The organism is Sellimonas caecigallum (assembly GCF_019754295.1).
GTDB classification, from domain to species: domain Bacteria; phylum Bacillota; class Clostridia; order Lachnospirales; family Lachnospiraceae; genus Sellimonas; species Sellimonas caecigallum.
This window is the reverse complement of record NZ_VIRV01000015.1, coordinates 1-57505: the sequence shown is the minus strand read 5'-3', so window position 1 is coordinate 57505 and position 57505 is coordinate 1. Positions and strand designations below refer to the sequence as shown.

Annotated in this window: 61 protein-coding genes and 1 tRNA gene (1 of these 62 cut by a window edge); 53 read left to right on the top strand and 9 right to left on the bottom strand. The window is 45.4% G+C overall.

Features of this window, described 5'->3' with window-relative positions; translation table 11 throughout:
• The 4 genes from rsxA to FLB61_RS13065 form a co-directional block, all read left to right on the top strand.
• On the top strand, positions 1-145 hold the 3' end of the coding sequence (rsxA, locus tag FLB61_RS10050; RefSeq protein WP_087202990.1) for an electron transport complex subunit RsxA. The gene continues 431 nt to the left of window position 1, outside the view; only the last 145 of its 576 coding nucleotides appear in the window; its start codon lies off the left edge, out of view; it ends in the stop codon at positions 143-145.
• A 16-nt stretch (positions 146-161) separates the two neighbouring features.
• Entirely contained in the window at positions 162-947 is a 786-nt protein-coding gene (locus tag FLB61_RS10045) for an RnfABCDGE type electron transport complex subunit B (protein WP_087212159.1), read from the top strand.
• A gap of 158 nt (positions 948-1105) precedes the next feature.
• Complete coding sequence (locus tag FLB61_RS10040; RefSeq protein WP_221920054.1) at positions 1106-1573, top strand: DUF2752 domain-containing protein; 468 nt, start codon at positions 1106-1108, stop codon at positions 1571-1573.
• A 93-nt stretch (positions 1574-1666) separates the two neighbouring features.
• On the top strand, positions 1667-2251 hold the full coding sequence (locus FLB61_RS13065) for a hypothetical protein (RefSeq protein ID WP_246599192.1): 585 nt from the start codon (positions 1667-1669) through the stop codon (positions 2249-2251).
• A 118-nt stretch (positions 2252-2369) separates the two neighbouring features.
• Here FLB61_RS13065 and FLB61_RS10030 read toward each other — a convergent pair whose 3' ends face one another.
• Positions 2370-3374, bottom strand: a complete 1005-nt coding sequence (locus FLB61_RS10030) for an FAD:protein FMN transferase (RefSeq protein ID WP_221920053.1) — start codon at positions 3372-3374, stop codon at positions 2370-2372.
• A gap of 175 nt (positions 3375-3549) precedes the next feature.
• Here FLB61_RS10030 and FLB61_RS10025 point away from each other — a divergent pair, with 175 nt between their 5' ends.
• The 12 genes from FLB61_RS10025 (at position 3550) to FLB61_RS09970 (ending at position 13919) form a co-directional block, all read left to right on the top strand.
• Positions 3550-3909 (top strand): NusG domain II-containing protein, encoded by a 360-nt coding sequence (locus FLB61_RS10025; RefSeq protein ID WP_087202994.1) that lies wholly within the window; start codon positions 3550-3552, stop codon positions 3907-3909.
• 20 nt (positions 3910-3929) lie between these two features.
• The gene (locus FLB61_RS10020; protein WP_087212150.1) at positions 3930-4430 is read left to right on the top strand and encodes a Gx transporter family protein; all 501 of its coding nucleotides are present in this window, start codon (positions 3930-3932) and stop codon (positions 4428-4430) included.
• Between the two features lie 29 nt (positions 4431-4459).
• Complete coding sequence (gene ruvA, locus FLB61_RS10015) at positions 4460-5077, top strand: Holliday junction branch migration protein RuvA (RefSeq protein WP_221920052.1); 618 nt, start codon at positions 4460-4462, stop codon at positions 5075-5077.
• 38 nt (positions 5078-5115) lie between these two features.
• Positions 5116-6117 carry a Holliday junction branch migration DNA helicase RuvB gene (gene ruvB / locus FLB61_RS10010; protein WP_087202997.1) on the top strand — a complete coding sequence of 334 codons (1002 nt, stop codon included), beginning with the start codon at positions 5116-5118 and terminating at the stop codon, positions 6115-6117.
• Between the two features lie 82 nt (positions 6118-6199).
• Positions 6200-6613 (top strand): cell division protein ZapA, encoded by a 414-nt coding sequence (locus FLB61_RS10005; RefSeq protein ID WP_087202998.1) that lies wholly within the window; start codon positions 6200-6202, stop codon positions 6611-6613.
• Positions 6614-6661: 48 nt separating this feature from the next.
• Positions 6662-9070, top strand: coding sequence for a peptidase U32 family protein (locus tag FLB61_RS10000; RefSeq protein WP_221920051.1), 2409 nt, complete (start codon positions 6662-6664; stop codon positions 9068-9070).
• An 8-nt stretch (positions 9071-9078) separates the two neighbouring features.
• On the top strand, positions 9079-10542 hold the full coding sequence (locus FLB61_RS09995) for an FtsW/RodA/SpoVE family cell cycle protein (protein WP_221920050.1): 1464 nt from the start codon (positions 9079-9081) through the stop codon (positions 10540-10542).
• 136 nt (positions 10543-10678) lie between these two features.
• Positions 10679-12019, top strand: coding sequence for a peptidoglycan D,D-transpeptidase FtsI family protein (locus FLB61_RS09990; RefSeq protein WP_405121565.1), 1341 nt, complete (start codon positions 10679-10681; stop codon positions 12017-12019).
• Between the two features lie 10 nt (positions 12020-12029).
• Positions 12030-12347, top strand: coding sequence for a hypothetical protein (locus FLB61_RS09985; RefSeq protein WP_087212141.1), 318 nt, complete (start codon positions 12030-12032; stop codon positions 12345-12347).
• Positions 12348-12350: 3 nt separating this feature from the next.
• The gene (locus tag FLB61_RS09980) at positions 12351-13337 is read left to right on the top strand and encodes a DUF2953 domain-containing protein (protein WP_087212138.1); all 987 of its coding nucleotides are present in this window, start codon (positions 12351-12353) and stop codon (positions 13335-13337) included.
• Positions 13324-13719, top strand: a complete 396-nt coding sequence (locus FLB61_RS09975; protein WP_087203003.1) for a GerW family sporulation protein — start codon at positions 13324-13326, stop codon at positions 13717-13719. The genes FLB61_RS09980 and FLB61_RS09975 overlap by 14 nt, the downstream gene beginning before the upstream one ends.
• Before the next feature lie 62 nt (positions 13720-13781).
• Positions 13782-13919: a hypothetical protein gene (locus FLB61_RS09970; protein WP_204244073.1), complete on the top strand. Its 138-nt coding sequence runs from the start codon at positions 13782-13784 to the stop codon at positions 13917-13919.
• A 75-nt stretch (positions 13920-13994) separates the two neighbouring features.
• Here FLB61_RS09970 and rpmB read toward each other — a convergent pair whose 3' ends face one another.
• Positions 13995-14180: a 50S ribosomal protein L28 gene (gene rpmB / locus FLB61_RS09965; RefSeq protein ID WP_087203004.1), complete on the bottom strand. Its 186-nt coding sequence runs from the start codon at positions 14178-14180 to the stop codon at positions 13995-13997.
• 237 nt (positions 14181-14417) lie between these two features.
• Between rpmB and FLB61_RS09960 the strand changes: the two genes are divergently transcribed.
• The 6 genes from FLB61_RS09960 (at position 14418) to FLB61_RS09935 (ending at position 20254) form a co-directional block, all read left to right on the top strand.
• Complete coding sequence (locus FLB61_RS09960; protein WP_087203005.1) at positions 14418-14777, top strand: Asp23/Gls24 family envelope stress response protein; 360 nt, start codon at positions 14418-14420, stop codon at positions 14775-14777.
• Between the two features lie 18 nt (positions 14778-14795).
• Complete coding sequence (locus FLB61_RS09955; protein WP_221920049.1) at positions 14796-16460, top strand: DAK2 domain-containing protein; 1665 nt, start codon at positions 14796-14798, stop codon at positions 16458-16460.
• A 75-nt stretch (positions 16461-16535) separates the two neighbouring features.
• On the top strand, positions 16536-18608 hold the full coding sequence (gene recG, locus FLB61_RS09950; protein ID WP_330625584.1) for an ATP-dependent DNA helicase RecG: 2073 nt from the start codon (positions 16536-16538) through the stop codon (positions 18606-18608).
• Between the two features lie 53 nt (positions 18609-18661).
• Positions 18662-18868, top strand: a complete 207-nt coding sequence (locus FLB61_RS09945) for an alpha/beta-type small acid-soluble spore protein (RefSeq protein WP_024732362.1) — start codon at positions 18662-18664, stop codon at positions 18866-18868.
• Positions 18869-19052: 184 nt separating this feature from the next.
• Positions 19053-19125: transfer RNA gene (locus FLB61_RS09940), tRNA-Thr, on the top strand.
• A 187-nt stretch (positions 19126-19312) separates the two neighbouring features.
• Entirely contained in the window at positions 19313-20254 is a 942-nt protein-coding gene (locus tag FLB61_RS09935) for a hypothetical protein (RefSeq protein ID WP_221920047.1), read from the top strand.
• A gap of 28 nt (positions 20255-20282) precedes the next feature.
• Here the strand turns inward: FLB61_RS09935 and FLB61_RS09930 are convergent, their stop codons facing one another.
• Genes FLB61_RS09930 through FLB61_RS09920 form a run of 3 tightly spaced genes read right to left on the bottom strand, consistent with a single transcriptional unit; the run spans position 20283 to position 21895 of the window.
• Entirely contained in the window at positions 20283-21056 is a 774-nt protein-coding gene (locus tag FLB61_RS09930) for an anti-sigma-I factor RsgI family protein (RefSeq protein WP_204244143.1), read from the bottom strand.
• Positions 21046-21531 carry an RNA polymerase sigma factor gene (locus FLB61_RS09925; RefSeq protein ID WP_221920046.1) on the bottom strand — a complete coding sequence of 162 codons (486 nt, stop codon included), beginning with the start codon at positions 21529-21531 and terminating at the stop codon, positions 21046-21048. The genes FLB61_RS09930 and FLB61_RS09925 overlap by 11 nt, the downstream gene beginning before the upstream one ends.
• A 13-nt stretch (positions 21532-21544) precedes the next feature.
• Positions 21545-21895: a hypothetical protein gene (locus tag FLB61_RS09920; RefSeq protein WP_221920045.1), complete on the bottom strand. Its 351-nt coding sequence runs from the start codon at positions 21893-21895 to the stop codon at positions 21545-21547.
• Between the two features lie 250 nt (positions 21896-22145).
• On the opposite strand from FLB61_RS09920, the gene FLB61_RS09915 reads away from it, so the two are divergent.
• Entirely contained in the window at positions 22146-23945 is a 1800-nt protein-coding gene (locus FLB61_RS09915; protein WP_221920044.1) for a GH25 family lysozyme, read from the top strand.
• Positions 23946-23997: 52 nt separating this feature from the next.
• Here FLB61_RS09915 and FLB61_RS09910 read toward each other — a convergent pair whose 3' ends face one another.
• Entirely contained in the window at positions 23998-24813 is an 816-nt protein-coding gene (locus FLB61_RS09910; RefSeq protein ID WP_221920043.1) for an ABC transporter permease, read from the bottom strand.
• Complete coding sequence (locus tag FLB61_RS09905) at positions 24794-25582, bottom strand: ABC transporter ATP-binding protein (RefSeq protein WP_221920042.1); 789 nt, start codon at positions 25580-25582, stop codon at positions 24794-24796. Before FLB61_RS09905 ends, FLB61_RS09910 begins: the two co-directional genes overlap by 20 nt.
• A gap of 151 nt (positions 25583-25733) precedes the next feature.
• On the opposite strand from FLB61_RS09905, the gene FLB61_RS09900 reads away from it, so the two are divergent.
• From FLB61_RS09900 to FLB61_RS09835, 14 genes are all read left to right on the top strand, one after another.
• On the top strand, positions 25734-26201 hold the full coding sequence (locus tag FLB61_RS09900; protein ID WP_221920041.1) for a DUF3990 domain-containing protein: 468 nt from the start codon (positions 25734-25736) through the stop codon (positions 26199-26201).
• A gap of 58 nt (positions 26202-26259) precedes the next feature.
• Positions 26260-26922, top strand: a complete 663-nt coding sequence (locus FLB61_RS09895; RefSeq protein ID WP_221920040.1) for an epoxyqueuosine reductase QueH — start codon at positions 26260-26262, stop codon at positions 26920-26922.
• 47 nt (positions 26923-26969) lie between these two features.
• Positions 26970-28349: an argininosuccinate lyase gene (gene argH, locus FLB61_RS09890; RefSeq protein ID WP_221920039.1), complete on the top strand. Its 1380-nt coding sequence runs from the start codon at positions 26970-26972 to the stop codon at positions 28347-28349.
• A 13-nt stretch (positions 28350-28362) separates the two neighbouring features.
• Positions 28363-29448 carry an aspartate-semialdehyde dehydrogenase gene (asd, locus tag FLB61_RS09885; protein ID WP_087203123.1) on the top strand — a complete coding sequence of 362 codons (1086 nt, stop codon included), beginning with the start codon at positions 28363-28365 and terminating at the stop codon, positions 29446-29448.
• A gap of 118 nt (positions 29449-29566) precedes the next feature.
• Positions 29567-31675: a polyphosphate kinase 1 gene (gene ppk1, locus FLB61_RS09880; protein WP_221920038.1), complete on the top strand. Its 2109-nt coding sequence runs from the start codon at positions 29567-29569 to the stop codon at positions 31673-31675.
• Positions 31676-31692: 17 nt separating this feature from the next.
• Positions 31693-33714: a DNA topoisomerase gene (locus tag FLB61_RS09875; RefSeq protein WP_221920037.1), complete on the top strand. Its 2022-nt coding sequence runs from the start codon at positions 31693-31695 to the stop codon at positions 33712-33714.
• 4 nt (positions 33715-33718) lie between these two features.
• Positions 33719-34384 (top strand): acyltransferase, encoded by a 666-nt coding sequence (locus FLB61_RS09870; RefSeq protein ID WP_087203120.1) that lies wholly within the window; start codon positions 33719-33721, stop codon positions 34382-34384.
• A gap of 66 nt (positions 34385-34450) precedes the next feature.
• Positions 34451-35581: a glycerate kinase family protein gene (locus FLB61_RS09865; protein WP_087203119.1), complete on the top strand. Its 1131-nt coding sequence runs from the start codon at positions 34451-34453 to the stop codon at positions 35579-35581.
• 14 nt (positions 35582-35595) lie between these two features.
• Positions 35596-36069 (top strand): methylglyoxal synthase, encoded by a 474-nt coding sequence (locus FLB61_RS09860; RefSeq protein WP_246599191.1) that lies wholly within the window; start codon positions 35596-35598, stop codon positions 36067-36069.
• A gap of 173 nt (positions 36070-36242) precedes the next feature.
• Entirely contained in the window at positions 36243-37319 is a 1077-nt protein-coding gene (gene recA / locus FLB61_RS09855; RefSeq protein ID WP_087212093.1) for a recombinase RecA, read from the top strand.
• The gene (locus FLB61_RS09850; RefSeq protein ID WP_221920036.1) at positions 37319-37933 is read left to right on the top strand and encodes a regulatory protein RecX; all 615 of its coding nucleotides are present in this window, start codon (positions 37319-37321) and stop codon (positions 37931-37933) included. Before recA ends, FLB61_RS09850 begins: the two co-directional genes overlap by 1 nt.
• Positions 37934-38076: 143 nt before the next feature.
• Complete coding sequence (gene rny / locus FLB61_RS09845; protein ID WP_405121566.1) at positions 38077-39615, top strand: ribonuclease Y; 1539 nt, start codon at positions 38077-38079, stop codon at positions 39613-39615.
• A 123-nt stretch (positions 39616-39738) separates the two neighbouring features.
• Positions 39739-40287: an NUDIX hydrolase gene (locus FLB61_RS09840; protein WP_221920035.1), complete on the top strand. Its 549-nt coding sequence runs from the start codon at positions 39739-39741 to the stop codon at positions 40285-40287.
• A 60-nt stretch (positions 40288-40347) separates the two neighbouring features.
• Positions 40348-40887, top strand: a complete 540-nt coding sequence (locus tag FLB61_RS09835; RefSeq protein WP_144018272.1) for a stage II sporulation protein M — start codon at positions 40348-40350, stop codon at positions 40885-40887.
• A 34-nt stretch (positions 40888-40921) separates the two neighbouring features.
• Here FLB61_RS09835 and FLB61_RS09830 read toward each other — a convergent pair whose 3' ends face one another.
• Positions 40922-42247 (bottom strand): polysaccharide biosynthesis protein, encoded by a 1326-nt coding sequence (locus FLB61_RS09830; RefSeq protein WP_221920034.1) that lies wholly within the window; start codon positions 42245-42247, stop codon positions 40922-40924.
• 127 nt (positions 42248-42374) lie between these two features.
• Between FLB61_RS09830 and FLB61_RS09825 the strand changes: the two genes are divergently transcribed.
• The 11 genes from FLB61_RS09825 (at position 42375) to FLB61_RS09775 (ending at position 53442) form a co-directional block, all read left to right on the top strand.
• Positions 42375-42851, top strand: a complete 477-nt coding sequence (locus FLB61_RS09825) for an RrF2 family transcriptional regulator (protein ID WP_087203112.1) — start codon at positions 42375-42377, stop codon at positions 42849-42851.
• Positions 42852-42871: 20 nt separating this feature from the next.
• Positions 42872-44056, top strand: coding sequence for a cysteine desulfurase NifS (gene nifS, locus FLB61_RS09820; protein ID WP_087210706.1), 1185 nt, complete (start codon positions 42872-42874; stop codon positions 44054-44056).
• A gap of 50 nt (positions 44057-44106) precedes the next feature.
• Complete coding sequence (gene nifU, locus FLB61_RS09815; protein ID WP_087203110.1) at positions 44107-44550, top strand: Fe-S cluster assembly scaffold protein NifU; 444 nt, start codon at positions 44107-44109, stop codon at positions 44548-44550.
• 22 nt (positions 44551-44572) lie between these two features.
• On the top strand, positions 44573-45625 hold the full coding sequence (gene mnmA / locus FLB61_RS09810; RefSeq protein WP_087203109.1) for a tRNA 2-thiouridine(34) synthase MnmA: 1053 nt from the start codon (positions 44573-44575) through the stop codon (positions 45623-45625).
• A 38-nt stretch (positions 45626-45663) separates the two neighbouring features.
• On the top strand, positions 45664-46470 hold the full coding sequence (locus tag FLB61_RS09805) for a histidinol-phosphatase HisJ family protein (protein ID WP_087203108.1): 807 nt from the start codon (positions 45664-45666) through the stop codon (positions 46468-46470).
• Between the two features lie 217 nt (positions 46471-46687).
• Positions 46688-47704, top strand: a complete 1017-nt coding sequence (gene gap / locus FLB61_RS09800; protein ID WP_087203107.1) for a type I glyceraldehyde-3-phosphate dehydrogenase — start codon at positions 46688-46690, stop codon at positions 47702-47704.
• A gap of 137 nt (positions 47705-47841) precedes the next feature.
• Complete coding sequence (locus tag FLB61_RS09795) at positions 47842-49035, top strand: phosphoglycerate kinase (protein ID WP_087203106.1); 1194 nt, start codon at positions 47842-47844, stop codon at positions 49033-49035.
• A gap of 61 nt (positions 49036-49096) precedes the next feature.
• Positions 49097-49846 (top strand): triose-phosphate isomerase, encoded by a 750-nt coding sequence (tpiA, locus tag FLB61_RS09790; RefSeq protein WP_221920033.1) that lies wholly within the window; start codon positions 49097-49099, stop codon positions 49844-49846.
• A gap of 164 nt (positions 49847-50010) precedes the next feature.
• Positions 50011-51045: a LacI family DNA-binding transcriptional regulator gene (locus FLB61_RS09785; RefSeq protein ID WP_221920032.1), complete on the top strand. Its 1035-nt coding sequence runs from the start codon at positions 50011-50013 to the stop codon at positions 51043-51045.
• A 120-nt stretch (positions 51046-51165) separates the two neighbouring features.
• Positions 51166-52707, top strand: a complete 1542-nt coding sequence (gene gpmI / locus FLB61_RS09780) for a 2,3-bisphosphoglycerate-independent phosphoglycerate mutase (protein WP_087203103.1) — start codon at positions 51166-51168, stop codon at positions 52705-52707.
• A 231-nt stretch (positions 52708-52938) separates the two neighbouring features.
• Positions 52939-53442 carry a helix-turn-helix domain-containing protein gene (locus tag FLB61_RS09775; protein WP_087210697.1) on the top strand — a complete coding sequence of 168 codons (504 nt, stop codon included), beginning with the start codon at positions 52939-52941 and terminating at the stop codon, positions 53440-53442.
• Here the strand turns inward: FLB61_RS09775 and FLB61_RS09770 are convergent.
• Entirely contained in the window at positions 53439-53921 is a 483-nt protein-coding gene (locus FLB61_RS09770) for a DUF5626 family protein (protein ID WP_221920031.1), read from the bottom strand. The genes FLB61_RS09775 and FLB61_RS09770 overlap by 4 nt on opposite strands.
• Positions 53922-54133: 212 nt before the next feature.
• Between FLB61_RS09770 and FLB61_RS09765 the strand changes: the two genes are divergently transcribed.
• Genes FLB61_RS09765 through FLB61_RS09745 form a run of 5 tightly spaced genes read left to right on the top strand, consistent with a single transcriptional unit; the run spans position 54134 to position 57445 of the window.
• Positions 54134-54460, top strand: a complete 327-nt coding sequence (locus tag FLB61_RS09765; protein ID WP_221920030.1) for a hypothetical protein — start codon at positions 54134-54136, stop codon at positions 54458-54460.
• Between the two features lie 31 nt (positions 54461-54491).
• Complete coding sequence (locus tag FLB61_RS09760) at positions 54492-55316, top strand: hypothetical protein (protein WP_087203100.1); 825 nt, start codon at positions 54492-54494, stop codon at positions 55314-55316.
• The gene (locus tag FLB61_RS09755; protein ID WP_221920029.1) at positions 55313-56125 is read left to right on the top strand and encodes a hypothetical protein; all 813 of its coding nucleotides are present in this window, start codon (positions 55313-55315) and stop codon (positions 56123-56125) included. The genes FLB61_RS09760 and FLB61_RS09755 overlap by 4 nt, the downstream gene beginning before the upstream one ends.
• Positions 56126-56138: 13 nt before the next feature.
• On the top strand, positions 56139-56771 hold the full coding sequence (locus tag FLB61_RS09750) for an ABC transporter ATP-binding protein (protein ID WP_087203098.1): 633 nt from the start codon (positions 56139-56141) through the stop codon (positions 56769-56771).
• The gene (locus FLB61_RS09745; RefSeq protein ID WP_087203097.1) at positions 56768-57445 is read left to right on the top strand and encodes a hypothetical protein; all 678 of its coding nucleotides are present in this window, start codon (positions 56768-56770) and stop codon (positions 57443-57445) included. Before FLB61_RS09750 ends, FLB61_RS09745 begins: the two co-directional genes overlap by 4 nt.
• Positions 57446-57505 lie beyond the last annotated feature (60 nt).

The following is a 57505-nucleotide window of genomic DNA, read 5'->3' as shown; positions in this document are numbered from 1 at the left end:
TACCATCGCCATTGTGATCATGGCTGGTATCCGTGAAAAGACGGAACACAATGATGTGCCGAAGCCATTCCAGGGTACACCGATCGTACTTTTGACAGCGGCGCTGATGTCCATTGCATTTTTTGGATTCTCAGGTCTGATTTAAGGGAGGAAACAGGATTATGACAGGTATACTCGTTGCCGCTGCCATCGTCGGCGGCGTAGGATTGTTCATCGGCGTTTTCCTTGGGATCTCCGGGAAAAAATTCGCGGTGGAAGTCGATGAAAGAGAAGAAGAGATCACAGGAGTGCTGCCGGGAAATAACTGCGGCGGATGTGGTTACGCAGGATGCTCCGGTCTGGCAGCAGCCATTGTCAAAGGGGAAGCTCCGGTCAACGCATGCCCGGTAGGCGGAGCTCCGGTTGCAGAAAAGGTTGCGGCTATCATGGGACAGGAAGCAGGAGAGACAGTTCGAATGACTGCCTTCGTGAAATGCGCAGGAACCTGCGAAAAAGCAAAAGACAATTATAAATATACCGGGACACATGACTGTGTCATGGTAAATATGATGCAGAATAACGGGCCAAAGGGCTGCGTTTTCGGATGCCTTGGAGAAGGAACCTGCGTGGCAGCATGTCCGTTTGATGCGATCCATATCAAAGACGGCATTGCAGTTGTAGATAAAGAGGCATGTAAAGCCTGCGGAAAATGTGTGGCAGCATGTCCAAGACACCTTATCGAGCTTGTACCGTACGAACAGAAGCATCTTGTACAGTGCAGTTCTCTCGACAAAGGAAAAGATGTCATGAGCGTATGCTCTGTGGGATGTATCGGATGTAAAATGTGTGAAAGAGTCTGTGAGTTCGACGCAGTGAAAGTCACAAATAATGTGGCGCACATTGATCCGTCAAAATGTACAAACTGCGGAAAATGCGCTGAGAAATGTCCGAAAAAGATTATTGCCTAGCTGCAAGTAAGGTGCGGATCTTTTCCATAAAAACAGGGATGGCTTTCTGGAAGTAAGATTCTGGAAAGCCATCCCTGTTTTTTTAATAAGTCAAGGTCTTGAACAGAAAGGGGAAAATGATATAGTATAAGAAGAGAAAAATCACAGGAGGATGGAAGATGCATAGAAAGAACAGTTGGAAATCCTGGGGAAGAGATACATGGCAGATGATCCGGAGGGATTTGTGGAATATCCGGATCGTGATTCTTGTCCTGGCAATATATTTTACAGTAGCCTGGTATTTTTTGTACACGTCTTGCCCTCTTGTTCTGGTAACTGGTTTTCCATGCCCTGGATGTGGGCTGTCGAGAGCTGCATTCTCGATTCTCCGAGGGGAGTTTTTGCAGGCGTGGCATCTGAATCCATTTATTTATGCCATCGTTGCTCTGGCGGGCGCTTTTTGCATACGCAGATATATCCTTCACAAGGAGACGACGTCTTTAAAGAAATGGCTGCTGCTTCTTTTGATCGGTATGATTTTGTTTTACATTTATCGGATGATCCGTTACTTCCCAGGGGAACCTCCGATGAGTTTTTATAGGGACAACCTGATCAATCGGCTTCTCAGAGCAGTAGGGTCAGTGTAAGAACAATGTGTGAACTTGAAAAACATTGTTGTAGTCCTGAAATGCACGTGATAAAATAAGACAAGTGAACAGAAGAAAGGAAAGGGACCGATTATGGAAGAAAAGAAAGATAATATGGAGCGCCCGGAAGAAGAAAGGGAAGCGATGACAGAGCCAAATGAGCAGGAGATGGTTCCGACAGTGATTCAGGATACAGAGACGAAGACGGAGGAGCCAAAGGAAGACGTCTCCTATGATTACGGGCGGTGTTCGAAGTCCGGCTCGGAGGAAATGGCAGACCGTCAGGACAAAAAGAAAGAAAGCGGATATACGGCTTACAGCGAGAATGTACAGCACGAGTCGCAGAAAAATGCACGGTACGACAGCAATTATGCCTACAATGTAAAGATGGATCCGAAACATGAGCCGGATGCGGGGCTTGACTCCTCTCCGCTCAGTATGGGAGACTGGCTGCTTACGATTCTTGCACTGTTGATCCCATGCTGTGGGGGAATCATTTTGTATTGCTACTGGGCGTTCAGCAAAACCGGAAATCTCAACCGCAGAAATTTTTGCCGTGCTGCTTTGATCGTCGAGGCAGTGTGCATCGTGATCGCGCTTGTGTTTATCATAATGGTAGGTGTGATCGGGTTCGCGGACAGCTATATTGATTACAACGGATATTATTACGGATATTAAATGGTGCCGGCGTTGATGCACGCGGATGCATTGATTATAGTAAAAAAGAAAACAGGGTCAGCGTAAGATTGCCGTTTGGCAGCCGCGCTGACCCTGTCTGTGATGTGTAAAGAAAAATCTATTTTACTGCTTCTTCCCAACCGGATGAGGCATGCAGGGAATAGTCGCTTGTCACAAAAAGAGCTTCCACACCTTCCGTATTGTTGATCAGGTCAAGTCCTTTTTCTACTCCAAGAGAATAGCAGATCGTGCTAAAGGCATCCGCATCCGCGGAAGAGTCGCAGAGGATCGTTACCTGATACAGATCGTTTTCAATCGGATAGCCGTTATCCGGGTTCAGGATATGGTGGTAGATTTTTCCGCCTTTCTCAAAGTATCGCTGGTAATTTCCGGAAGAGACAAGGGAAGTATCCTTTACATGTGCAGTTGTGATCGATGCAGTATCATCGGCAAACGGTTTCCGGATACCGATGTTGAAATCAGTTCCGTCCGGTCGTCCGCCCACGGTAAGTACGTTTCCGCCCAGGTTGATGATTGCGCTTTTTACACCTTCGGAGACAAGGTAATCCCGGATCCGATCCGCAATATATCCCTTTGCAATCCCTCCAAGATCGATGCCGGAAGCTGGATCAGAAAGCCAGACCTGGTTGCCTGAGATCTGGATAAAATGGTAATCCACATGGGAAGCTGCCTCAGCGATCGTTTCGGCAGAAGGCACATTTCCGGTATTGTTGCCGAAATCCCAGAGCTCGCTCAAAGGAGCGATCGTAATATCGAAAAGACCGTCTGAAAGATCCCCGTAGTGTATTCCAAGCTGGATCAGTTCCAGTGTTTCGTCGGATACGGATACTGGCTGGCCTCCGGAATGATTGATCTGGTAGAGTTCACTTGTCGGAATAGTCGGACTTAATTTTTCCTCGTAGGATTCACAGAGGTCAAAACTTTTGTCCAGAAGCGATTCGTCATCCGAATCATATATGGAGATCCCGATCACAGTATCCAGAAGCAATCCGGTTTTCTGTATGGGATCGGATGTCTTTTCCTTGCATCCGGAAAAAAGAACCGAAGCGGAGAAGATGAGGGCCGTACAACATGCGGTAAAAAAAGTAAATTTTCGTTTCATGAAGTCTCCTTTCTGCCGGCCTTGTCCGGCCATGCATGACAAAACCGTCACTTATTTATCTTAGCACGGCAGGGAAAGAAGATGCAACAGGAGTTTCGCGAATGATCAGGGAATCGAACATATGGTTGAAGAACATGGGATGATATGTTAGAATAGAGCGGAAAGAGGAGGCAGTATGAAGAAGGGTGATTTTATTGTAATAGGCACGATTCTTTTGGCGGCCTGCATTGGATTTGGCATACTTTTCTGGATGGGAAGGCAGCAGGCAGGAACCGTGCGCATTTTTAAAGATGGAAAAGAAGCAGGTGTCTATTCCCTTGACAAAGACCAGGAAATCCAGGTGGACGGAGGGGAAAATGTTGTTGTAATAGAGAATGGCAAGGTAAGGATGCAGTCTGCTTCCTGTCCTGATCAGATTTGCGTAAAGCAAGGGGAGATCGGAAAAAAAGGGGAGAGCATTATCTGTCTGCCCAATGAGGTTGTTGTCTCCGTGGAAGAAGGGGAAGAAAGCGGAGTTGACGCAGTGACAAATTAGTGTAGAAGGAGAGAGGCAGTTTGCACAGAAAGGGAGCGAAACTTGTGGCGTTTGGGGTGTTTGTCGCTCTGGCGCTGATTTTCAGTTATATAGAGGCGTGTATCCCGTTTCAGATTGGGATACCAGGTGTCAAGCTTGGGCTTGCGAATCTTGTGATCGTCGTAGCTCTTTATAAGATGCCTGTCCGGGAAGTTTACATTCTGTCTATAGTGAGAGTACTGCTTGCCGGATTACTTTTTGGAAATATGATGAGTATTATTTACAGCCTTGCAGGAGGACTTTTGAGCCTGACCGTTATGTGGGCATTGAAAAAAAGTCCGTCCATGAGTCTGATCGGGATCAGTATTGCAGGGGGTGTATGTCACAATCTGGGACAGCTTTTGATGGCGATGCTGACGGTGGAGACATACGGAGTGTTTTCCTATTTTCCGATCCTTATGGTTTCCGGTCTGCTTACAGGACTGGCCATCGGCATCGGAGCCAGGGAGATGCTGCTGCGCCTTGGAAGGCTGCAGTTTTAAAAAAGCAGGAGGAAGGAAGCGGAAAAGACATGATAGCATATATAAGAGGAACACTGGAGGACCTGGAAGAAGATAAGGCGGTCATCGACGTGGGAGGGATCGGGTACGGCGTGTTTATGTCCGGGCAGTCCATGTCAAGACTTCCAAATCTGGGGGAGGAAGTAAAGCTGTACACCTATTTGAATGTGAAAGAGGACGCCATGCAGCTCTACGGTTTCCTCACAAAAGATGAGCTGGAAGTATATAAACTTGTGATATCAGTGAGCGGAATTGGACCGAAAGGAGGACTCAGTGTCCTGGGGCAGATGACGCCGAATGATCTGCGGTTTGCAGTCATGGCAAATGATGTAAAAGCGATATCTAAGGCGCCTGGGATTGGGAAAAAGACAGCGGAAAAGCTGATCCTGGAGCTGAAGGATAAACTGAAATTTGAGGATACGCTGGGAGGGACGATGGATGGAACATCGGCTGACACGGCGGCGGCCACCGGCATCGGACAGATACAGAAAGAAGCGGTGGAAGCACTGGTTGCACTTGGATATGGAAGCACGGAGGCGCTCCAGGCTGTGAAAAAAGCGGGGGGTTCTGAACAGTTGTCTGTGGAAGATGTATTAAAGCAGGCGCTTAAACAGATGGCATTCATCTGATCTGAGATGCCAGATAGACAGGAAGGCAGAAAAAAAGCATGAAAAAAAGAATTATTACTACGGAAAGTCTGGAAGAAGATAAGAAAATAGAGAGTACCCTTCGCCCGCAGATGCTGGAAGATTACATAGGACAGATGAAGGCAAAGGAGACCTTGAAGATCTATATAGAGGCGGCGAAAGCAAGAAAAGAACCGCTTGATCATGTTTTGTTTTACGGCCCGCCAGGACTTGGAAAGACGACACTTGCGGGCATCATAGCCAATGAGATGGGAGTGCATTTGAAAGTTACATCCGGGCCTGCCATAGAAAAACCAGGAGAGATGGCGGCTATCCTCAACAATCTGCAGGAAGGGGACGTCCTTTTTGTAGATGAGATCCACAGGCTGAACAGGCAGGTGGAGGAAGTGCTCTATCCGGCAATGGAAGATTTTGCCATTGATATCGTGATCGGAAAAGGGGCAGGGGCAAGGTCGATCCGTCTGGAGCTTCCAAAATTTACACTCGTTGGGGCCACTACAAGGGCTGGTATGCTGACGGCTCCGCTCAGAGACCGGTTCGGCGTTGTACATCGGCTGGAATTTTACAGTGATGAGGAGCTGAAGACGATCATCCTGCGGTCTGCCAGTGTGTTGGATGTGGAGATCGAACCGAAGGGGGCGCTGGAGATCGCGCGCCGTTCCAGAGGCACCCCACGTCTGGCCAACCGTCTGCTGAAGAGAGTGCGGGATTTCGCTCAAGTCAAATATGACGGCGTGATCACGGAAGAGGTGGCAGGCTATGCGCTGGATCTGCTGGAAGTGGACAGGTATGGTCTGGATTATCTGGATCGTAATATTCTTCTTACGATGATCGAGAAATTCGGAGGGAAACCGGTAGGGCTTGATACACTGGCAGCTGCTATCGGGGAGGATGCCGGAACGCTGGAGGATGTCTATGAGCCCTACCTTCTGAAAAACGGATTTCTGCAGAGAACACCGAAGGGCCGGGTGGCGACAGAACAGGCATACCATCATCTCGGAATCGCCTTTCCGCAGACTTAAAAAGAAAACAGTTGGTTTTTTTTCAGGGATAGTTTATAATGGATGAGAGGGACTTCCAGAGAGAAGAAGGAGGAAGCGTTTTATGTCAGTACAAAAGAATTATACCGAAGTTCTGATCGGCGGCAAGGTTTTTACATTGAGCGGATTTGAAAGTGAAGAATATCTTCAGAAAGTTTCTACGTATTTGAACCATAAGATCTCCGAGTGTATGGAGACTGAGGGATATAAAAAACAGAGTGCGGAGACGAGAAGCCTGCTTCTTTCGCTGAATATTGCGGACGATTATTTCAAGGCAAAAGATCAGACATCTGTGCTGGAGGACGATATTGAAGCGAAAGACAAGGAAATGTATGACTTAAAACATGAGCTTATTTCGGCACAGATCAAGCTGGAAAATGCAGAGAGCGCAATTGACAAGCTGAAAGAAGAAAACAAAGAGCTTCAGATGAAGATTGTGAAACTGGAAACAGAAATGAAAAATCATCGCAAGAATTAGGGCTGTCGGACAAGACAGCCTTTTTTCAAAGTAAGGCAGGATTGATATATGAAAGAAAGAAAAGAATGGAAACAGACGGAGATTCTCGCCCCGGCAGGAAGTTATGAGAGCTTTCGGGCGGCGATCTTGTCCGGCGCGGATGCGGTCTATGCGGGAGGAGACTTGTTCGGCGCCCGGGCATATGCGGGGAATTTCCGGGAAGAAGAATTGATACAGGCCATCCAGGAGGCGCATTTGTACGGGAAAAAGCTGTATCTGACCGTCAATACATTGTTAAAAGAAAAGGAGCTGGTGACGAAACTGTACGACTATCTTGCACCTTATTATGAACATGGGCTGGATGCAGTTATCGTTCAGGATCTGGGGGTGCTGCGGTTTGTGAGAGAGCAGTTTCCAAAGCTTTCTGTCCATGCCAGCACACAGATGGCAGTGACAAGTGCCCTTGGAGCGAGTCTGCTGAAAAAATACGGTGTGGAGAGGATCGTCCCTGCAAGGGAGCTGTCTCTTTCAGAAATCCGCAGAATGAAGGAAGAGACCGGACTTGAGATCGAATGCTTCGTACATGGAGCCCTCTGCTATTCCTATTCCGGACAATGTCTTTTCAGCAGTATGCTGGGAGGAAGAAGCGGCAATCGAGGGCAGTGTGCACAGCCTTGCAGACTGCGGTATCAGGCAGAAGGACAAAAAAGACCATCGTGCCTTCTGAGCCCGAAAGATATCATGACTCTGGATCTGATCCCTGAGTTTGTGGAAGCAGGCATCGATTCCTTTAAGATCGAAGGCAGAATGAAAAAGCCGGAATATGTGGCGGCAGTTACTTCTATGTATCGGAAGTACACGGATCTGTATTTGAAAAACGGGAAAGAGCGCTATCATGTGGAAGAAGAAGACAAGCAAAAACTGATGGATCTCTATAACCGAGGAGGAAGTTGTACAGGATATTATCATATGGCAAATGGAAAAGAAATGCTTTCCCTTGATCGGCCAAACCATGCGGGAATACAGGCGGCCTGTGCAGAGCGTCAGAAAGGAAGAAGCGTCCTTCTGAAAGCTTTAACCCAGATTCACAAAGGAGATATCCTCGAGATCTCAGAGAAAGAAAACGTGACTATGGGGCAGGATGTTCAAAAGGGCGGCCAGTTTTCCATCCTTGTGGCGAAAGGGACGGAGATCCGTCCAAGAACAGTCGTTTACAGGACAAGAAACAGTTTTCTGATAGGAGAAATTCAGGAACGGCTAAAAAAAGATCAGCTCAAAAGACCGGTCTGCGCAGCGGCCTGGCTGAAGGAAGGGGAGCCGATGCGCTTGCGGATTTCGGACAGAGAGGCAACAGTGGAAGTGGAAGGAATGACTGCGGAGACAGCGAAAAAGCAGCCTCTTGACGGGAAACGCGTGGAAAAGCAGCTTCGGAAGACCGGAAATACGGAGTTTGATATTCGAGACTTTACGCTTTCTATGGAAGGGGATCTTTTCGCCCCAATGCAGGCGATCAATGAACTTCGGCGGGAGGCGCTGGAAGCATTCAGGGAAGCGGTGCTTCAGAAATACCGAAGGGAAAGGCCAAGACGGTGCGCATTTCTCAAAAAAGAGTCAAAAACTATACGGGATGCATTTGCGCTCTCTGCGCTTGTGGAGACGCGGGAACAGGCAGAGGCCGTGCTTGGAAACACTCAGATTGGCAGAATCTATATAGATGGCCATCTGGATGGAGGGATCGGACAGCCGGACACGATAAGATGGCTGAAAGAGCAGAGAGATCAGGCTCAGAAAAGAGGAAGATTACCGGAGTTCTATCTGGCATTTCCTCATATTTTTCGGGAACGTGCCGAGCGGCAGTACGATGCGGTTAAGAAGGAACTTTTTTCTTTCCCGTGGGATGGAATGCTCGTGCGGAATCTGGAATCTATCGAGTATCTCCGGAGGAATGGATGGAAAGGAATGATACAGGCAGATCATCATCTGTATACGATGAACCGATGTGCAGAGGATTTCCTGCGAGGAGAGGGACTTCAGGAAATGACGCTTCCGCTGGAACTCAATGATATGGAGATGAAAGAGATAGCAGACGGGGAAGAAGAACTTGTCGTGTACGGATATTGCCCGATGATGATCAGCGCAGGGTGTATCCAGAAGACGACAAAAGGATGCACCGGAAAAACGGTAATCACAAAGATGAAAGACCGTTATCAGAAAACATTTTATGTAAAAAATTACTGTGATACATGTTATAATGTAATTTATAATACCGCTCCTCTTGTGCTCCTTCAATCGAGGCAGGAGATAGAAGATATTGGAATCAGAAAGCTCAGGCTTCACTTTACATTGGAGCCGGGGGCAGAGACGGAGCGTGTTCTGAAGCTTTACGAAGATGTATTCTTAAGAGGGGAGACGAAAGCGCTGTCCGAGGCGCCTTTCAAAGACTATACACGCGGACACTTCAAAAGGGGAATAAAGTAGGTGACAAATTGTTTAATATTATAATGGAAATATCGAAATATCTGATTTTGATTATGATAGTTATTTATACATTCGAATGTTTTTCGGTGTTTGGCTATCATGACGCATACACAAAGATGTGGATTCTCAGAAGACAGAGTATGTGGATGTTTATGATCCATTTTCTGGCGTTTTTGACGATCTTTTTAAACCAACAGGAAGTAAAGATTCTTGTTTTTTATGTCGTCCAGGTCGTGCTTCTTGGAGCCATCATCCTATTGTACAGCATTTTTTATCCAAAAGTATCGAGGCTGGTCGTCAATAATATGTGCATGCTGCTGTCGCTTGGATTTATCATGCTGACAAGACTTTCTTACGACAGGGCGGTCAAACAGGTTATGATCGTGGTTGTATCGGTGGTAATTTCTTTGTTTGTTCCGGTCATTATCCGGAAAGCAAAGTTCCTCCCAAAGCTTAGAATCTTCTACGGTGTCGTGGGGGTGGCAGCTCTGGCAGCTGTGATCGTGGTGGGGCGAAGAGACAATGGAGCCTTGCTTGGATTCGAAGTGGCGGGGATCAATATCCAGCCTTCCGAGCTGGTAAAGATCGTATTCGTATTTTTTGTGGCTTCCAGCTTTTATCTGTCCACGACATTTAAAAATGTGGTCATCACGACAGTGGTTGCGGCGGCACATGTCCTGATACTTGTGGCTTCCAAGGACCTTGGTGCGGCGCTGATCGTATTTGTTGTCTATATGGTAATGCTGTATGTGGCTACAAGGCAGCCGCTTTATATTTTGGCAGGACTGGCAGGAGGAAGCGCAGCGGCGGTAGCAGGCTACTATATTTTTGCCCATGTGCGCACGAGGGTCGTGGCATGGAAAGATCCTTTCGCTGTGTACGACGGGGCAGGGTTCCAGATTGTACAGTCGCTTTTTGCTATCGGAACCGGGGGATGGTTCGGGCTTGGTCTTTGCCAGGGGATGCCGAATAAGATTCCGGTTGTGACGACAGATTTTATCTTTTCGGCGATTGCTGAGGAATTGGGAGGAATCACGGCGATCTGTCTTATTTTAATCTGTGTAAGCTGTTATATTATGTTTTTGAATATTGCCATGCAGCTTCAGGACAGTTTCTACAAACTGGTGGCACTTGGGCTTGGAACGTGTTATATCTTTCAGGTGTTCCTGACGATCGGAGGAGTTACAAAATTTATCCCGTCTACCGGGGTAACGCTCCCGCTTGTAAGCTACGGGGGAAGCTCCCTTTTGAGTACACTCATCATGTTTGCGATCATTCAGGGACTGTATATTTTAAGAGAAGACGAGGAAGATGATATTGAACGACAGAAAGAATTACGGGCAAAGAGGAGACAGAAGGCGCAGCAGACAGGACGACCTCGAACAAATGGAACGGGGGCTCCAAAGAGAACTGCAGCGGGAAATGGAAGAAGAAAACCTCAGGACAGGCGGCAGAATATACGGCGAACGTAAGCCGGCACCAAAAAAGCCTGGAAAAGAGGAAAAAAGAAGACAACAGCAGGAAGAAAAAAGGCGTATACGGAAAAAAAGAGCGGTTAACCGACAGTATGTATGGATTACTTATTTTTTCGTCCTCCTGTTTTTGGTAATGATCGGACATTTCGCCTACTACAATGTGGTACAAGGAAAAGATATCATAAACGACGCCAGAAATCCGAGAATGAATCTGTATGCAGATCAGATAAAGCGAGGAGAGATCCGGGATAAAGACGGCAACATTCTGGCTCAGACAAAAGAGAATGAAGACGGAACACAGACGAGGGAGTATCCGTACGGCGATCTTTATGCCCATGTTATCGGATATGCGGAAAAAGGGAAATCTGGACTTGAGTCTACGGAAAATTTTACGCTCCTCCATTCAAGTGCTTCCTTCCTTGACCGAATCGTCAATGAGTTCCGGGATCAGAGAAATCCGGGAGACAATGTGTTCACAACGCTGGATACCAATCTTCAGCAGGCGGCGTATAATGCCTTGGGCAATAATAAAGGGGCGGTCGTTGCCATTGAGCCGGACACCGGAAAGATTCTGGCGATGGTGTCAAAACCGACCTTCGACCCGAATACGATCGTGGCAGATTGGGAAACCTTAAATCAGAATACCGAAGGCGTGCTTGTAAACCGTGCTACACAAGGCCAGTATGCACCTGGATCGACGTTCAAAGTCGTCACTGCACTTGCATTTATGCGGCAAAATCCGGATTATGAGAATTATTCTTACCGGTGCAGGGGAGAGATAACAGCAGGAAAGAATGAAATCCACTGTTTTGGCGGAGAAGTCCACGGAACTGTGGATCTGGCAGATTCCCTCGCTTATTCCTGCAATACTTCCTTTTCCAATATCGGACTTCAGCTGGATATTGATGAATTTAAAGCGACCGCGGATGGGCTTTTGTTTGACTCTGAACTTCCGTGTCCTCTGATCTACAATGAGAGCAAGTTTAATTTGAAAAAGGGAGACGGGGATGCAGCCATTGCCATGACAGCCTTTGGACAGGGGAAACTTCAGGTAAGCCCGTACCATATGGCTCTGATCACATCCGCCATCGCAAACGGAGGTACACTGATGCAGCCGTATCTTGTGGATCATGTAGAAAGCGCAGACGGAAAGACGACAGAAAAGTATGTTCCGGAAGTATATGAAGAGCTGATGACGCAGGAGGAAGCTGCGAAGCTTACGGAATATATGCAAGGCGTTGTGGAATATGGCACCGCAACTACGCTGAACGGCCAGAATTTTACAGTGGCAGGAAAGACTGGGACAAGCGAGTACAGTGTGGACAAAGAAAAGACACACTCCTGGTTCATCGGATTTTCCAACGTGGAGAATCCGGATGTGGCGCTTGCGGTCATCATCGAGAATTCTGACAGGACAGGAGATGTCGCTACGGAGACGGCCAAAAGCGTGTTCCGGGCTTACTATAATAATTAGAGGTCATACTATGCGGTATTTGAAAAAATTATATGTCAGTGAGGAACTAAAAGGGAAGGAAGCGGAAGTCATCCGCCATCTGGAAGAAAAAGATTTCCAGTTCCGGGTGTATCTGATCTGCATACCGGAAAGGGAGGAGAATCAGCTGGAAATCTTTCACAGCGGGATGCTTCTCCAGGAATGGTACAAAGACAAGGACGTCCTCGTGGCAGGATTTTCCAGAGGGTATGAGCAGGCTCTGGAGCTGGTAAGAGAGATTGTGCAGGAGGTGGCAGACCAGACAGGGGATGCCAGGATCAGACAGTATTTATTGGAGCGGCAGGGATAGGATATGATAATACTACATATATTGCTGTGGATTTTAAAGATCATAGGGATATTGCTTCTCATTGTTCTGGGACTTCTTGTCCTTGGAGTATTGACGGTGCTGTTTGTACCTGTGCGGTACGAAGGGAAACTATCCGGCGATATATCCTGCCGGGAGAAGGCGGAAGGATATCTGAGGATCAGCTACTTTCTGCGGCTGATCCAGTTTAAAATGCAATATGCCAATGGAAAGCTTGCCTGGGAAACGAGAATCGCATGGAAGAGATTTGGGCAGGATAAAGAAACGGATACGTCTGAGAATACAGCACAAAAAGCGGATCCAGAGCCAGTCAGGTTGCCGGAGAAGCCATTGGAAAAGGAGAAGCATGAACAGAAGAAAGAAGAGCAACCTGTAATCCGGACTTCTGAAAAAGAAACAAAGACTTCCGAAAAAGAAAAAAAGGCTGACAGCGGCAAGGCACAAGAAAAGAGAATAAAAGAAAAGCCTTCCGAAGAAAAAAAGAAAGATCCCGCAAAACCAAAATTCTTTGATAAGATACAATATACTTTTCACAAAATCTGTGATAGGATAAAGTCATTGGAAGAGAAAAAGGATAAAGTAGCGGAGTTTCTTTCAGATGAGGTCCACAGAAGAGCATTTTCAAAAGGAAAGCGTGTTTTCATTACTTTTTTGAAAGCATGGAGACCGAAATTTGTCCGTGGAAATATCGAATTTGGGTTTGACGATCCGTATTATACGGGCAAGACGCTGGCATATCTTGCTATGATCTATCCGTTTTTCGGGGAGTGGCTGGAGATTGTGCCGGATTTTGAAAAAGCGGTATTAAAAGGCAATTTGCATATAAAGGGGCATATTCGGATGAACCATGCGGCAGCGGCAGGTATAAAGCTGATACTGGACAAGAATATCCGCAGTATAGTGAAAGAAATACTGAGCATGCGCAAGAGTCCAAAGCAGAAGAAGGAGGAAAAATCAAATGGCAGAAAGTAATTTCAAATCAACAATGGAAGCATTATTCCACGGGATGGACAATGTGATCTCGTCCAAGACAGTGGTAGGGGAGGCAATCCACGTAAAAGATACGATCATCCTTCCTCTGGTGGATGTATCCTTTACCGTCGGGGCAGGTTCCTTTGCGGCAGAGAAAGGGGAAAAAGGCGCCGGAGGCCTTGGCGGGAAGATGACTCCATGCGCAGTCCTTGTGATCCAGAATGGTACGACACGTCTTGTAAATATCAAAAACCAGGATACGATCACGAAGATTCTCGATATGGTGCCGGATCTGGTAGACAGGTTCCGCACAAAGAATGAGAATCCGGTCACAGAGAAAGAAGTAAACGAGATTCTGGACGAAGGAAAAGAAGACAAGTAAAAATGCATAAAAAGCAACGTTCTGCATAATATAATACTAAGTAAAAGCGGGCAGGAGATAAGATGAAAAGAATTCTTGGATTTGCATTGTTTATGATAGCAGCAGGAATGATTCTCATGATGTTCCTGCCCAATCTTTTTGCAGAAATCTGTATCCTCGTCCTTTGTATTGTTCTCGGATACTGTCTGTTTTGCTGCTGAGTATGGGAAGAAAAAAGAGTGGAAGACATGAAAAAAACCAGGATCAAATCCTGGTTTCATACATGTAAAAATAACTTATGCTCTTTCTACTCTGCCAGACTTTAAGCAAGATGTACATACATACATTCTTTTTGCTCCGCCTTCTGTCTTAACGCGAACAGATTTCACATTGGATTTCCACATTTTTGGTGTTTTTCTATGAGAGTGGCTGACATTATTTCCGAAATGAGCACCCTTTTCACAAATAGCACATTTAGCCATGACTACACCTCCTAACGCTCTTACTCGTCCTTTATATAATGAAAGGACTCACAACACTATTCATCTTATCAGATAGAAATGAGAAATGCAAGCATTTCTTTCGTGTTTTCAAATATTTTTTTGCGGCTTTGCGTATAACCTGAACGGAATCAGTTGTAAAATGCAGGAAAACAAGGTATAATAAAGCAGAGTAAACGGCGGAAAATACTTGAATATAGAAAATGGAGGTAAATGGATATGAAGGGCAGTATGAGTACAGATCTTGGCATCATCACGATTTCTCCGGAAGTGATCGCCAAATATGCAGGGTCAGTTGCGGTGGAGTGTTTCGGTATCGTCGGCATGGCGGCAGTGAATGTGAAAGACGGCCTTGTGAGATTACTGAAGAAAGACAGCTTAACCCACGGAATCCATGTGGAAATTACAGATGACAATAGGATCCGGCTTGGCTTCCATATCATTGTGGCATACGGGGTCAGTATTTCAGCGGTTACGGACAACCTGATCAGCAATGTAAAATATAAGGTTGAAGAGTTTTCCGGCATGCCGGTAGATAAGATCAATATTTACATCGAAGGCGTTCGGGTAATCGATTAGTACAGGAGGAACTTTGAGGTGGCTATAAATACGATCAATGTAGAAATGCTCGCCAAGATGTTTTTGGCAGGCGCGCAGAATATAGAAGCAAAGAAAGAATATATCAACGAACTGAATGTATTTCCGGTTCCGGACGGAGATACAGGGACGAATATGTCCATGACGATTATGTCAGCTGCAAAAGAGGTAAGAGCTCTTTCCAATCCGGGAATGAAGGAGCTGGCAAAAGCGATTTCAGGAGGATCACTGAGAGGAGCCAGAGGGAATTCGGGGGTTATCCTGTCTCAGCTTCTCCGTGGCTTTACAAAGGCCATTCAGGACGAGGATGAGATTGATGCGGCGGGAATTGCATCAGCTTGCAGACGTGCCACGGAGACTGCATATAAAGCAGTCATGAAACCGAAGGAAGGAACGATCCTGACAGTGGCCAAAGGCATCGCAGACAAGGCAGAGGAACTTGCATTTGAGACTGATGATCTGGCAGAGATTTTCCCGCAGGTTCTTGAATATGCAGCGGAAGTGCTTGATCAGACGCCGGAGATGCTCCCGGTATTAAAGGAAGCGGGAGTTGTAGATTCCGGCGGGCAGGGACTTTTGGAAGTACTGAGAGGGGCTTATGACGCCTTCCTCGGAAAAGAGATCGATTATACATCTATCGAACCGGCAAGTGTCCAGGGAAAAGTTTCTGCTGCTCCGGCAGCGGAGGCAGATATCAAATTCGGCTACTGCACGGAATTCATTATCATGGCGGAAAAAGAGTTTACCGAAAGTGATGAAAGCGAGTTCAAAGCGTACCTTGAATCCATAGGCGATTCCATCGTGTGCGTGGCGGACGATGAGGTAGTCAAAATCCATGTCCACACGAATGATCCGGGGCTTGCCATCCAGAAGGCTCTGACATATGGTCAGCTTACAAAGATGAAGATTGACAATATGAGAGAAGAGCATCACGAACGACTGATCAAAGATGCGCAGAAGAAGGCTGAAGAGACAAAAGCAGCGGAGAAGAAAAAAGCGCCGCAGAAAAAAGTCGGTTTTATCGCAGTGTCCATCGGAGAGGGATTAAACGAGATTTTCCGTGAACTTGGTGTAGATTACATTATCGAGGGCGGACAGACGATGAACCCAAGTACAGATGATATGCTGACAGCGATCGACAATGTAAATGCGTCCACGATTTTCATTCTTCCGAACAACAAGAACATCGTTCTTGCGGCAAATCAGGCGCGTTCTCTCACAAAAGATAAAGATATTATCGTTATCCCGACAAAAACTGTTCCTCAGGGGATCACAGCTGTGATCAATTATATTCCGGAAGCAGATGTGGATACGAATGAAGAGACGATGCTGGAAGCTGTGAAATCAGTGCAGACCGGCCAGGTTACCTATGCTGTGCGCGACACGAAAATTGACAATAAAGAAATCCACGAGGGAGATATCATGGGAATCGGCGATGCCGGTATTCTCGCAGTCGGTACTTCCATCACTGAGACAGCTAAAGAGACGCTGAGAAATATGGTCGGAGAAGATTCCGAACTGATCAGCATTTATTATGGAGAAGACGTGACGGAAGAAGAAGCCGAAGCGTTCATCTCCGATGTCGAAGAAGAATACTCTGAGCTGGATGTAGACGCGCATTTTGGAGGACAACCTATCTATTATTATGTGATGTCTGTGGAATAAAAACATGCAGAGCAACCAATATACGGACCATCAGCGGAGTGGCAGAAAACTGTCATTCCGCTTTGCATGTAGGAAATACAGTCGCCTGACAGCGCAAAAAGCAGACAGGAAAGAGCAGAAAAGAAGATGAATGAAGATTCAAAAATAAGAGAAATTAAAGGTATAGGAGAAAAAACAGAAAAGCTTTTCCGAAATATGGGCATCGAGACTGTGGGAGATCTTCTGCGCTGCTGTCCTCGAGGATATGATATTTATGAAGATCCGGTCCCTGCAGGCGAAGTGTTGGAGGGGAAAGTGATGGCAGTTAAAGGCAGCGTATGGGGAAGTGTTCAGGTTTCTCCGAACCGGAAGATGCAAGTTACGACAGCGTTTATCAAAGATCTGACAGGGACTTTAAAGGTCGTCTGGTTCCGCATGCCATTTCTTCGAAATACTCTGAAAAGCGGCAGCAGTGTTGTTGTGAGAGGAAGGATAGTGAATCGGAAAGGCGTTCTTCTCATGGAACATCCGGAATTATTCGCTCCGGCAGAAAAATATGAGGAAAAGCGAAATACAATGCAGCCACTCTACCCCCTGACGGCAGGTATTTCCAATCAGACTGTCATTAAAGCGGTCCGGGAGGCACTTTCACAGCTAAACCTGAAAAAAGAGACGCTCCCGGACGCTATCAGAAAAAAATATCATCTTTGCGAATACAATTATGCCATTCGGGGAATCCACTTCCCGGCAAATAAAGAGATGTTTATCCTGGCAAGGGAGAGGCTTGTTTTCGAAGAGTTTCTGGAATTTGTTTTGGCAATCAGAAAGCTGAAGGAAAAAAAGGAGCATACCAGCAACACTTGCCCTGTAAAGAGAAAAGAAGAGGTCGATGCGTTTCTTACAAAACTTCCTTTTGAACTGACAGGAGCCCAGAAAAAAGTCTGGGAAGAGATAAGAGAAAATATGGGAGGACCGTATGCGATGTCACGCCTCGTGCAGGGCGATGTTGGATCCGGAAAGACGATTGTGGCGGTGCTGGCGCTTCTGGAAGCTGTCTATAACGGGTATCAGGGAGCGATGATGGCACCGACCGAAGTGTTGGCAAAGCAGCATTATGAATCCATCGCCCAAATGTTCGGGAAATACGATATTCCATTCCAGGTGGAACTCTTGACCGGGTCTATGAAAGCGAAAGAAAAGCGTGAGGCGTATGAAAGGATCGAAAGCGGTAAGGCTGATCTGATCATCGGAACGCACGCCCTTATACAGGAAAAAGTAAGTTATAAAAATCTTGGCCTTGTCATCACGGATGAGCAGCACCGATTTGGAGTGCGCCAAAGGGAAGCGCTGGCCAAAAAAGGAATGATGCCGCACATTCTTGTCATGAGCGCCACTCCGATTCCGCGCACCCTTGCTATCATCCTGTATGGAGATATGGATCTGTCTGTGATCGACGAGCTTCCAAAGAACAGGCATCCTATCAAAAACTGTGTGGTGGATACCGGCTACCGCAAGACAGCATACCGGTTTATCAAAAACCAGGTGGAAGAAGGGCGCCAGTGCTACGTGATCTGTCCGATGGTGGAAGAAAGCGAAGCCCTGGAGGCGGAAAATGTTACCGATTATTCGGCTATGCTGGCCGAAGAGCTTGGAAACGGCATTTCGGTATCTTGTCTGCACGGAAAAATGAAACAAGCTGAAAAAGACGACATCATGGAACGTTTTGCGAGAAATGAGATACAGGTTCTTGTGTCAACCACCGTCATTGAAGTGGGGATCAATGTGCCGAATGCGACGGTCATGATGGTGGAAAATGCAGAGCGGTTCGGGCTTGCCCAGCTTCATCAGCTCAGAGGCCGGGTCGGCCGGGGCAGACATCAATCGTACTGCATTTTCATGAGTGCTTCAAAAACAAAAGAGACGAAAAAACGACTTTCCATATTGAATCATTCCAACGATGGGTTCTATATCGCATCGGAAGATCTGAAACTTAGAGGACCGGGCGATTTGTTTGGAATCCGTCAGAGCGGACTTTTGGAATTTAAGCTGGGCGATATTTTTCAGGACGCAAAAATCCTGCAAAATGCATCCGAGGCAGCACAGATGCCGGAAGCGGAAGAAATCCCTGTTTTTTCCAGAGTAAATCATGAAAATGTCCATATACTATGACTGTAACAAATAGTTACACACAAAAACACAAGACGATAAAGGAGGACATTATCATGACAAATCGTTCATCTAATAAAGCAGCTGTACCAGAAGCGAAAGGTGCTTTAGACAAATTCAAATATGAGGTAGCAAGCGAACTTGGTGTTCCGTTAACAGACGGATACAACGGAGATCTTACTTCCAGACAGAACGGTTCTGTAGGTGGCTATATGGTCAAGAAAATGATCGAAGAGCAGGAAAGACAGATGGCAGGTAAATAACTCCATTTAGAACGGAAGAAAAATAAAGAACAGGGGGCAGATCATTTTTTAAAAGTGATCTGCTTTCTGTTTGTTGATGCGAAACAAAAAAATAAAAAAAGTTGTTGCATTTTCCAGAAAAATGTATATAATAGTATTTGTGGCTGTCACAGCAACATTCATATTCTGAGAAAATACAGCACAGGCCGGAATAGCTCAGTCGGTAGAGCACTTCACTCGTAATGAAGGGGTCGTCGGTTCAAGTCCGATTTCCGGCTTACTAAGAAAACACCGCAGTCTTGAAAAAAGACTGTGGTGTTTTTTTTTCTGCAGGAAAGTCTTCTGCCTTTCGCCTTATTATGGGAACGAAAGGATTATACACAAAGAAATGACAGCCCAAAGACAAAATGTTATAATAACAGAAAACCCAATGGCTGCACAGAAAAATGGAAAAGAGGGAAAAGTATGAATTTTTACAATGAAGAGCTTCAGAGACTTTACCATGATGTTATGGAAAAAAAGAAAACAGATACAAAATTGAAGGACCTTTATGTTCAGCGAAAAGAGATGGAAACGAAAGCCCAAAATTTGAAAGAAATCATGCTGCAGGAAAAGAAAGATGTAGACCGACTGAACGCAAAAAGCCTTTCGGCTTTTTTCTACAGAGCAACCGGAAAAATAGGAGAAAAAATGACAAAAGAAGAGGAAGAAGCGTATGCCGCCGCGGTAAAATATGAAGCAGCTGAGAATGCACTCAGAGCGATAGACGGAGATATCGCCTATTATGAGAGAAAGGCACTTCAGCTTCAGAACTGTGAAGCAGAATATCAAAAAATGCTGGAAAAGAAGAAGGAACAGATAAAAAATGCAGAAATACCGGGAGCAGAAAAAATTGCAGAAATCGAAAGACGCCTGATATTTTTACAGCATCAGAAAAAAGAGGTCGAGGAGGCCCTGGAGGCGGGAGAGAAAGCGCTTTCTGTAGCCAGCCAGATTTTGAAAAGCCTGGACAGCGCCAAAAGCTGGAGTACGGTAGATTTGTTCGGGGGCGGTCTTGTGACAGATCTTATGAAACATGATCATATCAAACAGGTACAGGCTAAAACACAAGAGCTGCAGACAGCGCTGCACAGCTTTCGGACGGAGCTTTCGGATGTCACAGAACGAATTACAGGAGATATTCAGGTAGAGATCGGCAGCTTCCTTCATTTTGCAGATTATTTTTTCGACGGACTGTTTACAGATTGGCTTGTCTATGACAAAATCAAAAAGTCAAGGGAAAGAGCCCAGTTCACTTGTTTTCAGATCCAGAATGTCCTGGAACAGCTGAAACGTATGTATGGGGAGATGGCTACAGAACAGACGATGAAAGAAAACGAAATGGAGCAGCTGGTCCTACAGCTTTGAAAAGGGTGCAGCATATTTTTGCACCCTTTTATTCGCCGCCTTTGTAGGAATTTCTATGTTTTTTGCCTGTGTGGTGGTGCGTATTGCTGTCGGTGTCGCCGGTTTTTTCTGCCGCGTTGTCCTGACTGCCGGATAGTTCATCGATCAAGTCCTGAATCTCTCTCATCGTCATGTCCCGCATGTCATCGGCAGTGATGTCTGGATCCAACGCCCGCAAATCTAAAAAGGCTTTGTATTTTCCATAGGAAAGGCCCATTTTGTGGGCTTCGGACACCTCGTCTGAGTGGACGCAATAGCAGTAGGTGTTCTTTTTTCCTTCCGCCAGGGATTCGATATCGGCAAGTATTTTGGAAGACTGGGTTTCGTCATTGCCAATAACTCCGATCATCAAAATTTCGTCATTTGATAATAAGGCTGCAATATCGTCGTTTTCCAATATCTGACAGATTGCTTCAGCGTAATTTTTGTATTTGACATCCAGAAGATCAGCCAGTTCTGCACCATCCTCATTGTAGCTTTTTACAGATATGACTTTGTTTAATCGATTCATACTTATTTCTATAGAGGGATTTATATCGATACTGATCTGCCAGGCTGGAGTAAAATAAAGCCAGTAACTTCCAATCAAAAGGATTGCCATACATACAAACACAGGGGCAAGGCGACGGATCGAACGGCCGGCCGTTCCCGCTTTTGAAGAAGTATCGTTTTGGATCTTTTCAGAAACGAAGACTTTTGTCCTGTTTTTCAACTCTTCTTCAGCCTTTATCTGATCAAAAGTTTCTTTCAGTCTATATTTCATATCCATCACCTCCAAGCTTTTCGCGGAGCAGATTTTTGGATCGCGTCAGGAGCGTGTACACCGTATTCACATTTTTCCCCAAAATACTGCTGATTTCGGGAGCGGTATATTCCTCGTAATAATACAGGTATACGATATCTCTGTACTTTTTGGGGAGAGAGAGGACGGCTTCCAGAACCTCCCTGTGATCCGGAGGGAGATATGCAGCCTGCTCCATAACTTGATTCAGCGATGTAGTCCGGCTATGGAAAAAACTTTTGAGCAAGTCTTTGCAGGCGTTGATCGTGACACGAATAAACCAGGATTTCTCATACTCTTTGTTTTCAAACGAAACAGAACTGAGGGCATATTTCAAAAAAACAGTTTGAAATATGTCCTCGGTGTCTGCATAATTCTTTAGATGTATCATGCAAAGCCGCCGAACCAGATTGGAATATTGTTCGATCGCCCTATTTACATCTTGCTCGTTCCGCATTCCTTGTCACCTGCTATCTGTTTCCTCTACACCGAGCCCTGTTTCTCTGACCTGCATTATGTGAGTGGGATTGATTGTCACATATGCCATTGTTATCGGCGTCCACATAATTCTTACAGTGATTGGCCTGAGAAATGCTGTTATTTTGGCACGTCCCGTAGTTATCACAGATACCATTGTTATCGGTATCCAAATAGTGGCAGTCTTCTCCGACATAGTCACAAATGCCATCTTGATTGGTATCGGAAAAATTCTTTTTGCTCTCATATCCGGAACCAGCCGCAAATGAGCTGATTGCTCCAATGGATACAACGGATACAGCTGCGACAACAATAGCTAAGATTTTTTTTGGTGTTTTATTCATTTATGATTCCTCCTCTTCTTTTGACAGGTATTCCTGATTTTATCTATAATACGATTGAAACATCCGAATCCATTCACTTTTAGAAAAAATTTTTGCTTTTTCCCGAAAATCTTTTCCAAATAAAAATTTTCCTGCGGCTGTTTTCATTTTATCACATTTCGTGCAAAAAGTTGACAAAAGTTCCTGGGTGTACTACCATCATGAAGTGGGAAAATGATGAAATATGAATCATAGAAAGGAATGAGCAGCAATGAAAAGAAAAATTCATAAGATGGCCGGTATTTTCCTGAGCGTCTGTATTGCCGCAGGAAGCATCACTTTGCCGCGTGTCGTAAGCAGCGCAGCAGGCGATGTGCAGACAGAACTTTCTGATAAAGAAGATACGCAGGTGCAGGAGCGGAAAGAAAACAGTTTCCGTTACAAAGACGGGCAGCCCATTGACATGCCGGCCCTCTATGCAGACGAGTATGAGTATGCATGGGAAAAAGTAGACGGGTACTACAGGAACAATGTGGGCGCTATTATTGAAGGAGCCACGAGAAAAGGGATCGATGTCAGTCACTATCAGGTACAGATCGACTGGGAAAAGGTCAAGGCGGACGGCATCGATTTCGCCATCCTGCGCTGCGGATACGGCGGAGGCGCTGAGGGCGGAGATGACAAATACTGGGAATACAATGTGTCCGAGTGTGAAAGACTTGGCATCCCGTACGGCGTATATCTCTATTCCTATTCTGTAAATACAGCAGATGCTGTCAGCGAGGCAGAACATACGCTGCGTCTTCTGGAGGGGCATCAGCCGACATACCCGGTGTATTATGATCTGGAAGACGATACGACTGCATCTGTGGACAACGCGACCATCGGACAGATTGCAAAGACGTACTGCGATATGATATCGGAGGCAGGTTACGAGGTGGGAATTTATGCCAATTACAACTGGTGGACCACGAGGCTCACAGATCCGGTTTTCGATAATTCAGGCTGGTCAAAATGGGTGGCGCGCTACAATCCAACTTGTGGATATGAAAAACCGTACGATATGTGGCAGTGTACAAATGAGGGAAGTGTAGATGGGATCAACGGAAATGTGGATCTGAATTTCTGGATGACGGATCCGATTGAGCAGATCCAAAATCGGGTTTCCGTATCTGCCCATGTACAGACATATGGATGGATGCCGGATGTCACAGACGGCAAACAGGCGGGAGTCATCGGCAAGCGTATGGAGGCGCTGAAAATACGTCTTCTCAACCAGGAGTATGAAGGAGATATCCAGTACAGAACCCATGTGCAGACGTACGGTTGGCTTGACTGGGCAAAGAACGGCGAATTGGCTGGCACAGAAGGGGAGAGCAAACGCGTGGAAGCGGTAGAGCTTAAACTGACCGGACAGCTGGCAGAAAATTTTGACCTTTATTACCGGGCTTATGTGCAGGGATACGGATGGCTTGGCTGGGCGAAGAACGGCGAATCATCTGGGTCAAGCGGATACAGCAGACAGATGGAAGCCATCCAGGTAAAGATGGTCCCGAAAAATTCCGAAGCGCCGGGAAGTACTGCAAACGCGTACCTCGACAAAAATGCACTGGCCAGTGTCGCTTATCAGCCTCACGTGCAGACGTACGGCTGGGTTTCGGAAGTATCGGACGGTGCGATCGGAGGAGTGACAGGGGAATCAAAGCGTATGGAAGCACTGAAGATCCGTCTTGCAAGGCAGGAGTACGCCGGGGACATCGAATACAAGGCGCATGTGCAGACGTACGGTTGGCTTGACTGGGCAAAGAACGGCGAACTGGCTGGGACAGAAGGAGAAAGTAAACGAGTGGAAGCAATCCAGATCCGCCTGACAGGAGATATGGCGGCCAACTACGATGTGTACTACAGAACCCATGTGCAGACATATGGCTGGCTTGACTGGGCGAAAAACGGCGAATCAGCTGGGACCACAGGGATGAGCAAACGGATCGAGGCCGTCCAGGTTGTCCTTGTAAAAAAAGGACTCCCTGCACCAGGAAGTACAAAGGAACCTTGCTTGGAGCAACAGTAAAAACAGGGAAAAGAATGATTTTGGGGCAAAGTCTTTGGGCTTTGCCCCTGTTTTATGCAGTGAAATATTTTCGGCATAGTTTTTCCAAAAGAGAGATGATCTGGTAGAGCAGCATGGCCATGATACAAAGAAGCACAATGCTCATCAAAAGCCAATCCATTTTAAAGACCTGGCTGGAATAGATGATGAGATATCCAAGCCCCTCCTTTGCCGCCAGAAATTCTCCTATGACGACACCTACAAGGCAAAGCCCGATATTTACTTTCATCGTGCTGATGATAGTAGGAACGGAGGATGGGAGAACAACTTTGGAAAGGGCATGGAAGGAATTTCCGTGCAGCGTATAGATCAGTTTGATTTTATTCCCATCCGCTCCGGTAAAACATGTGTACAGCGTCATAATACTTCCGAATATAGCTACAGACATGCCAGCCACGATGATCGTCGTCCGGTCTGCACCAAGCCAGACGATGAGCAGAGGGGCGAGTGCAGATTTAGGCAGACTGTTCAGAACTACCAGGTACGGTTCCAGGATGGCTGAGAGACGCCTGGAAAACCACAAAAGCACAGCAGACATAATACTGATGATTGTAACCAAAAGGAAACTGACGATCGTCTCGTACAAAGTTACTCCCAGATGAGGGAAGATGCTTTTGTCAGCAGCCATAGAAAGGAAACAAGCTGTAATCTTTGAAGGACTGCTGAAGATGAATGAGTCGATGATTTCTTTGCTTGCCGTCCATTCCCATGCCGCCAGAAAAAATACAAAGAGGAAGATCCGCGCCGCCAAGATAAACTGGCGGCTTTTCTTTTGAGAATGAAGAAAGGCAGACTGCCCGGGGGAAACATTAGTAGCTGGATCTTTCATCTTGGTTCAACTCCTTCCAGATAAGATTAAAATAGGTCTTAAATTCTGCCGCATTACGGCGATTCAGCGGAGTGTCATCCGAAGTGCCAAGAGAGGAAAACTCAAGCTTCAGTTCATATTTGATCACTGCCGGACGTCTGGAGAGGACAAGGATCCTGTCTGCCAGACTGATAGCTTCCGAAAGATCGTGAGTTACGAGGATTGCGGTTGTCTGTTCCTTGCGGATGATCTGTCCGATGTCGTCGCTGACATTTAAGCGGGTCTGATAGTCCAAAGCGGAAAAAGGCTCATCCAGAAGAAGGATTTCCGGATTCAAAATCAAGGTTCTCACAAGAGCCGCTCTTTGCCGCATTCCTCCTGAAAGTTCAGAAGGCCGGGAGTGCTCGAATTGCCCAAGGCCGTATGCGGCAAGAAGATCATGGGCTTTCTCCTTCGTATCGGCTGACAATGTGCCGCGGATCTCCGGGCCAAGAAGGACGTTTCTGAAGATGGATCTCCATTCCAGAAGCTCATCCCGCTGGAGCATATACCCGATCTTTTCCGTACAGTCTATGACCGGCATCCCATGGAGCATGATCTCTCCGCTTTCCGGTTTCAGAAGGCCGGCAATCAGGGAAAGAAGCGTGGATTTACCGCAGCCGGAAGGCCCGACAATGGCGATGAATTCTCCTTTGCCGACGGAAAAAGAGATGTCCTGAAGGGCCGGAGTTTCCCCTTTTGGCGTGTGGTATGCGTGGCTTATATGTTTTAATTCCAGTATTTTTTCCATATTGCAACCTCCAGATGTGTATACCATAATGTATGTTGACAGGAAAAAAGATGTGAATTTTTGATAGTGTTTAAAGTATATTGTATTTGTTTAGAAGGCATGTTATAGTGCACATACAAGCCCAAATTGCTTTTGTAAAGGGAGAGATATAATGATTCTATATCACGGCAGCAGGCAAATTGTAGAATATCCGGGAATCAGAAAAGAAAAATTTAATAAAGACTTTTATTTCGGCTTTTACTGCACACGATGTAAGGAACGGGCAAAAAGATCCGCGTTGCGATATGGAGAGAATAGTTATGTAAACAAGTATGCATATATTCCGAATGATAAGCTGAACTGTCTGATTTTTAATGGCATGACTGAAGAGTGGCTGGATTTTATAGTGGCATGCAGAAACGGACAGTCACATCCATATGATATTGTGGAAGGACCGATGATGGACGATAAGATCTATAATTATACGCAGAATTTTATAGATGAAAAAATTTCAAAGACAGCGTTCTGGGAACTTGTCAGGTTCGTGAATCCTGTGTATCAAATCAGTTTCCACACGGTAAGAGCGCTGGATACATTAAACTTTATTGGAAGTGAGATTGCATATGGGAATCCGAAATAACAATGCTTATTCTATACATGTAGCCTAAGTGAAAATGAAGAGGAGTGAATCAAAAGGGATGCAAAATCAGAAGAGAAATTATCAAAAAGAACTGGATCGGTATCTTGAAATGCTGCAGGCTGAAGGACGAGTGCCGTCACTTTTGCTGCACAGTTGCTGCGGACCGTGCAGCAGTTATGTCATGGAATACCTGTCACAGTATTTTCATATTACGGTATTTTATTATAACCCAAATATTACTGAGAGAGAGGAATACGATAAGCGTGCCGCTGAACAGAGACGTTTGATCACACAAATGAACGAAAGCTTTCTCCATCCAGTAGAGTTTCTGGAAGGAGAATACGATGCGTCCTCCTTTTTTGAGATGGCAAAAGGGATGGAACAGATTCCGGAAGGAGGAGAACGTTGTTTTCGGTGTTACGAAATGCGGCTTAGAAAGACGGCCCAGGAGGCAAGAAAGAGAGGGTTTGACCTTTTTACGACTACTCTCAGTATCAGTCCGATGAAAAATGCAGCGAAACTAAATGAAATCGGAGAAAAGATCCAGGAAGAAGAAGGGGTCTCTTATCTTTTTTCCGATTTTAAAAAGAAAAACGGGTATAAGCGCTCAGTAGAACTTTCCGGGGAATATGGGATGTACAGACAGGACTACTGCGGATGTGTGTTTTCCAAAAGAGACCGAAGAAAAGCTTTACAAACAGAAAAAAATTTGGTAAATTAAATTTTAATAGTTTACTGCATTAAATTACAAAGGAACGGAGAAATGATATGGCACAGTTATGGGGCGGGCGCTTTACGAAAGAGACCGACCAGATGGTGTACGATTTTAATGCATCGATCGGGTTTGATAAGCGCCTTTACAGACAAGATATAGAAGGCAGCCGGGCACATGTAAAAATGCTCGGAAAGCAGGGGATTTTGACTCAGGAGGAAGTGGAAGCGATCCTTTCCGGTCTCGACAGTATTTTAGAAGATGTGGAGGGCGGCAGGCTTCCGATCACAAACCAGTACGAGGACATTCACAGTTTTGTGGAGGCAAATCTCATTGAAAGGATAGGAGATGCCGGGAAGAAGCTGCATACCGGAAGAAGCCGAAACGATCAGGTGGCTTTGGATATGAAGCTGTATGTAAGAGAAGAAGTAAAAAGGACGGACGGACTTTTGAAAGATCTTCTTCAGGAGCTGCTTGCGATCATGGAGGGAAATCTGAGTACATATATGCCTGGATTTACCCATCTGCAGAAAGCGCAGCCGATCACACTTGCCCACCATATGGGGGCGTATTATGAGATGTTCAGGCGAGACCGTACGAGACTTTCAGACATTTACAGACGTATGAATGTCTGTCCTCTTGGAAGCGGAGCGCTTGCCGGGACAACGTATCCGCTGGACAGGGAGTACACAGCAGAACTTCTCGGGTTTGCCGGGGCCACGCTCAACAGCATGGATTCTGTGTCTGACAGGGACTATCTGATTGAATATCTGGCGGCACTTTCCACAATTATGATGCATCTGAGCCGATTTTCTGAGGAGATCATCCTTTGGAATTCCAATGAATACCGTTTTGTAGAGATTGATGATGCCTACAGTACCGGAAGCAGTATCATGCCGCAGAAGAAGAACCCGGATATTGCGGAACTTGTCAGAGGAAAGACTGGACGTGTATACGGAGCGCTGATGTCGCTTCTTACGACGATGAAGGGGATACCGCTTGCGTATAATAAGGATATGCAGGAAGATAAGGAAATGGCATTCGACGCCATCGATACAGTGCAGACGTGTCTTCCGCTTTTCACCGGTATGATCGCTACGATGAAATTTCAGAATAGTGTAATGGAAGAAAGTGCGAAAAAAGGTTTTACCAATGCCACAGATGCGGCAGACTATCTCGTTAACCGCGGCGTACCGTTTCGGGATGCCCATGGCATTATCGGAAGACTTGTCCTTCTTTGTATAGAGAAAGGATGTGCGCTGGATGATCTGAGTATGGAAGAATACAAAGAGGCAAGTCAGGTGTTTGAGAAGGATATCTACGAGGCAATCAGCATGGAGACATGTGTGGGCAAGCGCCTGACAAAAGGGGCTCCGGGCATGGAAGCTATGCAGGAGGCAATCCGTATATATAGAGAAGAATTGGAAAGAGACTAGGAGGACAGACAACATGGAAAAGAAATTGAGAGTTGGAATTTTAGGGGCAACTGGGATGGTAGGACAGAGGTTTATCTCTCTTCTGGAAGATCATCCGTGGTATGAAGTGGTAACTGTGGCAGCAAGCCCGCGATCCGCAGGAAAGACATACGAGGAGGCTGTTGGAGACCGCTGGAAAATGGCAAAACCGATGCCGGAAGGGGTTAAAAAACTCATCGTACATAATGTCAACGAAGTGGAAGAAGTAGCATCCACTGTGGACTTTGTTTTCAGCGCTGTCGATATGACAAAAGAAGAAATCCGTGCGATAGAGGATGCCTATGCAAAGACAGAGACTCCGGTCGTATCAAATAACAGTGCACATCGCTGGACGCCGGATGTACCGATGGTCATCCCGGAAGTAAACCCGGAACATTTTGATGTGATCGAAGCACAGAAAAAGCGTCTCGGTACGACAAGAGGTTTTGTAGCAGTAAAACCAAACTGTTCCATCCAAAGCTACGCTCCGGTACTCACAGCGTGGAAAGAATTTGAACCGACACAGGTTGTTGCGACGACGTATCAGGCAATTTCGGGCGCAGGAAAGACATTTCACGATTGGCCGGAAATGGTAGAAAACATTATTCCGTATATCGGCGGAGAGGAAGAAAAAAGTGAGCAGGAACCTCTTAGAATCTGGGGGAAAGTAGTGGACGGAAAAATTGAAAAGGCCACGAGTCCTCTCATCACAACACAGTGTATTCGAGTGCCTGTATTGGACGGACATACGGCAGCAGTCTTTGTTAATTTTAGGAAGAAACCAACGAAAGAAGAGCTCATCGAAAAGCTTGTGACATTCAAAGGGCTTCCACAGGAACTTTCACTTCCGAGTGCACCGAAACAGTTCATCCAGTATCTGGAAGAAGACAATCGCCCGCAGGTAAAACTGGATGTAGATTTTGAAAATGGAATGGGAATTTCAGTGGGACGTCTGAGAGAAGATACGCTTTTTGATTACAAGTTTGTAGGCTTGTCACACAATACAGTAAGAGGTGCGGCGGGAGGAGCTATCCTCTGCGCAGAGACATTGACAGCAAAAGGATTTATTCAGGCGAAATAAGATATGGAAAAGGGACGGGTATGTACAAATACGCCGTCCCTCATTGCATCTCGGGGACAAAGCGTGTAAAATGGACGTAGAAAAAAGTTATTACCGATAGGAAAAGGAGCAAGGGGTTATGGATAACGAAATGCTGAATTATACCCAAAACAGAGAACTGTCGTGGCTGAAATTCAACAAGAGAGTGCTTGAGGAGGCACAGGATACGGATGTCCCTCTGATGGAGCGACTGAAGTTTGTGGCGATCTTTACGAGTAATCTGGATGAATTTTTTATGATTCGTGTGGGAAGTCTCTACGACATGTCGTTCATGAAAGAACAGAACATCGACAAGCGTTCAGGACTTACGCCTCAGCAGCAGCTGGACAGGATTTACGAAGAGGTGGCGCCTCTTTACAAGGAACGAGATAAGACATATTCGGATATCAAAAAGCAGCTCAGTCCGTACGGAATATGCGGTCTGTCTTTCAAAGAGCTGGAGGCGATGGAGAAGAAGTATGTAAAAAAATATTTCAAAGAGCAGATTTTGCCGGTACTTTCTCCGCAAATTGTGGATGCCAACCATCCATTCCCTCATCTTTTAAACAAAGAGATCTATGCGGTGGCGGACTTAAAGAGAGACGGACAGAAGATGCTTGGAATTGTTCCGGTGCCGCAGTATATTTCGGATATTCTGTACTTGCCGGGACATGATATCCGTTATATCCGAATGGAGAAGATCCTTGTGGAATATATGGAGCTGATCTTCCCGAAATACGAAGTGTCCAATAAAAACTATATTTGTGTAACAAGAAATGCGGACATTTCCCCGGATGATGAATCTTTGGACATCAACGACGATTTCAGACTCCTGATGAAAAAAACACTCAGCAAGCGCCGCAGAATGGCAGTTGTCAGGCTGGAGACAGCAGAGACACTGAATTCAGAGATGGAGAAGTATTTTTGTGAGAAATTTAAGATCACACCGAAGCAGATTTTCCGGACAAAAATGCCGCTGAAACTGTCCTATATCTTTTCGGTAGCCGACAAAATACCGGAGAGCATGAAAAGAGCGCTTGTATATGAACCATTTTCTCCGCAGCCTGCAGCTATGGTGGACAGCAGCACAAGCATTATGAAACAGATCAAAAAGAAAGATATCATGCTTTCCTATCCGTACGAATCTATGGAACCATTCCTGAAACTTATCAAAGAGGCAAGTACGGATCCATCAGTCGTCACGATCAAGATCACGATCTACAGACTGGCGAAAAAAGCCCGTCTTGTGGAGTACCTTTGTGCGGCAGCGGAAAACGGCAAAGAGGTAACAGTGCTTATCGAGCTTCGGGCTCGCTTTGACGAGCAGAACAACATCGACTGGTCGGAACGGCTGGAAGATGCAGGATGCCGTGTAATCTATGGATTTGAAGGTTATAAAGTGCATTCCAAGATCTGTCTCATTACATATAAGGCACGAAACGGATATCAGTATATTACCCAGGTAGGAACCGGAAACTACAATGAAAAGACGGCAGCTATGTATACAGACGTCTGTCTTATGACGGCAAACCAGGAGATTGGGCAGGACGCAGCAGTCTTTTTCCAGAATATGTCTATCGGAAATTTGAGCGGAAGCTACGAACGTCTGATCGTATCTCCGATCAGCCTGAAGAAAAAGGTGCTTGCTCTCATCGATGAGGAAACGAAAAAGGGCGAGAACGGAAGAATCATTATGAAGATGAATTCTGTCACGGACGTGGATTTCATCCAGAAGATTTCCCAGGCAAGCCGCGCCGGGGTAAAGGTAGACTTGATTGTAAGAGGAATATGCTGTATACTTCCGGGAGTAAAAGGGTATACGGATAATGTGCATGTCACGAGCATCGTGGGAAGATTTCTTGAGCATCCACGCATTTTTGCTTTCGGAAAAGGAAGCGGGGAGAAAATTTATATCGGTTCTGCGGACATGATGACGCGGAACACAGAAAAACGTGTGGAAGTGGCCTGTCCGGTTTATGATACGAACATTCGAAACCGGCTGAACCACATGCTGGATGTCATGCTGAAAGATAATCTCAAAGCCCGGAGTCTCGGCTCAGACGGTATTTACCGGAAAAAGGAGCAGGGGGACAGAAGAATAGATTCCCAGGATGTGTTCATGCATGAGGCGCTTCGGGCCGTTACTCCGAAGCCTGCGGCTCAGAAACCGTCGCTTAAAGAGAAGATCCTCGGAATCCTGCATAGATAAGGAGAGAACTGGCGGATATGGGGAAATCGCTGTACATTGCGGAAAAGCCGAGTGTTGCACAGGAGTTTGCAAAGGCGTTGAAACAGAATATGAAACGGAAGGATGGCTGGCTGGAATCTGATGAAAGTGTTGTGACGTGGTGTGTGGGGCATCTTGTGACGATGAGTTATCCGGAGGCGTATGATGAGAAATATAAGCGCTGGAGCCTGAACACACTTCCGTTCATCCCAGAAGAATACAAGTACGAAGTCATACCGAATGTGAAGAAACAGTTTCAAACGGTAAAAACCCTTCTGAACCGGGAAGATGTGGAGACAATCTACGTCTGTACCGACTCCGGAAGGGAAGGGGAATATATCTACCGGCTTGTGGAACAGATGGCAGGTGTCAAAGGGAAGAAAAGAAAGAGGGTCTGGATCGATTCTCAGACGGAAGAGGAGATTTTAAGAGGGATCCGGGAGGCAAAAGATCTGTCAGCCTACGACAATCTTTCTGCTTCCGCCTATCTGCGGGCTAAAGAGGACTATCTGATGGGAATCAATTTCTCCAGACTTCTGACATTGAAATACGGAAATAGTATTGCGGGATTCCTGAATAAAAAGTACGCTGTACTGTCTGTAGGGCGTGTCATGACCTGTGTGCTTGGAATGGTCGTGAGAAGAGAGAGAGAAATCAGAGAGTTTGTGAAAACCCCATTCTATCGTGTCCTTGCAAAGATCCAGGCAGAAGAGGAGCAGTTTGACGCGGAATGGAAGGCGGTGCCGCAGTCACGATATTACATGTCCCCGAAGCTTTACAAAGAAAACGGCTTCAAAGACCAAAAGACGGCCCAGGAATTGATTGATTTTCTGAAAGATGAAACGGTATGCGAGGTGCTTTCGGCTGAAAAGAAAAAAGAAAAGAAAAATCCACCGCTTTTGTTTAACCTTGCGGAGCTTCAAAATGAGTGTTCCAAAAGATTTAAGATCAGTCCGGATGAGACGCTTCGCATCGTACAGGAACTGTATGAAAAAAAACTCGTCACATATCCCAGGACAGATGCCAGAGTACTGTCGACAGCTGTTGCAAAAGAGATACATAAAAACCTGAACGGTCTGTCTAAATACGAACCGACAGCCCATCTGCTCTCCTACATTGCAAAGGAAAAGACGCACAAAGGTTTGGAAAAGACGAGATACGTAAACGACAAACAGATCACGGATCACTATGCCATCATCCCTACCGGACAGGGGCTTGCGGCATTGAACTCGGTATCAAGTGTGGCAAAAAGTGTCTACGATGTCATCGTGAGGAGATTTATCAGCATCTTTTACCCGCCTGCTGTCTACCAGAAAGTCAGCCTGGTTGTTAGGATCAAAGAAGAACAGTTTTTTGCAAATTTCAAAGTTCTTATAGAGGAAGGTTATTTTCAGGTAACTGGAGTGCCGGGCAGCCGGAAAGAAGAAAAAGAGGAAAAAATCCAGGACGAAGAGACTTCTCCGGATCAGAAGCTTTTCGAATTTCTGAAAAAAGTAAGGAAAGGGACGAAGCTTCCGGTTCGCGGATTTGAGATCAAGGAAGGGGAGACATCCCCACCTAAGAGGTATAATTCCGGTTCTATGATCCTTGCCATGGAAAATGCCGGACAACTTATCGAAGACGAGGAACTTCGGGCCCAGATCAAAGGAAGTGGGATCGGGACAAGCGCCACAAGGGCAGAGATTCTGAAAAAACTGATCCATATCAAGTACCTTGCCTTAAATAAAAAGACGCAGGTAATTACCCCCACTTTGTTCGGGGAGATGATATATGAAGCGGTGGATCACTCGATCCGTTCTCTCTTAAACCCGGAACTTACGGCAAGCTGGGAAAAGGGACTTACTTATGTGGCGGATGGAGAGATTACTTCAGAGGAATATATGCAGAAGCTGACGCATTTTATTATATCAAGGACAAATGGTGTTCTTGGTTTAAACAACCAGTACCAGCTCAGAAGCTGCTATGAGAAAGCGGCTATTTATTACCGAAATAAAGGAAAACAGCAGAAACAGGAGGAATAACAGGATGAAAGAACTGACAGTAAAAGAACTCTACAATCTGGATGAGACAATCGCCAGGGAACTTCTGGAAGGAGCGGAATATCCATGGGAAGTCCTGCCAAAGATCAGTGAGTTTATTGTAAAACTTGGCAGTACACTTCCGGAGGAAGAGTATGAAAAACGAGGAGAAAACGTGTGGATCGCAAAATCAGCAAAAGTTGCGCCTTCCGCATACATAAACGGGCCTGCCATCATCGGAAAAGATGCAGAAATCCGGCACTGTGCTTTTATCCGCGGCAACGCCATTGTGGGAGAAGGAGCAGTTGTCGGAAATTCCACGGAGCTTAAAAATGTCATCCTTTTCAATAAAGTGCAGGTACCGCATTACAACTATGTCGGAGATTCCATCCTGGGATATAAGGCGCATATGGGAGCAGGATCCATCACATCCAATGTAAAATCTGATAAGACGCTGGCCACCATATCCACGCCGGAAGGAAAGATAGAGACAGGACTTAAGAAATTTGGCGCCATGATCGGAGACAATGTGGAGGTGGGATGCGGAAGTGTCCTCAACCCGGGCTGCGTGATCGGGAAGGAGACAAATATCTATCCTCTGTCTATGGTACGCGGCTATGTGGAGGCAGGAAGCATTTATAAAAAACAAGGGGAAGTGGTAAAGAAACACTAGGCGTTTTTCCAGTAATAAGATATAATAAGGGTGGAAATTCATTAGCAAATTCGGAGAGGACGAAACATGAAGGTACTTGTCGCTATGGATTCCTTAAAAGGCAGTCTGTCATCCCGGAAAGCAGGGGAGGCTGTACGGGAAGGAATCCTGAGAGCCAGGCCGGATGCAAGGATTGACGTACGGCTTCTTGCAGACGGAGGAGAGGGGACAGCAGAAGTTCTGATCAAATCGCGGGATGGAAAACGGATTAACCGAAAGGTAACCGGCCCTTTTGGGACTTTGGTAAATGCCTCCTACGGATATGATCCGGATACACATATGGTATTTATAGACATGGCTTCTGCTGTCGGATTCCATCTGATAAGGGAAGAGGAGAAAAATCCGATGACCGCAACGACTTACGGAGTTGGAGAAATGATAAAAGATGCAGTAAATCGTGGAGGAAGAGATTTTATCATCGGGCTGGGAGGAAGCGTCACAAACGACGGCGGGCTTGGCATGCTGGAAGCTTTGGGGTATCGTTTCACAGACGGTTCTGGCATTCCTGTAGGGAGAGGAGGACAAGCGCTCGGGAAAGTAGAGAGAATAGATGTAAGCCACGTTATACCGGAACTTGCGGAGTGTACTTTCCGGATTGCCTGCGATGTGGAAAATATTCTTTGCGGACCAAAAGGGGCTACCTACATCTATGGACCGCAAAAAGGAGCTGAAACAGAGCAGATAAAGCAGCAGTTGGATGCAGGGATGCGGCATTTCGCGGATGTTTCAAATGCATTTTTGGGTACTTGCTGTGACTGCGAGCCTGGTTCCGGGTGCGGAGGCGGTATCGGGTACGCTTTTTTCGGCTATCTGCATGCAAAAGGAGAGAGCGGGGCCGAACTGATCATGCGGGAGACGAAGATTGGAGAAGCGATGAAGGGTTGTGACTACGTCGTGACCGGCGAGGGATGCCTGGACGCTCAGTCTGTCATGGGGAAAGCTCCTGTGAGGATTGCCAGGCTTGCCAAGGAGGTCAATGCGAAAGTCATCGCTTTTGCAGGCTCAGTCACAAAAGAAAGCAAAAAGTGTAATGCGTGCGGGATCGACGCATACTTTCCGATCGTGCGGGGGATCACGACGAGGGAGGAAGCGATGAATCCCCAAAAAGCCTATGAAAACCTGGCAGACACGGCAGAACAGGTATTTAGGCTGCTTTGATTGAGGAGGAAATTATGGAACAGAAATTTGTAGATTTTGAAATAGGAAAACAAAAACACATCGCGCTTGTTGCCCATGATGGAAAGAAAGCTGCCATGGTAGACTGGTGCGACAAGCATAAAGAAATTTTAAAAAATCATTTTCTCTGCGGTACAGGGACGACTGCCAGACTGATTGCCGAACGGACGGGTCTTCCGGTGCGCGCATACAACAGCGGGCCTCTCGGTGGAGACCAGCAGATCGGGGCGAAGATCGTGGAAGGCGGCATCGACTTTATGGTATTTTTGTGGGATCCGCTGGAAGCTCAGCCTCATGATCCGGATGTAAAAGCACTGCTTAGAATCGCGGTTGTATATGATATACCGGTTGCCAACAATCTGGCGACAGCAGATTTCATGCTTACATCCCGATATATGGAAGAAACCTACTCCAGAAAAGTGCTGAATTTCACAGCAGCAGTAGAAGAAAGAGTGGAAAAGATGAAATAGCAGGAGTGTCCGCTCCTGCAGCTCCTCTGCCGCAGTATTTTTCTGCGGCAGTCTATATTATTCATTTCAGGGCATTTCTGCCGAATTTCAAAAATTATATTGACATATGGAACAGAATATTATACTATAATAAAAGCAGATACGAACATGCGTTCGAATAAAGGAGAATCATTATGGCAAATCAGAATGAAGATAAAAAGAAAGCCCTTGAGGCTGCGATTTCAAAACTGGAGAAAGATTTCGGAAAAGGAACTGTCATGAAACTGGGAGATCCGAAAGCGCAGGTGGCGGTAGAGACAGTGCCGACAGGCTCACTCAGCCTTGATCTGGCTCTTGGGCTTGGCGGTGTTCCGCGGGGACGTATCGTGGAGATTTACGGACCGGAATCCAGTGGTAAGACGACGGTAGCCCTCCACATGATTGCGGAAGTGCAGAAACGGGGAGGTATTGCCGGATTTATCGATGCAGAGCACGCATTGGATCCGGTATACGCAAAGAATATCGGCGTGGATATCGACGAGCTCTATATTTCACAGCCAGACAGCGGAGATCAGGCGCTGGAGATTACAGAGACAATGGTGCGATCCGGTGCGATGGATATTGTTGTCATTGACTCGGTGGCTGCTCTCGTGCCGAAGCAGGAGATTGAAGGGGATATGGGGGACAGCCATGTAGGTCTTCAGGCGAGACTGATGTCCCAGGCTCTCAGAAAACTGACTCCGGTTATCAGCAAATCCAATTGCGTCGTGATCTTTATCAATCAGCTTCGTGAAAAAGTGGGTGTGATGTTCGGAAATCCGGAGACAACTACAGGAGGAAGAGCTTTGAAGTTCTACTCATCCATCCGTCTGGATGTCAGAAGGACAGAGACATTGAAGCAGGGCGGCGAGATGGTCGGAAACCATGTCCGTGTGAAGGTTGTCAAAAATAAGATTGCGCCTCCGTTTAAAGAAGCGGAATTTGATATTATGTTTGGAAAAGGGATTTCAAGAGAAGGAGATATCCTTGATCTTGCAGCCAATATTGATATCGTCAATAAGAGCGGCGCCTGGTATGCCTACGGCGGAAGCAAGATTGGCCAGGGAAGGGAAAATGCCAAGACCTATCTGGCAGAGCATCCGGATATCATGGATGAGATTGAAGCAAAAGTCAGAGTTCATTATGGGCTGATTCCGGATGGAGATGACAAAGAGAAGGAAAAGACAGAGACTGTTTCTTCTACAGATGAAACGAAGGAAGTGGATGAATAATGCAGCAGATCAGGATAGAACCGGTAACAAAGACAAAATTCCGGATATATCTTGACGGAGAGTTCGCTTTTGTATTATACAAAAGCGAACTTGCTCGTTATGGGATCAAAGATGGCGGCGAGATCAGCGATGAGATGGCAGCAAAGATCAAAGAAGAAACTGTCCTGAAAAGGGCCAGGGTAAAAGCCTTGAAACTGCTTGGAGATATGGATCGTACAAGAGCAGAGCTGAAAGATCGTCTCATGCGCTCGGATTTTACAGAGGAGATCGCAGAGCTGGCTCTTGCATATGCGGATTCTTTTGGCTACCTCAATGATGAGCGGTATGTGGAAAATTATGTCCAAAGCAGAAAAGAGACGAAAAGCAGGCGGGAGATCTGCGCGGAACTTAGCAGGAAAAAAGTGGACAGGGAGATCGTGGAGCGGGTTCTGGAAGACTGTTATGGGGCGGATGATTCCTGTACGGCTATTTTAAAACTTCTGAAAAAAAGACATTACGATGCAGAACAGATGGATCAGAAAGAGAAGCAGAAGATTTGCGCCTGGCTGGCCAGAAAAGGCTTCCGTTACGGAGAGATCCGAAAGGCAATGGAACTTCCGGACTGGGAAGATTAGAAGGACAGGAAGAGACGGCGTGTGAACTGTGACAAATGCATGAAGGCTGTGCTTGACATTTTTGTGAAAACAGTATAAAATTTAAGTGTTGTAATTGTACAATGAAAATTAAATAAGGAGGTGCTCCTGTGCAGGTTGTTTATATTATCGCTGCAGTAGTTATAACGCTGATCGCCACAGCGGCAGTTACTTACTTTGCGACAGTTTCCAATCTGAAAAAGAATGCAGAATCCAAGATCGGGAATGCGGAGAGCAAAGCAAGAGAGATTATAGATGATGCATTAAAAACGGCCGAAGCAACAAAAAAAGAAGCACTCTTGGAAGTAAAGGAAGAGTCCATCAAGACGAAAAATGAGCTCGAGAAAGAAACAAAAGAAAGAAGAGCAGAATTACAGCGTTACGAGAAACGAGTCCTTTCTAAAGAAGAGTCGCTTGAAAAGCGTTCTCAGGCAATGGAACATCGCGAAGCAAACTTTGCAGCAAAGGAAGAGCAGATCAGACAACGCGAAGCAAAAGCGGAAGAACTGAACAAACAAAGAGTACAGGAACTGGAAAGAATCTCAGGGTTAACCTCCGAACAGGCAAAAGAATATCTGTTGAAAACTGTGGAAGATGATGTGAAACATGACACGGCAAAGATGATCAAAGAGCTGGAAAGTCAGGCAAAGGAAGAAGCCGCCAAAAAAGCAAAAGAGTATGTCGTGAATGCGATTCAGCGGTGTGCTGCGGACCATGTGGCAGAGACAACTATTTCTGTCGTACAGCTTCCGAGTGACGAGATGAAAGGACGTATCATCGGCCGGGAAGGACGGAATATCCGTACACTGGAAACACTTACAGGGGTAGAGCTGATCATTGATGACACACCGGAAGCAGTCGTGCTTTCCGGATTTGATCCCATCAGAAGGGAAGTTGCAAGGATCGCTTTGGAACGACTGATTGTAGACGGCCGTATCCATCCTGCAAGAATTGAAGAGATGGTGGAAAAAGCGCAGAAAGACGTGGACTCCATGATTCGGGAAGAAGGAGAGGCGGCAGCACTGGAAGTTGGCGTTCACGGTATCCATCCGGAACTGATCCGTCTTCTTGGACGTATGAAATTCCGTACAAGTTATGGACAGAATGCGCTGAAACATTCCATTGAAGTGGCGCAGCTCTCAGGCCTTATGGCAGGAGAGATCGGACTGGATGTACGTGTTGCAAAGAGAGCAGGACTTCTGCATGACATCGGAAAATCCATTGACCACGATGTGGAAGGATCACATATTCAGATTGGTGTTGACCTTTGCAGAAAGTATAAAGAATCTGCAGTTGTCATCAATGCGGTTGAAGCACATCATGGAGATGTGGAACCACAGACTCTGATCGCATGCATCGTGCAGGCGGCCGATACAATCTCGGCAGCACGCCCGGGTGCTCGAAGAGAGACTTTGGAAACATACACAAACAGATTGAAACAGTTGGAAGATATTACGAACCAGTTTAAGGGCGTAGATAAATCTTTTGCCATTCAGGCAGGTAGAGAGATTCGGATAATGGTAGTTCCAGAACAAGTATCAGACGATGATATGGTATTGCTGGCCCGGGATATTTCAAAACAAATCGAGTTTGAATTGGAATATCCAGGACAGATTAAAGTAAACGTGATACGTGAATCGAGAGTAACGGATTACGCAAAATAGATATTAGAGTCGATAAGAAAGAGAATCCCTGATTTACGGATAAGTAATTCAGGGATTTTTCTTTTTGCAGAAATGATATTACCCATAAGAGGGAGAAATGCAGAATTTATGAGGAGGACAAAGATGGACGAACAGAACAATGTCAGAAGAGTAGGCAGAGAGTTGAAATATAAAGGGGCGATTCTCGATGTGTACACTGATCATATGGAATTTGCCAACGGAAATAAGGCGGAGTGGGACTTTATCGGACATAAAGGAGCCGCCGCAGTCGTCCCGGTCACAGAGGACGGAAGGATCATCATGGTAAGACAGTACCGGAATGCCCTGGATCGTTATACGCTGGAGATTCCGGCTGGCGCTCTGAATTATGTGGGGGAACCAGGGATCCGTTGTGCCGCAAGGGAACTGGAAGAGGAAACCGGATACCGTTCTGATGATTTGGAGTGGCTCATCACGATCCGTACGACAGTGGCATTCTGTAATGAGAAGATTGAAGTATATGCGGCAAGAAATTTGCAGCAGTCCCATCAGCATTTGGACGAAGACGAATATGTGGATGTGGAGACATACACGGTTGAAGAACTGAAAGAAAAGATTTTTGGCGGAGAGATCGAAGATTCCAAGACCATCGCTTCCATCCTTGCTTATGACACAAAGTACAACAGAAAGTAATGCATAATCGGTTCCACCTGTCATATAATGAACTATCAAATGAGCAGGAGGACAGGTTGTGTGAGAATGGAGAAGAGCAGACAATGGTTTGTGGCGGCTTTTATGGCAGGATTTATCTGCGGTATATTATTCGCAAATCTGTTTGCGAAAGAGTATGTGACGGAGTCAGGCATTTTTGATCCGTATTTTTTGAATCAGTATGCCCAGTCGGATGTGCCGCCCAGGGAGTACATCATCTATCTTTGCGGGATCCGGATCCTTCCCCTTTGTTTTATCATTCTAGTGGGCCAGACGAGGATTCGAAAAGCAATGGCGTTGTTCGTGCTTGGATGGACTGGATTTGCAGGAGGAATGCTTGCCTGCGCCGGTATCTTGAATATGGGGCTTGCCGGACTTGCCTTTTTGATGATCGGACTTGCGCCGCAGCTTTTGTTTTATGCACTGGCATACCTTGTCATCTTGTGGTATTTCTTTCATTATCCGCAGGCACGGTGGAATATGGGGAAAACGATTTTTGTCATCTTGTTTCTTGTGGCAGGGCTTTTGACGGAGGCTTATGTAAATCCGATCCTCATGAAACTGTATTTGAATACCCTGTAGTGTATTGTTCGAGATATCCTAACGTTTCTGATCATCAGAGAGAACGTTTCAGCTTCAGGATACAGCAGAAGAAAACGTAAAGCTGGCTGAAGAGCATGCCCATCAGATAACCGGTCATTCCGAAGCGTGGGATGAGGAAGAAAACGCCTGCGATTCGGATCGAAAGTCCAGTCACATTGATCAGGAAGGTTGAGGTCGTTTGGCCAAGCCCATTGAGGATGCTGATGTAAGTAGAGTTTGTGTAGAGAAACGGGCAGATAAAAGCAAGCGTTCGGATATAACTCGATGCGCCGGGACTTTGAAAAATGGTATTGCCGAGAAAGTTGGCCGTAACAAGAAAGCCAGCTGTACAGACAAGTCCAAGGAATAGGCAAGAAGCGCTGACTTTTCGAATCATGGAAACAAGCGTCCGTTTCTGGCTGGCTGCCTGAATCTCGGCGACAGTAGGGAGCATCATGACAGATACGGAGTTGGTCACAGCGGATGGAAAAAGAATACACGGCAGTGCGATTCCGTTCAGGATACCGTAGTGGCTGAGGGCAGCGGACGAAGAAAGACCGTATCGAACGAGTGCCTGGGGAATGGAGATGACCTCGATGCTTTGAAGTAGGTTTAAGGCAATCCTGTTGGCAGTCAGGAAGAAGGAATGGGAAAACAGTTCAAAGAAGCATTCTGCGTAAACAGAGGCAGTGTGTTTTTTGAACTGTTTTTCTTTGTGAAAGGCTTTTCTTACTGCAAAGATGCAGTAAAAAGAGGAGACAATTTCCCCGAATACGAGGCCGCACACGGCGATCAGAATCCCCGTTTCTTCTGATTGACGCACCGCTGCCATGTAGAGAATGTATACGCAGGAAACGCGAAAAGTTTGTTCCAAAAGCTGAGAAACGGCAGGGATCCTTGTCTGTTTCAGACCGATGTAATAGCCGCAGATACATGCATGGGCGGATGCAAACGGAAATGAATAGGCCATGACTTTCAGAAGAGGGATACACCTTGTCTCTTTCAGAAAGGATTCAGACAGAAAAGGCGCAAAAATCTGTACGGCGAAGGTACAGAAAAGAGCCAGAATCATGGAAAAGAAAAGTGCTGTTTTGAGTGCGAGATTTGCCCTTGTGGGATTTTTCAGGGACATGTGTCTGGCCACGATCCTGGACAAAGCAGTCTGGATACCGGCAGATGACAGGGAAATGCACAGGGCATAGACCGGGAAGATCAGCTGATACAGCCCCACGCTTTCCGCTCCAAATGCGCGGCTTAAAAAAATACGGTAAAAAAAGCCGATGACTCGGGTTAAGAGACTTACGGCTGTGAGAATAAACGTCCCTCGCAAAAAAAGACGTGTGCGGGATGAAGGATGCATAGAACACCTCAAACTTTTTTATAATAAAGATATTCATTTCAACGTCTTGACAGAACAAGTCCTGAGTGTTATCCTACAAAAAGAAAACCCCACTAAAAAAGTAGGAATAAATAAAAGAGGTGGCAGTGTGAAACTATCAACAAAAGGAAGATACGGATTGCGCGCCATGGTGGATCTTGCGGAATACGGAGGAGAGGAAGCTGTCTCCATCAGCAGCATTTCCAAGCGGCAGGGGATCTCGGAACGGTATCTGGAACAGCTTATGGCCAGGCTTCGAAAGGCAGGGCTTGTAAAAAGTATCCGGGGCGCCGGAGGAGGTTACATTGTAGCCAGAAACCCCGACGATATTTCAGCAGGAGAGATCTTAAGAGCTCTGGAAGGAGATCTGGAGGCAGTTTCCTGCGCGGCATTCCATGAAGACGAGACGTGTGGCGCACAGGATATCTGTGTGACCAAATATGTGTGGAAGCGGATCAATGAAAGCATTCAGCATACGGTAGACAGCATTTATCTGAGCCAGCTTGTGGAGGAAAGCCGGAGCAAGAAGAATGACCACAAGGGCTGTATGGCAACAGAAGCCAGGTGCAACAGCTCAAGAAAATAGAGAAATGGAGAGAAGAGGAAATGGACAGACTCATTTATCTGGATAATGCGGCAACAACGAAAACAGCACCGGAAGTAGTGGAAGCAATGCTTCCGTATTTTACAGAACATTATGGAAATCCATCCAGTGTTTACGGATTTGCTGCGGAAAATAAAGAGGCAGTGTCAAAACAAAGAGAGATCATTGCGGGTGCGTTGGGCGCAAAACCAAATGAAATCTATTTTACAGCCGGAGGAACAGAAAGTGACAACTGGGCGCTGAAAGCGACGGCAGAAGCGTACGAATCCAAAGGAAGACACATTATCACGACAAAAATTGAACATCATGCAATTCTGCATACAGGAGAATACCTGGAAAAGAAGGGATTTGACGTTACCTACCTTGATGTGGATGAGAACGGGCTTGTGGATCCGGAAGAAGTCGAAAAGGCGATTCGACCGGATACGATCCTGATCTCTGTTATGTATGCAAACAATGAGATAGGGACGATTGAGCCGATCCGGGAGATCGGGGCTATTGCAAAGGAACACGGAGTACTGTTCCATACCGATGCAGTCCAGGCATTTGGACAGATTCCGATCAATGTGGATGAATGCCATATCGATATGTTAAGCGCCAGCGGACACAAATTGAACGGGCCAAAGGGAATCGGATTTCTTTATATCCGCACTGGTATCAAGATCCGCAATTTTATACACGGAGGAGCTCAGGAGAGAAAACGCCGTGCTGGTACGGAGAATGTGCCTGGCATTGTAGGACTTGGAAAAGCAGTGGAACGTGCTGTTTCCACAATGAAGGAACGTGCGGAAAAGGAAAAAGAGGTACGGGATTACCTCATTGAAAAAGTGTTAAAAGAAATCCCGTATACGAAACTCAACGGCCATCCGACAAAACGTCTTCCGAACAATGCAAACTTCAGTTTCCGTTTTATCGAAGGGGAAGCAATGCTGTTGAGTCTTGATATGGCAGGAATCTGCGGTTCCAGCGGATCTGCGTGCACATCCGGATCACTGGATCCGTCTCACGTGCTGCTTGCCATCGGCCTTCCTCATGAGATCGCACACGGATCCCTTCGTCTTACGTTAAACGAGGAGATCACAAAAGAGGATATCGACTATGTGGTGGAAAATCTCAGCAGGATCATCGGAAATCTCAGGGACATGTCGCCTCTTTATGAGGACTTTATGAAAAAGCAGGCCAAATAAGAGCAGGAAAATAAGAGAAAGAGATACAAGGGAATCGAAGGAGGAAACATATGTATTCAGAAAAAGTAATGGATCATTTTCAGCATCCTAGAAATATGGGAGAAATCGAAGGCGCAAGCGGAGTTGGTACAGTAGGGAATGCAAAATGTGGAGACATCATGCGCATCTATCTGGATATCGATGAAAATCAGATCATTCAGGACGTAAAATTCAAAACGTTTGGCTGCGGAGCTGCCGTTGCGACAAGCAGCATGGCGACGGAACTTGTGAAAGGGAAAAATATTAAAGAAGCCATGCAAGTGACAAATAAAGCGGTTATGGAAGCACTGGATGGACTGCCGCCAGTCAAAGTACACTGCTCACTTCTTGCGGAGGAAGCGATCCATGCAGCACTCTGGGATTATGCAGAAAAGAACGGAATTAAGATCGAAGGCCTGGAAAAGCCGAAATCTGATATCCACGAAGGCGAAGAAGAGGAAGAAGAGGAATATTAATCCGTATTGAGAGGGATACACTATGAAGAAAGAGAAAGTAGTCATCGGTATGTCAGGCGGGGTAGACTCGTCTGTGGCTGCCTGGCTTCTGAAAGAAGAAGGGTACGATGTCACTGGAGTTACCATGATTACCTGCGACGAAGCTCAGTGTGGGAATGATCCTTCCCGTGATGCCAGGATCGTGGCAGAAGAGATTGGAATTCCGCATTACACGGTGGATTTTCGGGATGCATTTTCCACGTTTGTCATGGACTACTTCTGCAACGAATATCTGAATGGAAGAACGCCCAATCCCTGCGTCGTCTGCAACAGACATGTCAAGTGGGAAGCCCTTCTTGGATGGGCGAAAAGCCAGGGGATCCACTACGTGGCAACGGGACATTACGCAAAAATCCGGCAGTTGGAAAACGGAAGGTATGCGGTGGCAAACGCTGCATCCTCCGGGAAAGATCAGACATATGCCCTTTATAACCTGACACAGGATCAGCTTGCGCATACGTGGATGCCGGTGGGGAATTACGAAAAAGACGACGTGAGAAAGATCGCTGAGAAAGCGGGTCTTTCTGTGGCCGGGAAGGCGGACAGCCAGGATATCTGTTTTATCCCGGACGGGGACTACGCGGCGTTCATCCGCGAGAAAACAGGACAGGAGATTCCAAAAGGAAATTTTGTGGACCGTGACGGAAAGATACTTGGAAAGCACAAAGGGATCATTCACTATACGATCGGACAGCGCAAAGGACTGGGGCTGTCGCTTGGGCATCCCGCTTTTGTGACGGAGATCCGGCCAGAGACAAACGAAGTCGTCATCGGGAAGGATGAAGACTTGAGGACAGAAACAGTCTGTGCACATTACCTGAATGCAATGGGGGTGCCGGATCTGGGAGATCTTGAGGGAAGACGTATTTTTGCCAAGATTCGATACAATCATAAAGGGGACTGGTGTACGGTAAAAAAGACAGGGGATGACGAGATCGCATGTACATTTGAAATACCTCAGCGCGCAGTGACACCGGGACAGGCACTTGTGCTCTACGAAGACGGATTTGTTCTTGGAGGAGGGCGAATCCGGTAGATTCCAGATGAAAAAGGACAGGCAGAGGAAGATAAAATATGGTTACAGCAGATTATCATATGCATACACGATTTTCTTCGGATTCAGATGCTGATCCAAAGGATATGGTGGAAGCGGCTATAAAAAAAGGACTTCAGACGATCTGTTTTACAGATCATCAGGATACGGATTACCCGGAAGATCAGAGTATGTTTCGGATTGATATGGAGCGATATATTCCGACCATCACAGAGCTGCAGGAGAGATACAAAGGGCAGATCGATATCAGACTAGGAGTTGAAATCGGACTTCAGCCTCATCTTGGGAAATGGTATCGTTCCTATATTAAGGCTTATCCGTTCGATTTCGTTATCGGAAGCGTCCATGTTGTGGAAAAGATGGATCCGTACAACGGGGAGTTTTTCGACAAATATAGTGATAGAGAAGGATACCGAAGATCCTTTGAGGAGACTCTTGAAAATGTCAGGGCTATTCAGGATTTTGACGTGCTTGGACACATGGATTACATTGTCCGATACGGCAAAGAACAGGCTGCTCATTATTGCTGGAAAGATCACGCAGACATTATCGATGAAATCTTAAGAGAACTGATAGACAGCGGAAAAGGGATAGAGATGAATATGGCAGGATTCAAATATGGACTTTCTTTCTGCCACCCGTATCCGGACATCATAAAACGATACAGAGAACTGGGAGGAGAAATTCTGACCGTGGGGGCTGATGCGCATAAACCTGAACATATCGCGTATAATTATGCGCAAGCAGCGGAAATTTTGAAAAAAGCAGGGTTTGCGTACTATACTGTTTTTCATAAAAGAAAACCGGAATTTGTGAAGATTGTATAGGGAATACAGTGTTTTTTCAGCGAAAAATACAGCACATTTGCACGCTGTTGGAAAAAAGCGGCAAAACATGGATAAAAAGCCAAAAGGCACTTGAAATTTTGTCTTTTTTTTAGTACAATTAATTATGGTTGATGAATCTTTAACAAGGGAATTCATTCTTCCAGATGGATGCATGAAGCATCATAACAATCTAAATTAAATTTAGGAGGAATTAATCATGGCAGTAAAAGTAGCGATTAATGGTTTTGGACGTATTGGACGTCTCGCATTCAGACAGATGTTTGGAGCAGAAGGATATGAAGTTGTTGCGATCAACGACTTAACATCTCCGAAAATGCTTGCTCACTTATTAAAATATGACTCTACACAGGGAAAATACGCTCTGGCAGATAAAGTAACAGCAGGTGAAGATTCCATCACAGTTGACGGAAAAGAAATTAAAATCTACGCAAAAGCAAATGCTGAAGAACTTCCGTGGGGAGAAATCGGCGTAGATGTTGTTCTGGAATGTACAGGATTCTATACATCCAAAGCAAAAGCAGAAGCTCACATCAAAGCAGGAGCTAAGAAAGTTGTTATCTCTGCACCGGCAGGAAACGACCTTCCGACAATCGTTTACAATGTAAACCACGAATCATTGACAAAAGAAGACAATATCATTTCAGCAGCTTCCTGTACAACAAACTGCCTTGCACCAATGGCAAAAGCTTTGAATGACCTTGCACCGATCAAATCCGGTATCATGTGCACAATCCACGCTTACACAGGAGACCAGATGACACTGGACGGACCGCAGAGAAAAGGCGATTTAAGAAGATCTCGTGCAGCAGCATGCAATATCGTTCCGAACTCTACAGGTGCAGCTAAAGCCATCGGATTAGTTATTCCTGAATTAAATGGTAAATTGATCGGATCTGCACAGCGTGTTCCTACACCGACAGGATCCACAACAATCCTTACAGCAGTTGTAGAAGGAAATGTGACAAAAGAACAGATCAACGAAGCAATGAAAGCAGCAGCAAACGAATCTTACGGATACAACGAAGATGAAATCGTATCCAGCGATATCGTAGGAATGACATATGGTTCCCTGTTCGATGCTACACAGACAATGGTTCTTCCGTTAGAGAACGGAACAACAGAAGTACAGGTTGTTTCTTGGTATGATAACGAAAACTCTTACACAAGCCAGATGGTAAGAACAATCAAACACTTCGGAACATTATTAGACTAATTTTAAATTGGAAAAGGACAGGCGTTGTCTGTCAGAATAAGACTCAGGAAAGGGTCCGGTCTGTGAGGGACCGGATCCTTTTTGCAGCATCGGGTAATCCCGTATGCCGTAAAATGCACATATAAGGAGGCATAAAAATGCTTAATAAAAAATCTGTGGACGATATCAATGTAAAAGGAAAAAGAGTGCTTGTAAGATGTGATTTTAACGTGCCGTTGATCGATGGAAAGATCACAGACGAAAACCGTCTTGTAGCAGCACTACCGACAATCAAAAAATTGATCGCAGACGGAGGAAAAGTGATCCTCTGTTCCCATCTTGGAAAACCGAAGGGAGAGCCAAAACCGGAACTTTCTCTTGCACCGGTTGCCGTAAGACTTTCTGAACTTCTTGGACAGGAAGTAAAATTTGCAGCAGATCCGGAAGTAGTAGGACCGAATGCAAAGGCTGCTGTTGAGGCAATGAATGATGGAGATGTTATACTCCTTGAAAACACACGTTACCGTGCAGAAGAGACAAAGAACGTGGATGAATTCAGCGAAGAGCTGGCATCACTGTGTGATGTATTTGTAAACGATGCATTCGGTACAGCTCACAGAGCACACTGCTCCAATGTGGGTGTGACAAAATATGTGGACACGGCTGTAGTTGGATACTTAATGCAGAAAGAAATCGATTTCCTCGGAAACGCTGTAGAACATCCGGAGAGACCATTTGTCGCAATCCTTGGAGGAGCAAAAGTTTCCAGCAAGATTTCCGTCATCGAAAGACTTCTTGACAAAGTGGACACACTCATTATCGGCGGAGGTATGGCATATACATTCGCAAAAGCACAGGGTGGAAAGATTGGTATTTCCCTCTGCGAAGATGATTATATGGAATATGCACTGAACATGCTGAAAAAAGCAGAAGAAAAAGGCGTAAAACTTCTTCTTCCGGTTGACAACCGTATCGGCGACAAATTCTCCAATGATGCAAATATTCAGGTAGTTAAGACAGGAGAGATCCCGGATGGATGGGAAGGAATGGATATCGGACCGGAGACAGAAAAACTTTTCTCAGAAGCTGTGAAAGGTGCTAAGACAGTCGTATGGAATGGACCGATGGGATGCTTTGAAATGTCCAATTTCGCACATGGTACAGAAGCGATGGCAAAAGCTCTTGCAGAGACAGACGCTGTCACGATCATCGGAGGAGGAGACTCCGCAGCAGCAGTCAATCAGCTTGGCTATGGCGACAAGATGACACATATCTCAACAGGCGGCGGTGCATCTTTGGAATTCCTGGAAGGAAAAGAACTCCCGGGTGTTGCAGCAGCCAACGATAAGTAAAAAGCTTAGCGCAAAGTTTGAGGTTAGAAAAAGTGTAATAATCAGAAAAGAGGAAATAGACATGGCAAGAAAAAAAATCATTGCTGGTAACTGGAAAATGAATATGACACCTAGTCAGGCAGTCGCTCTTGTAAATGAGCTGAAACCGCTGGTGGCAACAGAAGAAGCAGATGTAGTATTCTGTGTTCCGGCTATCGATATCATTCCGGCGATGGAAGCTGCAAAAGGAAGCAATATCGAGATTGGCGCAGAAAATATGTACTTTGAAGAAAAAGGTGCATTTACAGGGGAGATTTCTCCGGAAATGCTTACAGACATAGGTGTAAAATACGTTATCATCGGACACTCTGAAAGAAGAGAATACTTTGCAGAGACAGATGAGACAGTAAATAAGAAAGTGCTGAAAGCCTTTGAACATGGTATTACACCGATTATCTGCTGCGGCGAATCTCTTACACAGAGAGAGCAGGGTGTGACGATGGACTTCATTCGTCAGCAGATCAAGATCGCTTTCCTTGGCGTTACAGCAGAACAGGCAAAAACAGCTGTCATCGCTTACGAACCGATCTGGGCTATCGGAACAGGAAAGACAGCGACGACAGAGCAGGCGCAGGAAGTGTGTGCAGGTATCCGCGCATGCATCGCTGAAATTTACGATGCTGAGACAGCAGAAGCAATCCGCATTCAGTATGGCGGATCTGTAAATCCGGCTACAGCACCAGACTTGTTTGTCCAGGCTGATATCGACGGAGGTCTGGTTGGAGGAGCTTCCTTAAAAGCAGACTTCGGAAAGATCGTAAACTGGAAATAATACTATTTTCCCCGCGGGAGCAGATCCTGCGGGGTTTTTGGTTTTCGTGGAAGTGTTTGCAATCCCTTCAGAAAGATAGTAAAATAGAACTGATCTTTCAGACGGATTCAATTAGAAAGGATCTGTCAAAAAGGAAAAGACTGACAGGAAAGGGATACGAAAGAATGGTTACGATTAAAGACATTGCCAAAGCCGCCAATGTAAGTGCAATGACAGTGTCCAATGTGCTGCATGGACGGACAAAAAAGGTTTCCAAAGAGACGAGAGAGCGGATCGAACGTCTTATGGAAGAGATGCAGTATGTGCCGAATATGGGGGCCAGGATGCTTGTACAGAATCATTCCAGGATCATAGGAGTTATTGCGAATGCCATCTCTGATGAGGGAGGGGAGACATTGTACGGTCCTCTTGTCATGGAGATGCTGGGAGAGATCGAAAAAGAAGTGAAAGATCATGGTTACTATATGATGTTCTCTGCATCGTCCTCGGAAAAGGAAATCTGTGATATGATCCGAACATGGAACGTAGATGGAATCCTCACGATCGGGCTTCCTACGGAGGTATGCCGCCATCTTGGGGAAGAAGTGCGGATGCCGGCTGTCTTTACAGACTGTTATTTTGGGAAAGAAGAGCAGTATTTGAATGTAGGGACCGAGGACGAAGAAGGATCATATATCGCTGCAGAATATCTGATACAAAAAGGACACAGAAAAATTGCTTATGTGACGGATGGCCCTTATGACGAAAACGGCAACCCAACCGGGGTATCGCTGTGGAAGCTGAAAGGATTTCAAAGGGCTGTAAAAGAAGCCTACCTTCCTTTTGCAAAAGAACATGTGTACCGCGGAAGCACGAAAGAAGAGGAGCAAAGAAAAATGCTTCAGTCGTTGGCCAGCCACATTTTTGACTATACAGCTGTCGTATTTTGCCGGGACTATTATGCAATCGAAGCGATGGACTATTTTCGCCATCATGGGATATGGATCCCAAAAGATATATCTGTCGTCGGATTTGACGATATAAGCATGGCAAAGATGGCATATCCGAGACTGACGACAGTAAGGCAGGGAGTCCGGGAAAAAGGTCGGAAAGCTGCTGAACTTCTGTTCCAGGCTCTGGAGGACAAAGAGCTGAAAAAAGCAGACATCCGTATGCCGGTAAAGCTGGTTGAACGTGAAACTGTAAAAGAGATTTATTAATTTCAAACGGTTTATTTTTTAACAAATTTTTCTGTTTGCTTGAAAGCGCGCAGGAAATCATGTAAAATACGAAATTAGGTAATGAAATTACAGAATTGACAAAGTAAGGAGAGAAATCATATGGGAAAGAAACCAACAGTTTTAATGATTTTGGATGGTTATGGTTTAAACGATAAAGCAGAAGGCAACGCGGTTGCCGAAGCGAAGACACCGGTTATGGACAAACTCATGGCAGAATGTCCGTTTGTAAAAGGAAATGCGAGCGGCATGGCAGTGGGACTTCCGGATGGACAGATGGGAAACTCTGAAGTAGGACATCTGAATATGGGAGCCGGACGGATTGTATATCAGGATCTCACAAAGATTACAAAAGCAATCCAGGACGGGGATTTCTTTGAAAATGATGCGCTTCTTGCAGCGTGCGCGAATGTAAAAGAGCATGACAGCGCGCTTCACATGTTCGGACTTGTCTCCGACGGAGGCGTACACAGCCACAATACACATATTTATGGACTTCTTGAACTTGCAAAACGACAGGGCATCTCAAAAGTATACGTACACTGCTTCCTCGATGGACGTGATACGCCTCCGGCATCCGGAAAAGACTATGTGCAGGAATTGAGCGATAAGATGAAAGAAATCGGAGTCGGAGAGGTCGCTTCCGTTATGGGACGTTACTATGCAATGGATCGTGACAACAGATGGGATCGTGTAGAACTGGCATATAAGGCACTCGTAAAAGGCGAAGGAAACACAGCTGCAAGCGGAGTGGAAGCGGTACAGAATTCTTATGATGACGGAAAGACAGATGAATTCGTGATCCCGGCAGTTGTCGTAAAGGATGGAAAGCCGGTAGCTACGATCAAAGACAATGACTCTGTCATCTTCTTTAACTTCCGCCCGGACCGCGCAAGAGAGATCACGAGAGTTTTCTGCGCGGATGATTTTGACGGATTTGACAGAGGGGAACGCATCAAGACAACGTATGTATGCTTCACAGAATACGATGTGACGATTCCGAACAAACTGATCGCATTCCATAAGACAGAGATCACAAATACATTTGGAGAATTCCTCGCAGCCAACAATATGACACAGGCAAGAATCGCCGAGACAGAAAAGTATGCCCATGTGACATTCTTCTTCAACGGTGGTGTGGAAGAACCAAATAAAGGGGAAGACAGGATCCTTGTAAAATCCCCGAAGGTAGCGACTTACGATTTGAAACCGGAGATGAGCGCGTACGAAGTGTGCGACAAATTGGTAGAAGCCATTAAATCCGGAAAATACGATGTTATTATCATCAATTTTGCAAACCCGGATATGGTCGGACATACAGGTGTGGAAGCAGCGGCGATCAAAGCGATCGAAGCGGTGGATGAATGTGTAGGAAAAACAGTGGATGCCATCAAAGAAGTAGATGGCCAGATGTTTATCTGTGCTGACCACGGAAATGCAGAACAGCTTATCGACGAAGAGACAGGCGAACCATTCACGGCTCATACGACAAACCAGGTGCCGTTCATCATTGTAAACGCGGATCCGTCTTACGGCCTGAGAGAAAACGGATGCCTTGCGGACATCGCGCCGACCCTCATTGAGATGATGGGGATGGAGCAGCCAAAAGAAATGACAGGAAAATCCTTGCTCATCAAAAAATAATATCTATCAGCTAAAATATATTGTTAAATAAAAAATAGCTCCCATATAGACCGAGAAAATCTTTGATATGTTTATTTCGGTATATGGGAGCTTTTTTGTGTTCTACGAATGACATAAACTTCACAAATTAGATTTTGTGTGATATTATAAAGAAAAATATGAATGAATAGAAAGAAAAATCAGAAAATAAATATTTTGTCTAAAAAACATCAGAAATAAATGAGGGATAAAATGTACGGGAAACATTTAAAGGAATTGAGGGAAGCAAAAAAACTGTCACAAGATCAAGTGGCTCAAGAATTGAATGTAAGCCGACAGGCAATATCAAAATGGGAAAATGATAAAACCTTTCCGGATATCGATAACCTGATCCGACTCAGCAGACTGTATGGAGTGACGCTGGATGAACTTGTTGGAGTTGAACGTGAGAAAGAAGAGACGACAGAAAAAGATAAGGAGGAGGGATACAAAAGAGAGGAGGTATTTTATCATAAAGAAAGTATTATAGGAATGCTGTTGATTATGATAGTGATAGCCTCTTGCCTGATTGCCCAGGTTGGGTTTATTGTTTCGATTATTTTTATTGTGCTGAGTAAAGAGCTCAGGACGAAAAAATGGAAGTGGATTTTAAGAATCGTGTGTCTTGTAGCTCTTTTTGTCAGCACATATAATTGTTATCAAATCTTAAGTTTTTATTTTGAACCTGGCGAAGCGACTATTGAATATCTTGGCTAGAGTTTGGAAATTTTTAAGGCACCTTTGGAAATTGACGCTTTAATACCGGTATTCATAACGTTGGAGGAATAGATATATTTAAATTTTAAAGTGGCTTGTGTTGAAGAAACCTTTTGTAATACAACATTTTTGATCGAACCGGTTAGTGGAATTGCAGATGGGTTGGATACAGAGGTAATCCTATTGGATGAAACAGTTACAATAAATCCAGCCTTCCATCTATTTGGCACTGTAAGGGAAACTTTATATTTTCCATTGGCCATACGCGAACCGTATTCGATTGGTTCAATCGTAACAGAATAAGGGAGTCCATTTTTGTCCATTAAGAAGAAGCTCTTGGATTGTGTTGTTGAGAGAGAGTAAACGGAACAAGAAGCAGATGTAGAATAAGAATCTTTTGCATGGGAGGATAGTGTAGCGGAAGAAAAAGCAACAGATGCACTTAATACAGATAAAAATAATTTCTTTTTTAGGTTCATATTGTACCTCCTGAAAATAATTTGTATGAGTTAACTACATATGAAATGTGGAGAGATGAAAAGAAACTGATAGTTTACATATAGAAACAGTCAGTTTCTTGTGAAATGAAAGATGGAAGTGTAAGATAAAATTAAGATTTATTTATGCAAGCTTGTGAAAAGATAAATCTGTTGTAACTTTACAAATAAAAAAGGAGAAGGAGGGATTCTTTATGAAGAAAAGAGAGTTTTTCTGTAAAAGTATACCCCTTGTATTTCTGCTTTCTTTGGGTTTGTCTTATAACGTAATTGCATCAAAAGGATCTGGAACTGTTAATGTGAGCAGGGATATGCATTTTTCATTGGCAAAAGCAGGTATAACACGTACTGGAAGATATAGTGACGTGCTCGTTAGAGCTAACAGTGTTTATCCTCTCGATGGATCAACAGACAGATTTAGAAATTGCAGAACTCGTCTATACGGAAATTTCAACTTATATTTTTCTGGAAATGATCCAAACTATCCAGCAGGGATTTCTTATTATTATGACGGTAGATAAGTATTGATAATCCGGGGAGGGGGAAAAGCGGATGAAAAATTCATTTAAAATGCAGTTTCGGGAGATAGCAGTTAAAAAGACGACAGTGGCAACATACTTGGCTGTGCTTTTGTTTGTGGCAGTGAATTTTTCGGTAAATTTACTGGAGAACAGAGAAATCCAGTATGTTTCTCAGATGTATGATCCTATCAAAAAGCTGACATGGTCGTCGTGGTCTGTCAGCGGATACTATTTGATGCAGCTTTTCCCGCTCCTTGCGGTTTTTCCTACAGCGACATCATGGATTTCGGAAAAAAACAGCGGCATACATGCGTATATCCGAAGCAGAAGTGGAGAAAGAGAATACTGGTATGGAAAGATGGGAGCGGCCTTTGTCATCTCTTTTCTGATATTTACTGTGCCGTTCTTGCTGGAACTTCTTTTGAGCATAATCTGTTTTCCGATGCAGTCTGCTGGGGATCCGAGTGGATTTTCATACTTAATTACAGTGGAAGAAGGGACAGGATACATATTGTCGCAGTTGTTTTACAGTAACAAAGTATTGTATGCGGCGGTTTTTATTTTGATCATCGGATGTGTAGCAGGAGGATTTGCAGTATTTAACCTTTTTGTTACCACACTGCCGGGATTTCGGTATAAGATTTTTACATTTTTCCCAATCTACATCTTTCTGTTTCTCCTTACGGTTGGAGAATCGTGGATCAGTCCAAATGAGAGTCTGTATTATGGGTTGTTGTTGACAATGTTTGAATCAGGAAACGCGAATTATCCGCTTTTTGCCGCTGTCATAGTGGGAATGTTGGCGATCTCGTTTCTTCTGGCAGAGAGAAAGATACGGGAAGGAGGAGTGCGATGAGAAAATACAGAAAAGTACTGCTTCTTGGATGTCTCTGTGGTATTTTGTGCGTGTTTTCAGATATGGTCAATATGGAGGAGGTTTCTCTATCCCAGATCATTCTCAGGACAACATTTTCCCAGACTTGGTATCATGCAGGATTTATCATGTCGATTATGAAAATGTTCATCCCGCTTCTTTTATTCCAAATTCTATGCGGAAGTATGATATACCGATATTTCTGCTGCGCCAGCGTCTATTACTTTACAAGGAATGCTAGCCGGATAAAGTGGTTCCTGCTGGAATGCGCAAAACTGTATCTGACATGCCTTTCTTTTTTGATCATTATGATACTGACTGGGGCGGCAGCGCTGCTGCTTGTCGGAAAAGTTACGATAGACAGTTCGGTTGTTTGGATCGGAGGGTATTATCTTCTGATTTATTCTCTGTACCTGTTTGGGTTTACTCTTGGCATCAATGTTCTTTCTCTCGCGTGGAACAGCACGGCTGGGATTGCGGTGCCGGCCATCATACAGATCATGGGAATTGCGTTTTATACGATGATGTCGCAGTTTGCAGATCCTGTGACGGGATATCTGGCGGCGGATAGTGCCTGGATGGTTTATATCAATCCATTCGCACAGTTGGCATTTGGGATTCATACGAGGAATGGAAAACCTGTTTTTTCAATATTTGGCCCACAAGAGTTTCCATTTGAATTGAATATGTCGGTAGCGTATGTCGGGATCATAGCGATTTTTGCCGTAGCTGCAGGTTGTGCTGCAGTCAACAGGCATGAATTTATCACAAACGACAAAGAAATTGAATAGGAGGGGGAAAGGGATGAGATTGACAGCGGAAAAAGTAAGTAAACATATCGGGAAAAAACAGATACTAAAAGAAGTAAGCCTGGAGATGGAAAGCGGGCATGTCTACGGCTTTGTGGGGAGAAATGGATCCGGAAAAACGATGCTTTTCCGGGCTTTGGCTGGTCTTATGAAGATCGACTCCGGGGAAATCCGGCTGGATGACAAAGTGCTTCACAAAGACATGAAAGTGCTTCCGGATCTTGGGATTGTAATTGAAAATGCAGGGCTTTATCCCGAACTCAGCGGATTTGACAATCTTTGGCTACTGGCAAAAATCAAGAAAAAGATTGGGAAAGAAGAGATTCGGGAGGCAATTCGTCTGATGGGGCTTGACCCGGATGACAAACGGCCCGTAAGGAAATATTCTCTTGGAATGAAACAGAGGATTGTTCTGGCCCAGGCTATCATGGAAAAGCCCCAAATTCTCATGCTGGATGAACCTACCAACTCTCTGGATGAAGGAGGGGTGGAGGACATCCGAAAACTTGTAAAAAGAGAAAAAGAAAAAGGAACTATGGTACTGCTGGCAAGTCACAGCAAGGAAGACATCGATCTGCTGGCAGATAAAGTTTATCTTGTAAAAGAAGGGACTGTGAGAGAACGATGAAATTCAAGTACATAGCAGCCATCACTTTTTTTGCTTTTGCCGTTTTGCTTGGGGCAGGGCTTTACAGTAAGACGTCGTATAAAGACTACAACAAAGAAAAAGAACCGCTGAATCATTTCAGTGTGGGTATATTTCCCGACAATCTGGCAGATACACAGATCGAAATCATGCAAGAAGTTCTGGATAACAGTCGACATATCATAGCAGCAAGGTGCGAAGACACATCTAAGTATCTGTACTCATGCGCAGTTCAGCCGGTCACGGTAGAGCAGGTGTTCAAAGGAGAAGGATTGAAAACAGGAGAAAAGATCAGCATTCAAACAGTAAGCCAGATCTTCATGGAAAAAGATCTTTATGTGGGAGGAAAACCTTCCTTGAATATAGGATTTGTCAATGAAATGAAACCCGGAAAAACCTACCTGATCTTCCTGGACAGAAAGATTGACACACATAACGAAGAAAAAATTTTTGTACACCCAAAAGAAACACTGATACGCCCGGTATTCTGCTACGAAAAAATAGAAAATAAACCTTGCGTAAGCAACAGCGATATAAGCAATAGCACATACTATAAAGATGTAAGTGAAAACGAGTTTTTCCTTGCATCAGAAACCACAATCAAAAAGATTGAAGAATTCAAAGAAACCCTTCTTCACAAATATCCTATACAATAAACTGTTATATGGTGTTATATAGGGGACGTGTTCCGGCTTGCCGGAACACGTCCCCTATAT

Coding starts and splice junctions, on each gene's coding strand:
- tpiA (WP_221920033.1), top strand. CDS start 49,097: ATGGCAAGAAAAAAAATCATTGCTGGTAACTGGAAAATGAATATGACA.
- nifU (WP_087203110.1), top strand. CDS start 44,107: ATGTATTCAGAAAAAGTAATGGATCATTTTCAGCATCCTAGAAATATG.
- FLB61_RS09910 (WP_221920043.1), bottom strand. CDS start 24,813: ATGAAAGATCCAGCTACTAATGTTTCCCCCGGGCAGTCTGCCTTTCTT.
- FLB61_RS09915 (WP_221920044.1), top strand. CDS start 22,146: ATGAAAAGAAAAATTCATAAGATGGCCGGTATTTTCCTGAGCGTCTGT.
- FLB61_RS09895 (WP_221920040.1), top strand. CDS start 26,260: ATGCAAAATCAGAAGAGAAATTATCAAAAAGAACTGGATCGGTATCTT.
- FLB61_RS09805 (WP_087203108.1), top strand. CDS start 45,664: ATGGTTACAGCAGATTATCATATGCATACACGATTTTCTTCGGATTCA.
- FLB61_RS09840 (WP_221920035.1), top strand. CDS start 39,739: ATGGACGAACAGAACAATGTCAGAAGAGTAGGCAGAGAGTTGAAATAT.
- FLB61_RS09795 (WP_087203106.1), top strand. CDS start 47,842: ATGCTTAATAAAAAATCTGTGGACGATATCAATGTAAAAGGAAAAAGA.
- FLB61_RS13065 (WP_246599192.1), top strand. CDS start 1,667: ATGGAAGAAAAGAAAGATAATATGGAGCGCCCGGAAGAAGAAAGGGAA.
- FLB61_RS09745 (WP_087203097.1), top strand. CDS start 56,768: ATGAAATTCAAGTACATAGCAGCCATCACTTTTTTTGCTTTTGCCGTT.
- FLB61_RS09945 (WP_024732362.1), top strand. CDS start 18,662: ATGACAAATCGTTCATCTAATAAAGCAGCTGTACCAGAAGCGAAAGGT.
- FLB61_RS09970 (WP_204244073.1), top strand. CDS start 13,782: ATGAAAAGAATTCTTGGATTTGCATTGTTTATGATAGCAGCAGGAATG.
- gpmI (WP_087203103.1), top strand. CDS start 51,166: ATGGGAAAGAAACCAACAGTTTTAATGATTTTGGATGGTTATGGTTTA.
- FLB61_RS09900 (WP_221920041.1), top strand. CDS start 25,734: ATGATTCTATATCACGGCAGCAGGCAAATTGTAGAATATCCGGGAATC.
- FLB61_RS09760 (WP_087203100.1), top strand. CDS start 54,492: ATGAAAAATTCATTTAAAATGCAGTTTCGGGAGATAGCAGTTAAAAAG.
- FLB61_RS10045 (WP_087212159.1), top strand. CDS start 162: ATGACAGGTATACTCGTTGCCGCTGCCATCGTCGGCGGCGTAGGATTG.
- recA (WP_087212093.1), top strand. CDS start 36,243: ATGGCAAATCAGAATGAAGATAAAAAGAAAGCCCTTGAGGCTGCGATT.
- FLB61_RS10030 (WP_221920053.1), bottom strand. CDS start 3,374: ATGAAACGAAAATTTACTTTTTTTACCGCATGTTGTACGGCCCTCATC.
- FLB61_RS09930 (WP_204244143.1), bottom strand. CDS start 21,056: ATGAAATATAGACTGAAAGAAACTTTTGATCAGATAAAGGCTGAAGAA.
- FLB61_RS09980 (WP_087212138.1), top strand. CDS start 12,351: ATGATAATACTACATATATTGCTGTGGATTTTAAAGATCATAGGGATA.
- ppk1 (WP_221920038.1), top strand. CDS start 29,567: ATGGATAACGAAATGCTGAATTATACCCAAAACAGAGAACTGTCGTGG.
- FLB61_RS09935 (WP_221920047.1), top strand. CDS start 19,313: ATGAATTTTTACAATGAAGAGCTTCAGAGACTTTACCATGATGTTATG.
- FLB61_RS10000 (WP_221920051.1), top strand. CDS start 6,662: ATGAAAGAAAGAAAAGAATGGAAACAGACGGAGATTCTCGCCCCGGCA.
- FLB61_RS09925 (WP_221920046.1), bottom strand. CDS start 21,531: ATGCGGAACGAGCAAGATGTAAATAGGGCGATCGAACAATATTCCAAT.
- FLB61_RS09865 (WP_087203119.1), top strand. CDS start 34,451: ATGAAGGTACTTGTCGCTATGGATTCCTTAAAAGGCAGTCTGTCATCC.
- FLB61_RS09870 (WP_087203120.1), top strand. CDS start 33,719: ATGAAAGAACTGACAGTAAAAGAACTCTACAATCTGGATGAGACAATC.
- gap (WP_087203107.1), top strand. CDS start 46,688: ATGGCAGTAAAAGTAGCGATTAATGGTTTTGGACGTATTGGACGTCTC.
- FLB61_RS10005 (WP_087202998.1), top strand. CDS start 6,200: ATGTCAGTACAAAAGAATTATACCGAAGTTCTGATCGGCGGCAAGGTT.
- FLB61_RS10040 (WP_221920054.1), top strand. CDS start 1,106: ATGCATAGAAAGAACAGTTGGAAATCCTGGGGAAGAGATACATGGCAG.
- FLB61_RS09860 (WP_246599191.1), top strand. CDS start 35,596: ATGGAACAGAAATTTGTAGATTTTGAAATAGGAAAACAAAAACACATC.
- ruvB (WP_087202997.1), top strand. CDS start 5,116: ATGAAAAAAAGAATTATTACTACGGAAAGTCTGGAAGAAGATAAGAAA.
- asd (WP_087203123.1), top strand. CDS start 28,363: ATGGAAAAGAAATTGAGAGTTGGAATTTTAGGGGCAACTGGGATGGTA.
- FLB61_RS09875 (WP_221920037.1), top strand. CDS start 31,693: ATGGGGAAATCGCTGTACATTGCGGAAAAGCCGAGTGTTGCACAGGAG.
- FLB61_RS09770 (WP_221920031.1), bottom strand. CDS start 53,921: ATGAACCTAAAAAAGAAATTATTTTTATCTGTATTAAGTGCATCTGTT.
- argH (WP_221920039.1), top strand. CDS start 26,970: ATGGCACAGTTATGGGGCGGGCGCTTTACGAAAGAGACCGACCAGATG.
- FLB61_RS10025 (WP_087202994.1), top strand. CDS start 3,550: ATGAAGAAGGGTGATTTTATTGTAATAGGCACGATTCTTTTGGCGGCC.
- FLB61_RS09920 (WP_221920045.1), bottom strand. CDS start 21,895: ATGAATAAAACACCAAAAAAAATCTTAGCTATTGTTGTCGCAGCTGTA.
- FLB61_RS09785 (WP_221920032.1), top strand. CDS start 50,011: ATGGTTACGATTAAAGACATTGCCAAAGCCGCCAATGTAAGTGCAATG.
- FLB61_RS09750 (WP_087203098.1), top strand. CDS start 56,139: ATGAGATTGACAGCGGAAAAAGTAAGTAAACATATCGGGAAAAAACAG.
- mnmA (WP_087203109.1), top strand. CDS start 44,573: ATGAAGAAAGAGAAAGTAGTCATCGGTATGTCAGGCGGGGTAGACTCG.
- FLB61_RS09850 (WP_221920036.1), top strand. CDS start 37,319: ATGCAGCAGATCAGGATAGAACCGGTAACAAAGACAAAATTCCGGATA.
- ruvA (WP_221920052.1), top strand. CDS start 4,460: ATGATAGCATATATAAGAGGAACACTGGAGGACCTGGAAGAAGATAAG.
- FLB61_RS09905 (WP_221920042.1), bottom strand. CDS start 25,582: ATGGAAAAAATACTGGAATTAAAACATATAAGCCACGCATACCACACG.
- FLB61_RS09755 (WP_221920029.1), top strand. CDS start 55,313: ATGAGAAAATACAGAAAAGTACTGCTTCTTGGATGTCTCTGTGGTATT.
- FLB61_RS09985 (WP_087212141.1), top strand. CDS start 12,030: ATGCGGTATTTGAAAAAATTATATGTCAGTGAGGAACTAAAAGGGAAG.
- FLB61_RS09765 (WP_221920030.1), top strand. CDS start 54,134: ATGAAGAAAAGAGAGTTTTTCTGTAAAAGTATACCCCTTGTATTTCTG.
- FLB61_RS09830 (WP_221920034.1), bottom strand. CDS start 42,247: ATGCATCCTTCATCCCGCACACGTCTTTTTTTGCGAGGGACGTTTATT.
- FLB61_RS09775 (WP_087210697.1), top strand. CDS start 52,939: ATGTACGGGAAACATTTAAAGGAATTGAGGGAAGCAAAAAAACTGTCA.
- FLB61_RS09975 (WP_087203003.1), top strand. CDS start 13,324: ATGGCAGAAAGTAATTTCAAATCAACAATGGAAGCATTATTCCACGGG.
- nifS (WP_087210706.1), top strand. CDS start 42,872: ATGGACAGACTCATTTATCTGGATAATGCGGCAACAACGAAAACAGCA.
- FLB61_RS09960 (WP_087203005.1), top strand. CDS start 14,418: ATGAAGGGCAGTATGAGTACAGATCTTGGCATCATCACGATTTCTCCG.
- rpmB (WP_087203004.1), bottom strand. CDS start 14,180: ATGGCTAAATGTGCTATTTGTGAAAAGGGTGCTCATTTCGGAAATAAT.
- FLB61_RS09990 (WP_405121565.1), top strand. CDS start 10,679: ATGATCGGACATTTCGCCTACTACAATGTGGTACAAGGAAAAGATATC.